Source organism: Kitasatospora sp. NPDC092039, from assembly GCF_044756065.1.
Classification (GTDB): Bacteria; Actinomycetota; Actinomycetes; order Streptomycetales; family Streptomycetaceae; genus Kitasatospora.
The window spans coordinates 1-41,893 of record NZ_JBIVSD010000036.1 but is presented as its reverse complement, the minus strand read 5'-3'; the positions used below and the strand labels follow the sequence as shown (position 1 = coordinate 41,893).

General features: G+C 74.6%; 37 protein-coding genes. 26 read left to right on the top strand and 11 right to left on the bottom strand.

Annotated elements, in window-relative coordinates; translation table 11 throughout:
* From ACIQI7_RS37945 to ACIQI7_RS37930, 4 genes are all read left to right on the top strand, one after another.
* The coding region (locus tag ACIQI7_RS37945; protein WP_157849844.1) for an acyl-CoA dehydrogenase family protein at positions 1 to 96 on the top strand (96 nt) is incomplete at its 5' end.
* Between the two features lie 166 nt (positions 97 to 262).
* On the top strand, positions 263 to 1,129 hold the full coding sequence (locus ACIQI7_RS37940; protein ID WP_401119157.1) for an oxidoreductase: 867 nt from the start codon (positions 263 to 265) through the stop codon (positions 1,127 to 1,129).
* Between the two features lie 108 nt (positions 1,130 to 1,237).
* On the top strand, positions 1,238 to 1,726 hold the full coding sequence (locus tag ACIQI7_RS37935) for a GNAT family N-acetyltransferase (protein ID WP_401119155.1): 489 nt from the start codon (positions 1,238 to 1,240) through the stop codon (positions 1,724 to 1,726).
* 86 nt (positions 1,727 to 1,812) lie between these two features.
* The gene (locus ACIQI7_RS37930; protein WP_401119152.1) at positions 1,813 to 2,466 is read left to right on the top strand and encodes a class I SAM-dependent DNA methyltransferase; all 654 of its coding nucleotides are present in this window, start codon (positions 1,813 to 1,815) and stop codon (positions 2,464 to 2,466) included.
* 24 nt (positions 2,467 to 2,490) lie between these two features.
* Here ACIQI7_RS37930 and ACIQI7_RS37925 read toward each other — a convergent pair whose 3' ends face one another.
* Positions 2,491 to 2,874, bottom strand: coding sequence for a MerR family transcriptional regulator (locus ACIQI7_RS37925; protein WP_401119150.1), 384 nt, complete (start codon positions 2,872 to 2,874; stop codon positions 2,491 to 2,493).
* Positions 2,875 to 3,087: 213 nt separating this feature from the next.
* On the opposite strand from ACIQI7_RS37925, the gene ACIQI7_RS37920 reads away from it, so the two are divergent.
* Positions 3,088 to 3,582: a peptidylprolyl isomerase gene (locus ACIQI7_RS37920; RefSeq protein WP_401119148.1), complete on the top strand. Its 495-nt coding sequence runs from the start codon at positions 3,088 to 3,090 to the stop codon at positions 3,580 to 3,582.
* Positions 3,583 to 3,865: 283 nt separating this feature from the next.
* A complete protein-coding gene (locus ACIQI7_RS37915) occupies positions 3,866 to 4,441 on the top strand; it encodes a hypothetical protein (RefSeq protein ID WP_401119145.1) in 576 nt (191 codons plus the stop codon).
* Positions 4,442 to 4,518: 77 nt separating this feature from the next.
* Here ACIQI7_RS37915 and ACIQI7_RS37910 read toward each other — a convergent pair whose 3' ends face one another.
* Together ACIQI7_RS37910 and ACIQI7_RS37905 are read right to left on the bottom strand one after the other, a co-directional pair.
* Positions 4,519 to 5,007, bottom strand: coding sequence for a hypothetical protein (locus ACIQI7_RS37910; RefSeq protein ID WP_401119142.1), 489 nt, complete (start codon positions 5,005 to 5,007; stop codon positions 4,519 to 4,521).
* 38 nt (positions 5,008 to 5,045) lie between these two features.
* On the bottom strand, positions 5,046 to 6,359 hold the full coding sequence (locus tag ACIQI7_RS37905; RefSeq protein ID WP_401119139.1) for an LCP family protein: 1,314 nt from the start codon (positions 6,357 to 6,359) through the stop codon (positions 5,046 to 5,048).
* Positions 6,360 to 6,782: 423 nt separating this feature from the next.
* Between ACIQI7_RS37905 and ssuE the strand changes: the two genes are divergently transcribed.
* The 5 genes from ssuE (at position 6,783) to ACIQI7_RS37880 (ending at position 14,386) form a co-directional block, all read left to right on the top strand.
* The gene (ssuE, locus tag ACIQI7_RS37900; protein WP_401119137.1) at positions 6,783 to 7,337 is read left to right on the top strand and encodes an NADPH-dependent FMN reductase; all 555 of its coding nucleotides are present in this window, start codon (positions 6,783 to 6,785) and stop codon (positions 7,335 to 7,337) included.
* Positions 7,338 to 7,661: 324 nt separating this feature from the next.
* Entirely contained in the window at positions 7,662 to 8,447 is a 786-nt protein-coding gene (locus ACIQI7_RS37895; protein ID WP_387760697.1) for an ABC transporter ATP-binding protein, read from the top strand.
* A 19-nt stretch (positions 8,448 to 8,466) separates the two neighbouring features.
* A complete protein-coding gene (locus ACIQI7_RS37890) occupies positions 8,467 to 11,034 on the top strand; it encodes an ABC transporter permease (protein WP_401119133.1) in 2,568 nt (855 codons plus the stop codon).
* 158 nt (positions 11,035 to 11,192) lie between these two features.
* The gene (locus ACIQI7_RS37885; protein ID WP_401119130.1) at positions 11,193 to 13,184 is read left to right on the top strand and encodes a hypothetical protein; all 1,992 of its coding nucleotides are present in this window, start codon (positions 11,193 to 11,195) and stop codon (positions 13,182 to 13,184) included.
* Positions 13,185 to 13,345: 161 nt separating this feature from the next.
* Positions 13,346 to 14,386, top strand: a complete 1,041-nt coding sequence (locus tag ACIQI7_RS37880; RefSeq protein ID WP_387760700.1) for a glycosyltransferase family 2 protein — start codon at positions 13,346 to 13,348, stop codon at positions 14,384 to 14,386.
* Between the two features lie 214 nt (positions 14,387 to 14,600).
* Here the strand turns inward: ACIQI7_RS37880 and ACIQI7_RS37875 are convergent, their stop codons facing one another.
* The 3 genes from ACIQI7_RS37875 to ACIQI7_RS37865 all read right to left on the bottom strand — a co-directional run bounded on the left by ACIQI7_RS37875 (position 14,601) and on the right by ACIQI7_RS37865 (position 18,544).
* Entirely contained in the window at positions 14,601 to 16,220 is a 1,620-nt protein-coding gene (locus ACIQI7_RS37875) for an LCP family protein (RefSeq protein ID WP_401119126.1), read from the bottom strand.
* Positions 16,221 to 16,444: 224 nt separating this feature from the next.
* Entirely contained in the window at positions 16,445 to 17,587 is a 1,143-nt protein-coding gene (locus ACIQI7_RS37870; protein ID WP_401119123.1) for an LCP family protein, read from the bottom strand.
* A gap of 165 nt (positions 17,588 to 17,752) precedes the next feature.
* Positions 17,753 to 18,544 (bottom strand): TIGR03089 family protein, encoded by a 792-nt coding sequence (locus ACIQI7_RS37865; protein WP_401119120.1) that lies wholly within the window; start codon positions 18,542 to 18,544, stop codon positions 17,753 to 17,755.
* A gap of 104 nt (positions 18,545 to 18,648) precedes the next feature.
* Here ACIQI7_RS37865 and ACIQI7_RS37860 point away from each other — a divergent pair, with 104 nt between their 5' ends.
* The 4 genes from ACIQI7_RS37860 (at position 18,649) to ACIQI7_RS37845 (ending at position 21,478) form a co-directional block, all read left to right on the top strand.
* Positions 18,649 to 19,896 carry an N-acetylmuramoyl-L-alanine amidase gene (locus ACIQI7_RS37860; protein WP_401119117.1) on the top strand — a complete coding sequence of 416 codons (1,248 nt, stop codon included), beginning with the start codon at positions 18,649 to 18,651 and terminating at the stop codon, positions 19,894 to 19,896.
* A gap of 85 nt (positions 19,897 to 19,981) precedes the next feature.
* A complete protein-coding gene (locus ACIQI7_RS37855; protein WP_401119114.1) occupies positions 19,982 to 20,893 on the top strand; it encodes a DNA-3-methyladenine glycosylase family protein in 912 nt (303 codons plus the stop codon).
* 46 nt (positions 20,894 to 20,939) lie between these two features.
* Positions 20,940 to 21,212: a type II toxin-antitoxin system Phd/YefM family antitoxin gene (locus tag ACIQI7_RS37850; RefSeq protein ID WP_387760706.1), complete on the top strand. Its 273-nt coding sequence runs from the start codon at positions 20,940 to 20,942 to the stop codon at positions 21,210 to 21,212.
* On the top strand, positions 21,209 to 21,478 hold the full coding sequence (locus ACIQI7_RS37845) for a type II toxin-antitoxin system RelE/ParE family toxin (protein WP_401119111.1): 270 nt from the start codon (positions 21,209 to 21,211) through the stop codon (positions 21,476 to 21,478). Before ACIQI7_RS37850 ends, ACIQI7_RS37845 begins: the two co-directional genes overlap by 4 nt.
* Before the next feature lie 3 nt (positions 21,479 to 21,481).
* Here ACIQI7_RS37845 and ACIQI7_RS37840 read toward each other — a convergent pair whose 3' ends face one another.
* The 3 genes from ACIQI7_RS37840 to ACIQI7_RS37830 are packed head-to-tail and all read right to left on the bottom strand — an operon-like array spanning position 21,482 to position 24,468.
* Positions 21,482 to 22,774, bottom strand: a complete 1,293-nt coding sequence (locus tag ACIQI7_RS37840) for a coenzyme F420-0:L-glutamate ligase (protein WP_401119108.1) — start codon at positions 22,772 to 22,774, stop codon at positions 21,482 to 21,484.
* Positions 22,771 to 23,730: a 2-phospho-L-lactate transferase gene (gene cofD / locus ACIQI7_RS37835; RefSeq protein ID WP_401119105.1), complete on the bottom strand. Its 960-nt coding sequence runs from the start codon at positions 23,728 to 23,730 to the stop codon at positions 22,771 to 22,773. Before cofD ends, ACIQI7_RS37840 begins: the two co-directional genes overlap by 4 nt.
* 42 nt (positions 23,731 to 23,772) lie before the next feature.
* Complete coding sequence (locus tag ACIQI7_RS37830) at positions 23,773 to 24,468, bottom strand: cysteine dioxygenase (RefSeq protein ID WP_401119102.1); 696 nt, start codon at positions 24,466 to 24,468, stop codon at positions 23,773 to 23,775.
* A 624-nt stretch (positions 24,469 to 25,092) separates the two neighbouring features.
* On the opposite strand from ACIQI7_RS37830, the gene ACIQI7_RS37825 reads away from it, so the two are divergent.
* The 3 genes from ACIQI7_RS37825 (at position 25,093) to ACIQI7_RS37815 (ending at position 31,174) form a co-directional block, all read left to right on the top strand.
* Entirely contained in the window at positions 25,093 to 25,365 is a 273-nt protein-coding gene (locus ACIQI7_RS37825; protein WP_030062195.1) for a WhiB family transcriptional regulator, read from the top strand.
* A gap of 226 nt (positions 25,366 to 25,591) precedes the next feature.
* The gene (locus tag ACIQI7_RS37820; protein WP_401119099.1) at positions 25,592 to 29,443 is read left to right on the top strand and encodes a glycosyltransferase; all 3,852 of its coding nucleotides are present in this window, start codon (positions 25,592 to 25,594) and stop codon (positions 29,441 to 29,443) included.
* Positions 29,444 to 29,449: 6 nt separating this feature from the next.
* Positions 29,450 to 31,174, top strand: a complete 1,725-nt coding sequence (locus ACIQI7_RS37815; RefSeq protein WP_401119096.1) for a DUF5719 family protein — start codon at positions 29,450 to 29,452, stop codon at positions 31,172 to 31,174.
* Positions 31,175 to 31,216: 42 nt separating this feature from the next.
* Here ACIQI7_RS37815 and ACIQI7_RS37810 read toward each other — a convergent pair whose 3' ends face one another.
* Positions 31,217 to 31,669: a metallopeptidase family protein gene (locus tag ACIQI7_RS37810; RefSeq protein WP_401119094.1), complete on the bottom strand. Its 453-nt coding sequence runs from the start codon at positions 31,667 to 31,669 to the stop codon at positions 31,217 to 31,219.
* A gap of 164 nt (positions 31,670 to 31,833) precedes the next feature.
* Between ACIQI7_RS37810 and ACIQI7_RS37805 the strand changes: the two genes are divergently transcribed.
* From ACIQI7_RS37805 to ACIQI7_RS37775, 7 genes are all read left to right on the top strand, one after another.
* Positions 31,834 to 32,199: a DUF3499 domain-containing protein gene (locus ACIQI7_RS37805; protein ID WP_280686050.1), complete on the top strand. Its 366-nt coding sequence runs from the start codon at positions 31,834 to 31,836 to the stop codon at positions 32,197 to 32,199.
* 129 nt (positions 32,200 to 32,328) lie between these two features.
* On the top strand, positions 32,329 to 33,714 hold the full coding sequence (locus tag ACIQI7_RS37800; protein ID WP_401119091.1) for a phosphomannomutase/phosphoglucomutase: 1,386 nt from the start codon (positions 32,329 to 32,331) through the stop codon (positions 33,712 to 33,714).
* Positions 33,715 to 33,834: 120 nt separating this feature from the next.
* A complete protein-coding gene (locus tag ACIQI7_RS37795) occupies positions 33,835 to 34,017 on the top strand; it encodes a Trm112 family protein (protein WP_387760714.1) in 183 nt (60 codons plus the stop codon).
* A gap of 143 nt (positions 34,018 to 34,160) precedes the next feature.
* Complete coding sequence (locus ACIQI7_RS37790) at positions 34,161 to 35,417, top strand: SIS domain-containing protein (RefSeq protein ID WP_401119087.1); 1,257 nt, start codon at positions 34,161 to 34,163, stop codon at positions 35,415 to 35,417.
* Positions 35,418 to 35,512: 95 nt separating this feature from the next.
* Positions 35,513 to 36,490, top strand: a complete 978-nt coding sequence (locus ACIQI7_RS37785) for a cation diffusion facilitator family transporter (protein ID WP_401119085.1) — start codon at positions 35,513 to 35,515, stop codon at positions 36,488 to 36,490.
* Between the two features lie 321 nt (positions 36,491 to 36,811).
* Positions 36,812 to 38,260, top strand: coding sequence for an adenosylhomocysteinase (ahcY, locus tag ACIQI7_RS37780; protein WP_387760717.1), 1,449 nt, complete (start codon positions 36,812 to 36,814; stop codon positions 38,258 to 38,260).
* Between the two features lie 155 nt (positions 38,261 to 38,415).
* Positions 38,416 to 39,054, top strand: a complete 639-nt coding sequence (locus ACIQI7_RS37775) for a hypothetical protein (RefSeq protein ID WP_387760718.1) — start codon at positions 38,416 to 38,418, stop codon at positions 39,052 to 39,054.
* Positions 39,055 to 39,114: 60 nt separating this feature from the next.
* Here ACIQI7_RS37775 and ACIQI7_RS37770 read toward each other — a convergent pair whose 3' ends face one another.
* The gene (locus ACIQI7_RS37770; RefSeq protein ID WP_401119080.1) at positions 39,115 to 40,155 is read right to left on the bottom strand and encodes an RDD family protein; all 1,041 of its coding nucleotides are present in this window, start codon (positions 40,153 to 40,155) and stop codon (positions 39,115 to 39,117) included.
* A 308-nt stretch (positions 40,156 to 40,463) separates the two neighbouring features.
* Here ACIQI7_RS37770 and ACIQI7_RS37765 point away from each other — a divergent pair, with 308 nt between their 5' ends.
* Positions 40,464 to 41,468 carry a stage II sporulation protein M gene (locus ACIQI7_RS37765; RefSeq protein ID WP_401119077.1) on the top strand — a complete coding sequence of 335 codons (1,005 nt, stop codon included), beginning with the start codon at positions 40,464 to 40,466 and terminating at the stop codon, positions 41,466 to 41,468.
* The last annotated feature ends 425 nt before the right edge of the window (positions 41,469 to 41,893 follow it).

Sequence of the window (41,893 nt, the reverse complement as noted above, 5' to 3'; positions counted from 1 at the left end):
CCGGTGGAGCGGATGATGCGGGACGCGAAGATCACGCAGATCTACGAGGGCACCAACCAGGTCCAGCGGATCGTGATGGCCCGCAACCTCCCGTAGTCCGTCACCTGCGGCGACGTACGTCCACGGCCCCCGACCGCCCTTCCGCGGTCGGGGGCCGTATGTCGTCCGGCGTCGAACCATCCTGGACGCGGCGCCCGCGCCGGTGTCATAAATGATCGTCAATTCGTTGCCGAGGCACGACGATTGCGGGAGATCGACGATCATGGGAAACACCTCCGAGCAGCACCCCGCCGGCCGGGTCTGGCTGGTCACCGGCGCCAACTCCGGCTTCGGCCGGGCGATCGCCGAGGCCGCGCTGGCGGCCGGCGACACCGTGGTGGCCGCCGCCCGGCGCCCCGGGACGCTGGCGGACCTGGCCGCCGCGCACCCGGACCGGCTGTTCCCGGTCGAGCTGGACGTCACCGACCAGGAGCGGATCCCGGCCGTCGTCGAGGAGGCGGTGCGGCGGCACGGCCGGATCGACGTCCTGGTGAACAACGCCGGGCGCGGACTGATCGGCGCCGTCGAGGAGTCCACCGACCGCGAACTGCGGGACCTGATGGAGCTGCACTTCTTCGGCCCGGCCGCGCTCACCCGGGCCGTGCTGCCGCACCTGCGGGCCCGGGACTCGGGCGCGGTGGTGCAGATGAGCAGCATGGGCGGCCGCTTCAGCTTCCCCGGGGTGGGCGCCTACTCGGCCACCAAGTTCGCCCTGGAGGGGCTGTCCGAGGCGCTGGCCAAGGAGGTGGCCGGCTTCGGGATCAAGGTGCTGATCGTCGAGCCCGGCGCGTTCCGGACCGGCTTCGCGGGCGGCGGCGCGCTCGCCCACTCCGCCCCGATCGAGGCGTACGAGCCGGTGGTCGCCCCGGTCCGCACCGGGCTGCCGGACACCGACGGCAAGCAGCCCGGGGACCCGGCGCGGGCCGCCGAGGCGATCCTGGCCGCGCTGGCCGCCGAGCGGACCCCGCTGCGGCTGGCGCTCGGCAGCGACGCGGTGGACGGCGTCCTCGGCACCCTCGAAGCGGCGCGGCAGGAGGCCGAGGAGTGGGCGGAGGTCGGCCGCGGCACCGACTTCCCGGCCGGCGAGTAGCGGCCTCCCGGCGGAGCGGCCTTCCGGCGGGGCGCCCCGGGCGGCCGGCCCGCCGCCGGGCGGAAAAGCGCGCGACGGCGGGCGGCCGTGCTCCGTAGGCTGCCCGCCATGTCGATCACGCCCGCCGCGCTCAGCCTGGCCCCCGTCACCCCCGAGAACGTCGATGCCGCCCTCGCCCTGCGGGTCCGCCCCGACCAGGAGGGCCTGGTCGCGCCGGTGGTGAAGTCGCTGGCCGAGGCGTACGCGTACGGGGAGACCGCCTGGCCCCGGCTGATCCTGGACGGCGAGCGGCCGGTCGGCTTCGTGATGGCCTTCTTCGACATCACCTTCTACCCGGACCGCCCCGGCGACCGCCCCCGCTCCGGCCTGTGGCGGCTGCTGATCGACGCCGGGCAGCAGCGCGGCGGCTACGGCCGCTTCGCCGTCGAGCAGGTCTGCGAGGAGATCCGCCGCCGCGGCGGCACCCGTGCGACGGTCAGCTACGTCCCCGGCCCGGACGGCCCGGAGGGGTTCTACGCCGGTCTGGGCTTCCGCCCGACCGGGGAGCTGAGCGGGGACCAGACGGTCGCCGAGCTGGACCTCCCGCCGCTCGGCTGAGCGGCGGCGCCGCCCGTCTCCCGCCCACGGGCCGGTCCGCGCGACCGGTGCCGCGGGCGGCGGCCCGCCGGGTAGGGTCCCGGACCATGACCGAGCCGGACTTCCTCGCCGAGACCAGGGTGTTCTACGACGCCATCGCCGACGAGTACGCCGACCGCTACCGGGACGCGCTGGGCGGGATGCCGATGGACCGGGCGATGCTGGCGCTCTTCGCCGACCTGGTCCGCGCCGAGCGGCCGGACGCCAGGGCGGCCGAAGTCGGCTGTGGGCCGGGCCGGATGACCGGCCCGCTGCACCGGCTCGGCCTGGACGTGCACGGGATCGACCTCTCCCCGCGGATGGTCGAGCTGGCCCGGCAGGCCCACCCGGAGGTGCCGTTCAGCGTCGGCTCGATGTTCGACCTCCCCTTCGGGGACGGGGAGTTGACCGGGGTGGTGGCCTGGTACTCGATCATCCACACCCCGCCGGAGCGGCTCCCCGAGGTGTTCGCCGAGTTCGCCCGGGTGCTCGCCCCCGGCGGCCACCTGATGCTCGCCTTCCAGGTCGGCGAACGGCCCCTGCACCTGGAGCGGCCGTTCGGCCGCCCGGTGTCGCTGGACTTCCGCCGGCTGCGGCCGGAGCAGGTCGAGGAATTGGCCCGGGAGGCCGGTCTGCCGGTCACCTCCCGTACGGTCCGCGAGCCGGAGGGGGACGAGAGGACCCCGCAGGCCTACCTGCTGGCCCGCAAGCCGAAGGTCTGAGCCCCCGGCGGCCCCGAGCGGCCCTCAGGCGGCCTCGGAGGCGGCCGGCGGCTGCCCGGAGGCGGCGGCGATCACCTCGTCCAGCACCTCGCGGGAGCGCAGCAGGTCGCTGATCGTCCGGTCGATCCGCTCGCGCTCGGCGGTGAGCTCGTCGACCAGCAGCGGGGTGGCGATCTCGTTCGGGCTGCCGTCGGAGTCCCGCATGCAGGGGAGGATCTTGTAGATGGTGCGGCTGTGCAGGCCGGCCGCGAACAGCTCCTGGATGTGCACCACCCGGTCGACGGCGGCCTCCGGGTACTCCCGGTGGCCGCCCTCGGTGCGGCGGGCGGCCAGCAGGCCCTGCTGCTCGTAGTAGCGCAGCGAGCGCTCGCTCACGCCCGTCCGCCGGGCCAGTTCGCCGATCCGCATGCCGTCCACCCCACCGTCCCGGTCGTCCTGACCATCCTGGTCGTCCCGCGCCAAGGCCTGAAGCCGGCATCGATGGTAGCTTCCCCGGCTCCGGCCGGGGGGTGTGAACCGGACGACATACCCGGGCCGCGCGGCCGGATAACACAGCCGCGTCCGAACTCGCCCGACCGGGGGTACCGAGCGTCAGGCAGATGATCGTGCCATCATCCCTGCATGTCTTCCAACGTTTTCTTCGACATCACGGTCAACGACGAGCCGGCCGGCCGGATCGTCTTCAAGCTGTACGACGACGTCGTTCCGCAGACCGCCCGCAACTTCCGCGAGCTGGCCACCGGCCAGAACGGCTTCGGCTACGAGGGCTCCGGCTTCCACCGCGTGATCCCCGCCTTCATGCTCCAGGGCGGTGACTTCACCAACCACAACGGCACCGGCGGCAAGAGCATCTACGGCGAGAAGTTCGCGGACGAGAACTTCCAGATCAAGCACACCCGCCCGGGCCTGCTGTCGATGGCCAACGCCGGCCGCAACACCAACGGCTCGCAGTTCTTCATCACCACCATCGTCACCGACTGGCTGGACGGCAAGCACGTCGTCTTCGGCGAGGTCGTCGAGGGCATGGACGTCGTGACGAAGATCGAGGGCCTCGGCTCGCAGAGCGGCCGCACCTCGGCCAAGGTCACCATCGCCAAGTCCGGCGTGGTCGAGTAGTCACCGCCGCCAGCTGGCACACACCGCCCCGGAGCGGGACGTCGGATCTTCCGGCCTCCCGCTCCGGGGCGGTTTCGTACCCGTTCGCTCCCGCTCCGGCTTCCGCTTCGGCGACCGGGCGCGGTGCGGTGCGGTGCGGTGCGGCGGGCAGGGTATCCCGGAGCGCCGCCCTCCGGGCCGGAACCGGGCAATCCTGTCGCCCTGCTTCGCCGGGGCCCTACGCTCGACTTCGGACGCGGCCCGACCGCGGCCGAACTCGACTCTGCGGCAAGGTGGTTGACCGATGATGGAGCAGGGCGCCGACGACGGCGAGGTGACCTACGAACAGGTGACGGTGGTCTCCCTGGCCGGCTGCGAGCCGGTCGCCCCGGCGCGGTTCGCCGTCCGGGTCGTCCGCGAGGGCATGACCGTCAAGCGCGTGGCCGGCTACTGGGTGCGCTGGGACGAGCGGTGGGGCCCGGACGAGGTCCGCCACCACGCCCGCTGGGTCGCGGACGAGGAGTACGTGCGGCCGGAGACCGGCAGTCTGGACGGCACCCTCGCGGTGATGGTCGCCGCCTACTGGACGGACCCGGCGGGCGGCTTCCCGCGCCGCCCCGGCACCGAGACCGTGGTGACCTTCCGGCCCGGCGAGACCGAGCACGAACTGGTGCTGGAGCAGCCCGCCCCGCCCGTCCCGGCCGTCGCCCCGCACCGCCCGGCCTCGCTGTCGGTGCAGCTGACCCACGCGCGGTGGCTGAGCGGCGAGGAGCAGCCGATCCACTACGGCTTCTCGGGTGCCACCGAGGCGGCCGGCGGCGAGGGGGAGTGGCTGGTCCGCTTCCCGGAGTGCGGCACCGGTCTGCTGCCGTACGTCTAGCCGTACCCGCCCGGCGGTGCCTCGCAGCGGTACGCCACGGCCGTGCGTCCGGTCCCGCGGCCGACCGTGGGCGCGTTTCAGGAGGGGCTCGCGGCCGGCTGGGGCGGCACCGGCGAGGGCCGCCCCCAGTCGCCCGCCCGCACGCCCACCCTGCGCGCCGGAACGCCGGCCCAGATCTCGCCGGGCCCGGTCGAGCGGGTGAGCACCGCGTTGGCCCCGACCACGGTGCCCGCGCCGACGGTCAGCACGCCCTCCTTGCACACCACCTTGGCGCCCGCGCACAGCACCGCGCCGTCCTCGACCACCACCCGCCGCATCGCGCTCTCCTCCTGCGGCACCCAGGGGTCGGCCCGGCCGATGGTCACGCCGTTGTAGAGCGTCACGCCGGCGCCCAGGGTGGTGTACGGGTGCAGCACGGTGCCGAAGCCGCGGTGGAAGACGAGCAGCCCGGGCCCGATCTCGCAGGCGGCGGGAACCTCCATCCCGTAGAGCGCGAGCGCCTCCTGGACCAGGCGGCCCAGGAGGCGGTGGCGACGGCGGCGGATCAGCGCGGTGACGAGGGACATCCACCCATTGTGGTGGCGCGGTCACGCGAAGTGGCGGACTACTTGAACTCCGGCACCGCGGTGTCGTTCCGGAAGGCGTCGAAGAGCTGCTTGGACTGCTTGGCGTCCCACAGCACGGCGGACTCACCGGTCTTGGTCCGGAAGTCCGGGTTGCCGATCGGCACGGTCACCGACTTGCCGCTGCCGCCGTTGACGTCCTTCATGGCGAGGAAGAGCGAGCCGAGGTCGGTCAGCCCGCAGTCCTCGTCGACGATCAGGGTGCCGAGCCCCGCGTCGACCAGCGGGTAGAAGGTGAACGGGTTCAGCAGGTTGCCCGGGGAGGCGGCCTGGTGGGCCAGGGCGCCGAGGAACTTCTGCTGGTTGCGCATCCGGCCGAGGTCCTGGTCGGCCATCTGGTGGCGCTGGCGGACGAAGGCCAGGGCCTGCTTGCCGCTGAGGGTCTGGTCGCCGGCCTTGAGGTCGAGGCCGGAGTCCTTGTCCTTGATGTCCTGGTCGATGTGCATCTCGACGCCGCCGATCGAGTCGACGATGCCGACGAAGCCGCCGAAGCCGATCTCGGCGTAGTGGTCGATCCGCAGGCCGGTGTTCTGCTCGACGGTCTGGACCAGCAGCCGGCCGCCGCCGTTGCCGAAGGCCGAGTTGATCTTCGCGGTGGTGCCCTTGACCGGCTTGCCGTTGGCGCCCGGGTGCTCGGGGATCGGCACCCAGGAGTCGCGCGGGATGCTCATCAGGGTGTTCCCGTTGTCCCCGACGTGCAGGATCATCATCGAGTCGCTGCGCTTGCCCTCGGTGTCGTGCCCGGTGTGCAGGTCGTCCTGCTCGGCGTCGGTGAGGCCCTGGCGGCTGTCGGAGCCGACGATCAGCCAGTTGGTGCCCTTGCCCGCGGCCGGGCGGCCGGGGTAGTCGGCGAGCACGTTCTCGTGGTTGATCTTGGAGTCCGCCCAGAACCAGGTGGAGACGGCGGTCACCATGACGGCGATCAGCACGCCGAAGACCGACCACTTCACGATCCGCCGGCGCGGCCAGCGCCGGGCCGCCGGGGGACCGGCCGGGCGGGAGCCGCCGGGGCCACCGGGACCGCCAGGACCGCCGGGGCGGGCCCCAGGGGCGCCGGGCCCCTGCGGCGGGACGCCGCCGAGCCGGGACGGCCCCGGCTGCCCCGGGTGTCCGGACTGCCCCGGGTACCCCTGGTGCCCCGGCTGCGCCGGGTGGCGCGGCTGCCGTGGCGCGGCTGCCCCCGGCCCGCGCGGGTTCAGCGAGGACGGCAGCGGCGGCTCGGCCGAGCCGCCTCCACCGTTGCCGCCGTACGGGTTCCCGCCGCCCCCCGGGCGGCCCTCCTGCCACGTGTTCATGCCGACGAGGATGCCCGACCCGGGTCGGGCTGACTCCCCCCGGGGTGCCCGCCAGGCCTCTTGTAGCAGTTTTGATGCACGTACCGGATCGTTCCGCCGCAACGTCCGGACATCCGGTGTTCCAGCTGCTGAAACGTTTCTTGACCAGCTCGAACGCCGCGTGCTTGCATTCCGGGCATGGACCAGCGTTGGGCACTCACGCGTCGGCGGCACGTCGACCTGCGGCGCGGTGTGGCCTGTTCGCTCTGTCGCGGCTGACGCGCGCCGCCCGTCGAGTCCCCGCACTCCCCGCACGTCCGCCGACGTAGCGCCCCCGGTGCCGCCCCCCGGCACCGCCCCCGGTACCGGCCCCCACCGCGGCTCCCTCCCCGCCGCCGCGCCCCGCCGCACCGCGCCGCCCCGCTTCCAGCCAGAGGTGAACCCATGGCCGTCGTCCTGTCCGTTTCCGGCTCCCCGTCCGCCACCTCCCGCACCACCCGCCTGCTGCGCCACGTCGACGCCCGGCTGGCGGAGCGCGGCCACCAGGTCGTCCCCTTCGAGGCCCGCGGCCTGCCCGCGCACGCGCTGCTGTCGGGCGACTTCGACCACCCCGGCATCGTCGCCGTCACCGAGCTGTTCGCCCGCGCCGACGGCGTGGTCATCGGCACCCCCGTCTACAAGGCCGCCTACTCGGGCCTGCTGAAGGCCCTGCTGGACGTGCTCCCGCAGCACGCGCTGGCCGGCAAGACCGTGCTGCCGCTCGCCACCGGCGGCTCGCCCGCGCACGTCCTCGCGGTGGACTACGCGCTGCGCCCGGTGCTCAGCTCGATGGGTGCCGGCCACATCACCCAGGGCTGGTTCGTGCTCGACCGCCACATCACCGTCCGGGAGGACGGGACGACCCTGGTGGAGCGCGCGACCGAAGCGCTGCTGGCCCCGGTCGTGGACGGCTTCGCCACGGCCCTGGAGCGGCGGGCCGCACCCGCGCTGGCGGGCTGACGGACCGTCGCCGCGGCCCGTACGGGGCGTCCCCGAGACGGGCCGCGGCGACCCCTAGGGGGAGCCGCCCGGTGCCCCGTAGAACCCTGGTTGAGCGGCTTCATTCCGGCGGATGACGAGCCCTCCGCCGACGACTCCTAACGTGGTTCACACATCCCCACCCGCCAGGAAACGGCCCGGTTCCGTCGGGTCCGGTGGCCAGGTCCACCGGGAGGGTGGAGACAACTCCCGGTCGAGGACTACCGCCCGCGCCATGTCGCGCGGCGGGCGGGCCCGCGAGGCTGGGGGGCCAACGGGTGAGCGCATCTTCCTTAGGAGAGTCCTGTGACGACGGCAGCAGCCGTGTACGACCCCCAGCTTCCCGGCGGAGCGTCCGCCGTCGCCGCGTCGGCCCGTCAGGTCACCAAGGCGTACGGCGCGGGCGAGACCAGGGTGACCGCGCTGGACGCGGTCGACGTCGACATCCAGCGCGGCCGGTTCACCGCGATCATGGGCCCCTCGGGCTCGGGCAAGTCCACCCTGATGCACTGCCTGGCGGGCCTCGACACGGTCAGCTCCGGGCGGATCTGGATCGGCGACACCGAGATCACCGGTCTCAGGGACAAGCAGCTCACCAGGCTGCGGCGGGACAAGATCGGCTTCATCTTCCAGGCGTTCAACCTGCTCCCGACCCTGACCGCGCTGGAGAACATCACGCTGCCGATGGACATCGCCGGGCGCAGGCCCGACCGGGCCTGGCTGGACCAGGTGGTGGAGACGGTCGGCCTGTCCGGCCGGCTCAGGCACCGCCCCGCCCAGCTCTCCGGCGGCCAGCAGCAGCGCGTCGCGGTGGCCCGGGCGCTGGCCGCCCGCCCCGAGATCATCTTCGGCGACGAGCCCACCGGGAACCTGGACTCCCGTTCCGGCGCCGAGGTGCTGACCTTCCTGCGCCGCTCGGTGGACGAGCTGGGCCAGACCATCGTGATGGTGACCCACGACCCGGTCGCCGCCGGCTACGCGGACCGCGTGCTCTTCCTCGCCGACGGCGTGATCGTCGACGAGATGCACGCGCCCACCGCCGACTCCGTCCTCGAACGCATGCGCCGCTTCGACGGCAAGCGCACCAGCTGAGCGGCGGGCCGACACCACCATGCTGCTCAGGACCTCACTGCGGAGCTTCTTCGCCCACAAGGGCCGGATGGCGCTCTCGCTCATCGCCGTCGTGCTGTCGGTGGCCTTCGTCTCCGGCACCCTCGTCTTCTCGAACACCGCCACCGGCACCTTCGACAAGCTCTTCGCCGCGACCGCCTCGGACGTCTCGGTCCAGCCGCCCAAGCCGGCCGAGGACCAGGAGCAGCAGGCCGCCGTCAAGCCGCCGACCGTCCCGGTCGCGCTGGAGCGGCAGCTCGCCGCGCTGCCCGGGGTGAGGAACGCGGTCGGCCAGGTCATGGTCGAGAACGCCGTCCTGGTCAACCCGGCCACCAACAAGCTGGTCGGCCCGACCACCGGCGCGCCCACCCTGGCCGGCAACTGGACCGACACCCCGAGCAACCCGGTGAAGATCACCTCCGGTCACGCCCCGCGGGGCCCGACCGAGCTGGTGCTGGACGCCGACACCGTGAAGAAGGCCAAGCTGGGCCTCGGCGACCGGCTCCGGGTCGAGAACCCGCTCGGCAGGCACGACTTCACCATCGTCGGCATCGGCACCTTCACCACCACCAACCCGGGCGCGGCGCTCGCCTTCCTGGACACCCCGACCGCCCAGCGGGTGCTGCTCGGCGAGGAGGCCTTCAGCACCGTCGAGGCGTACGGCGACGGCAGCCGCGGCAACGACCGGCTCAAGGCGGACGCGCTGGCCGCGCTCGGCGGCGGGTACCAGGTGAAGACGGCGGCCGAGCAGAAGGCCGACCGCAGCGAGCAGGTCGGCAAGGGCCTCGGCTTCATGAAGTACGCGATGCTCGGCTTCGCCTTCGTCTCGGCGATCGTCGGCGCCTTCCTGATCGTCAACACCTTCTCGATGCTGGTCGCCCAGCGCACCCGGGAGATCGGCCTGCTGCGCGCCGTCGGCGGCAGCCGGCGGCAGGTCAACCGCTCGGTGCTGGTCGAGGCGCTGATCCTGGGCGTGCTCGGCTCGACCCTCGGGGTCGCGGCCGGCCTGGGCGTGGCGGTCGGCCTGATCAGGCTGATGAGCGCGATCGGCATGGACCTCAAGGCGGCCGACCTGCGGATCGGGCCGGACGTGTTCGTCGCCGGGTACGCGCTGGGCATCGTGGTCACCCTGGTCGCGGCCTGGTTCCCGGCCCGCCGGGCGAGCCGGATCTCGCCGATGGCCGCGCTGCGCGACCACGGCACCCCGGCGGAGTCGCGGGCCAACGTGGTCCGCACCGTCCTCGGCCTGCTGCTGACGGCGGGCGGCGGCGCGCTGCTGGTGCTCGGCGCGGGCGCGGAGAAGGCGGCCACCGGCGGCCGGTACCTCGGCCTCGGCGTGGTGGTCACCCTGGTCGGCTTCGTGGTGCTCGGCCCGCTGCTGGTCTCGGCCGTCGTCCGGGTGCTCGGCGCGCTGCTGCCGGCGCTGTTCGGCCCGTCCGGCAGGCTGGCCCAGCGCAACGCGATGCGCAACCCGCGCCGCACCGGCGCCACCGCCGCCGCGCTGATGATCGGCCTGGCGCTGGTGATCGCCTCCGCGGTGTTCAGCTCCTCGGCCGTCACCTCGACCAGCGCCCAGATCGACAAGTCGGTGGGCGCGGACTACATCGTCTCCGGCGGGCGCACCGCCGTCACCCCCGAGATGATCGACGCGGTCCGGCGGACCCCGGGCATCGACCACGTCACCACCCAGCGGTTCTTCGCCGCCAAGGTCCGGCTGCCGGACGGGCGGACGGCCCGGACCGACCTGACCGCCGTGCCGCCGACCTTCTTCGGCAGCGACTTCCGGCCGACCGTCGACTCCGGGGCGGTGGACTCGGTCCAGCGCGGCTCGCTGGGGATCGGCGCCGCCTTCGCCAAGGACCACGGCCTGAAGGTCGGCGACCAGGTCACCGTCGAGTACGGCCAGGGCCGCACCCAGGCGGTGCCGGTGGGCGCGGTCTTCGGTCGGGGCGGGCTGTTCGGCGACGGGTCCTTCGTGGCCGTGGACACCATGGAGCAGGCCGTCCCGGCCGCCGAGCAGCCGCCGGTGTGGACCTTCTTCGCCAAGGCCGCCCGGGGCGCCGACGTCGAGCGGACGCTGGCCGCGGTCGAGGACGCGCTGAAGGAGTACCCGCAGCTGACCATCAAGGACCGGGCCGGCTACAAGGAGCTCGCCCAGTCCCAGATCAACACCCTGCTGTACCTGATCTACGGGCTGGTCGCGCTGTCCATCACGGTCGCGGTGCTCGGCGTGGTCAACACCCTGGCGCTGTCGGTGGTCGAGCGGACCCGCGAGATCGGCCTGCTGCGGGCGATCGGACTCTCCCGCCGCCAGCTGCGCCGGATGATCCGGCTGGAGTCCGTGGTGATCGCGGTGTTCGGCGCGGTCCTCGGCACCGGGCTGGGCCTGGCCTGGGGCGTCACCGCCCAGCGGGTGCTGCGGGAGCAGGGCCTCGGGACGCTCTCCGTCCCGACCGTCACGGTGGCGGTCACGCTGGCCGCCTCGGTGCTGATCGGCCTGTTCGCCGCGCTCGTCCCGGCCTTCCGGGCCGGACGGATGAACGTCCTCGCGGCCATCGCGACGGACTGACCCGGCGTCGGGGGCGTCGGGCAGGGGGGACGGGGGACAGGGGCCGGGTGCGCACAGCACCCGGCCCCTGCGCCGTTTCCGCACCGCTGCCGAAGGCCTGCGCCTGGGACCTACGCCGGGCAGGCGTTCCGTTTCCGGGGTGCTGAGATGATCGTCCGATGTTCGACTCGGACGCCCCGCCCCTGCCCAGCGCCGCGCCCCTCACCAGTGCCGCCGCCGCCCGCTGGCGCGCCGCCCGGACGGCCTGGCGGCTGGACGGCCGCCGGCTCGCGCTGGTCCCGCTCGGGTTCGTGCTCCTGGCCGGTGCGGTGGAGCCGGACGTGGGCCGCTGCAACGTCCAGAACGTCTGCCGGGACACCTGGGGCTCGGGGCTGGCCGGCTGGTCGGTGCTCGCCGAGATCGTGCTGCTGGCCACCAGGGCCCGCGTCCGGGTGCTCGTCCCGCCGGTCGTCCTGGCGCTGCTCTGGTACCTGCCCGGAGGCCTGGTCACCCCGGTCGCCCGCTGGTCGGCGGTGCTGGTCCACGGCCTGCTCACCGCCGTCCTGCTCGGCGCCGAGGCCGGCCGCCGCCGCGCCCGCCAGCAGCTGGACGAGCTGATGGCCCCGCCCGTCCCCTACCCGTGGACCGCCGCCGGCGCGCCCTCGCCCGTCCACCACGACGGCCCGCCCGTGCTGCGCCGCGCCCTCGGCGTCCTGCTGCTGGTGGTCGCCGCGGCGTTCCCCGTGTACGGCCTCTGGGCGCAGGCCCGGGCCGCCTCCGCCGCCGAGCGGGCCACCCGGGTGACCGGCACCGCCGAGGGGAGCGACCGGGACGGCGTGCTGACCGTCCGCTTCCAGCCGCCCGGCGGCGGCCCCGAGCGCACCGCCGCCTTGGACGTCTGGTGGCAGCGCCGCCCCCAGCCCGGCGAGCCCGTCCCGCTGCTGGTGGACGGCGACGCGGTGCGCGCCCTGGGCGACGACTACGACGTCTCCGGCCAGCTGAGCGCCGGCGGTCTGATCGCCCTGCCCGGCCTGGTGCTGCTCGGCTCGGCCGCCGTCGCGAGCGCCCGCCGGACCGGGCCCGCCTTCGTCGGCGCCGCCCCCGCGCTCGCCGTACGGGTGCGCGCCGACGCCCGCGGCGACCTGCTGGTGCTGCCGCTGGACGGTCCGCCGGACGGCCCCGGGCTCTGGCGGCTGGTCGAGCGCGACCGCTACCGCTGGGCCCGGCACGCCGCCCCGGACGGCGAGGCCCCCGCCTGGGTGCCCGAACACCTGGCGACCGAGGACGAGGACGCCGACTACCCCGAACCGCCGCTCGACCGCGACGAGGACGAGCCGGAGGACGAGGAGCCGTACGACCGCGCGACCCCGGCCGAGGCCGCCGAGCGGCTGGCCCGGGCCGGCCGCAGCGTGCCCGCCGTGCTGTACGTCGGCCCGGACGGCCCCGACCGCCAGCTCCTCGTCCGCCCCGGCGTGCTGGACGGCGACCCGTACTGGGTGGCGGCCGTGGTCGCCCCCGCCGCCCGGGCCCCGCGCTTCGGCCGGCGCTCCGGGCGCTACCGGGAGCGCGACCAGGCCGTCGCCGCGCTGACCGCCGAGGCCGTCGCCGCCGCCCCCGAGGCCGGGCCGGAGGCCGAGCCGCTGGCCGCCCGCCGCTGGGAGATGCCGCTGCCGCTGCGGGCGGCGGCCGGACCGCTGGCGGCGCTGGTGGTCGCCGCCGCCGTCGTGCTGCTCGACGACGACGGCTGGTGGGAGGGGCTGCTGCGCCCGCTGTGGATCGGCTCGCTGGCCATCCTCGCCTGCGCCCAGACGCTGTCCTGGCAGCTGGTGGCCGACCGCGACGGCCTGCGGGTGGCCACCGCGCTGCGCACCCGCAGCTACCGGTGGGCGGAGATCTCCGCGGCGGCGGTGCACCGCGACCTGCTCACCATCCGGCTGCACACCGGCCGGGAGTTCTCCTTCTTCAGCCGTCCGACGGTCCGGCTGGCCGCGTTCTTCGGCGGCCGGTACGACCCGGTGGCGCTGGCCCGGACCGTCGCCACCGCCGCCCACCGGCCCGACCTGCGCCCGGCGCAGGCCCTGCCGGACCGGCTGGGCGGCCCCCAGCACCTGGTGAACCGGCTCGCGCTGACCGGTTACGCGGTCTTCACCGTGGTCCACTACGCACTCTGAATCCGCCCCGGACCGGCACCGGATCCACACCGCTTCCGGCCTGCGCGTAAGGGGTAGTACGGTGTCCTTGATCACAAGACCGGTGCCGCGCCGCGAGGCGCCCCGGGCCGCCCGGACCGGGACAAGACGGGGACGTGTCCGCACCGGTACGGTTGGCCCCGATGAACACCAAGGCTGCTGAGGAGCTGCCGGCTGTTTCCGTGATCATGCCGGTGCTCAACGAGGAACGTCACCTGCGCACGGCGGTCCGGCGCATCCTGGACCAGGAGTACCCCGGGCCGATGGAGGTGGTGATCGCCCTCGGTCCCTCCACCGACCGCACCGCGGAGATCGCGGCCGAGCTGGTGGCGGAGGACCCGCGGGTGCGGACGGTGGCGAACCCCACCGGCCGGACGCCGGCCGGGCTGAACGCCGCGATCCGCGGCTCCCGGCACCCCATAATCGTGCGCGTGGACGGGCACGGCCTGCTCACTCCCGGCTACATCACCACGGCGGTCCGGCTGCTCGGCGAGATGGACGCGGCCAACGTCGGCGGCATCATGTACGCCGAGGGCGAGACCGAGTGGGAGAACGCGGTCGCCGCCGCGATGACCTCCAAGATCGGCGTCGGGAACGCGGCCTTCCACACCGGCGGCCTGGCCGGCCCGGCGGACACCGTCTACCTCGGGGTGTTCCGGCGCGAGGTGCTGGAGAAGCTCGGCGGCTACAACGAGGAGTTCATCCGCGCCCAGGACTGGGAGCTGAACTACCGGATCCGCCAGGACGGCGGTCTGGTCTGGTTCACCCCTCAGCTCAAGGTGACGTACCGGCCCCGCCCCTCGGTGCGGGCGCTGGCCAAGCAGTACAAGGACTACGGCCGCTGGCGCCGGGTGGTCACCCGCTACCACCGCGGCTCGGTCAACCTGCGCTACCTCGCCCCGCCGGCCGCGCTGGCGGCGGTCACCGTCGGGCTGGTGCTCGGCGCCGCCGTCCACCCGGCCTTCCTCGCGGTGCCCGGCGCCTACCTGCTGGGCATCCTCGGCGGCGCGGCGGTCGAGGGCCGCGGCCTGTCGTTCAGGGCCAGGGTGCTGCTGCCGGTGGCCCTCGCGACCATGCACCTCAGCTGGGGCTTCGGCTTCCTGACCTCACCGCGCTCGCTGGCCCGAAGAGTGATCGCCAGTGTCGGCCCGTCCTCCAAGGACGTGCTCTCGAAGGCCGGCTGATTCGTTTCCGCACCGCTGCCGGCGGTGCGCGCGGCGGCGGTTGACGGCGGGTCGGGTGCGGCCCGGGCCGCGCCGGGCGCGGACCCCGGCGAACGGGCCGCGGCCGGCGCCGGGCCGACGAGCCGCTCCGCGGCCAGCCGGGAACGGCCGCCGACCGCGCTCCCGGACCGCCGGGCGGTACCGCGAGGAGGGCGGAACCCTCCTGCCGCCGCGGCTACTTGGCGCAGACGTCGGTGTCGTCCGCCTGCACCCGCTGGAGGTCCTCGGGCGCCTCGGTGGGCACCGCCGGCGCCGCGGTGGGGGCGGCGTCCAGCACGTCCTTGCCGAGCACCAGCAGCAGCCCGCCCTTCGGGTCCGACTTGGCGGCCGGGCGGAGGGCGTCACCGGGCAGGCCGAGGGCGGCCGCCAGCGCGTTCGCCTCGGCCTCCAGGCCGGCCGGGTAGGCCACCGTGGTGGTCGCGGCGGGCGTGGCGTCGCTGCCCACCGCGGCCTTGGCGAAGCCCTTCGCCCGGAGCTTCTCCACCGTCGGCCCGGACTGCCCGCGCTTGCCGCTGCCGTTGCGCACCGTCAGCTGGACGCCCTTGGTGTCGGCGGCCTCGGCGGTGGCGGCCGGGGTGGTCGGGGCGGGAGCGGCCTGGGCCGGCGGCGCGGCCGCGGCTCCGGTGGCCGGCGCCTCGGAGGCGGGCGGGGCGGCGGTCTCGGTCAGCGAGCGGTCGGCCGCGACCATCGCGAACAGCTGCCCGGCGTCCGGCTGCTTGAGGATCACCCGGTTCTCGTCCTTGGGGTCGTCCAGGACGGGCGCGGTGGTGAAGGTGATGTTCTTGGTGTCGACCTTGCTGATGTCCAGCGCGAGGTCCTTGAGCTTGTCCACGCTGCCGATGCCGGAGTCCACGGTCAGCGCCTTGGTGGCGGCGTCCGCGAGCTTGTAGAGCTTGGTGGGGCTGGTCAGGGTGTCGTCGCTCTTGATCTTGCGGATCATCGAGCTGATGAACTGCTGCTGGAGCGGGATCCGGGTGAGGTCGCCGCCCTGGCCGACCGCGTGCCGGGTGCGGACGAAGGCCAGCGCCTCGTCGCCCTGCACGACGTGCCGCCCCTTGGTCATCTTCAGGTGGGACCCGGAGTCGTTGATGTCCTTGGCCGCGCAGACCTCGACCCCGCCGACCGCGGTGGAAAGGGTCTTCACCGCCTCGAAGTTGACCTGGACGAAGTGGTCGACCCGGATCCCGGTGGTCTTCTCGACGGTCTTCCAGGTGCAGCCCGCGTCGCGCCCCTCCTGGCCGAGGCTGTTGTTGAACTCGGACCGCGCCGAGCCCGGGATCCTCTTCCCCTGGGCGTTCTGGCACTCCGGGATCGGCACCATCAGGTCGCGCGGGAGGCTGACCACGGTCGCGTTGGAGCGGTCCTTGGCGATGTGGAACAGCAGCGTGGTGTCGGCGTGCCCGGTGCTGCCCTCGTCGCCGTACTCCCGCCCGAGGCCCTCCCGGCTGTCCGTGCCGATCACCAGGACGTTCAGCGCGTCCCCGGCGGCCGGGGGCCGCTCGGACTCGTCGCCGAGCTGGACCTTGACCGAGGTCAGGTTGTCGTTGAAGTGCCGGTACAGGTAGTACGCCCCGCCGCAGCCCGCCACCATCACCAGGGCGCCCGCCCCGGCCGTCCACTTGAGGGCCCGCCGGCGCCGGCTGCGCCTGGCGATCGCGGCCGCCCGCCGCCGGCTGTCCCGGCGCCCCTCCGGGGCCGGTGCCGCGGGCGTCTCGGCGGCCCGGCGGCGCTGCCGGGGGACGCCCGGCGCGGGCTCCACCCGGTACCGGCCGGCTTCCGGTTGCTCCTCGTGCACGGGGGTCCCCTAGCTTCGACCGGTCACGGCTGCGGACCACCCGTACGGACGGACCGATCCGGACACACTAGACGAGCCGCGCGGGGCAGTCGTTCCCGGTGTGATCCGCGCCATGTTCCGACAGCGCCGAGGTAAATACCGCTCGTGGCCGAGCAATTGCGGAAACGACCGGAGCTGCCGGCGGCGACCGCGCGGGTCGGCCGGGGTGGTCGGAGGAGGCCGGCTCAGTGCGGGGCGCAGGCGTCCACGTCGGCGGTGCGTCCCTCGAAGGTGGGAGAGGAGCCCGCCGAGGGCGACGCCTTCGCCGCCACCCCGCCCGGCCGGGGGCCCGCCGACGCGGTCGGGATCGCGCCGGGCCCGCGGCCCGGCGAGGGCGCGGACCCGGGCGGCCGGACGGCGACCGGCCGGTCGTCCCGCAGCGCCGCGAACAGCTGTCCGGTCTGCGGCTGCACGAACTCGTCCCGGTCCGAGTCGTAGCGGTACGGGCGGCGCGGCGCGGTCAGCAGGACCACGTCCGCCGAGGGGACGCCGCGCAGGTCCTGGGTGAGGTCGTACAGCGCGCCGAGCGAGGACAGCGCGCCGTCGGCCCGGACGGAGGAGGTCGCGGCGTCCAGCACCGGCCACAGCTTCGCCGGGTTCAGCAGCACGCCCTGCGACTGCACCTTGCGGACCAGCGCGGCCAGGAACTGCTGCTGGCGGCCCATGCGCTGGGTGTCGCTGCCGTCGCCCAGGCTCTCCCGGGCCCGGACGTAGCCGAGCGCCTGCTCGCCGCGCAGGGTCTGCCGGCCGGCGGGCAGGTCGAGCTTGGCGTCCTTGTCGTGGATCGGCTGCGGCACGCACACCTCGACCCCGCCGATGGTGTCCACCATCCGCTTGAAGCCGCTGAAGTCGAGGATCACGTAGTGGTCGATCCGGATGCCGCTCAGCTGCTCGACGGTCCGGATCGAGCAGGCCGGGCCGCCCGTCTCGAAGGCCCGGTTGAACTGCATCAGCGCCGGCCTGCTGCGGGAGCCGTCCGGCTGCTCGCAGGCGGGCACGGTGACCATGACGTCGCGCGGGACGGAGACCGCCGTCGCGTGCTTCCGGTCGGCGGCCAGGTGCAGCAGGATCGTGGTGTCCGAGCGCTGGGTGCCCGCCTCACCGCCGTACGAGCCGTTCGGGCCGGAGCGGTCGTCGCTGCCGATCAGCAGGATGTTCTGGGCGCCCCGGGCCCCGGCGGTGCGGCTCGGGCGCTCGGCCTCCAGCTTGGCGAGCAGCCGGTCGGTGGCCGAGTCGGTGCGGATGTTGCCGTCCAGCTTGCGGTACGCGATCCAGAGCAGCGCCCCGGTGACGACCAGCAGGAACGCGACGGCGCCGGCGGTGATCATCAGCCACCGCCGGCGCCTGCGCGGGCGTCCGGTCCCGCCCGGAGGCGGGCCCGTGGGCGGACCGTCCCGCCCGGGGTCGTTCGTCGGGGGAGTGGCGGTCGGGGGGTGCTCGGTGTCGTCCTCGGCCATGGCCGGGATCCCTACCCGCCGGGCCCGCCCCGGGGGTCAGCCGAGGCGCAGTGTCACCCGTTCGGATTCCACCCGCTTCTCCCACTGCCCGGCGTCCAGCGCCTGCGAGTTGCGGCAGAGCACCACCGAGGCGCCGGCCGCCAGCGGCGCCAGCAGACCGGCCTCCAGACCGGTCCAGTCGTCGTAGGAGAGGGTGGACAGGACGCGGTCACCGGGCTTCAGGCCGAGCCGCGCCGCGCCCTCCCGGGCCAGCGCCACGGTCTGCTCGCCCGTCAGCTTCAGCGGCAGCCCGTCCACCACGGTCTCCAGCGCCTGCCCGTCCGGGGCGACGGGGGAGTACGGCGCGAAGCGGTCGCCCTGGCCGGGCACCTCGGCGGCGTAGTCGAGGAAGCCGTCCGGACGCTGCGGGAAGCGGCCGCCGAGCGGCCGCAGGGCGAGCGCGACCCGCTCGCCCTCGCAGGCCTGGGCGGACTCCAGCCCGTCCGGGCCGCTGACCACCAGGTCGGCGGCGGCCGGGTCGCCGCCCGGCACCGCCGCCACCCCGACCGACCAGCAGGCCAGCAGCCAGACGGCGCTCTGCCAGTGGGCGGGCAGCAGCAGCGCCGCCCGGTCGCCGGGGCCGGCGTTCAGCTCGTCCTGGAGGAGGTTGGCGGTCTTGGCCACCCAGTTGTCGAAGGTCCGGGCGGACAGCTCCACCCGTTCGCCGGTGGCGTCGTCGTAGAAGGTGACCATCGGGGCCGCGGGATCGACCGAAGGGGTGCCGCCGCGCAGGAATGCGTGCAGCAGCTCGATGGGGGTGCGGGCATCGGCAGCGAAAGGCGCAGTCATGGTGCGCCCCAGCCTACGGCCTTCGGGTGGGCGGCCGGGAGGGGCGGCCGAACGGGCGCGCAGCGGCGTGGCGGGCGGGCGGGTTTGCGGCGACGATCCGGACTATGCGCCTCTCAACCACGGCCGCGCGCCGCTCGCTCCCGGCCGCCCTGCTCGCCGGCTGCACCGCCGCCCTGCTCCTCCAGCCCGCCGCCACCGCGACCTCCTCGCCGGCCCCGCAGCGCCACGACTTCGCCGGTGGCGGCTCGACCACCACGCTGCCGCTGCCCGCCGGGGCCGTCCTCGCCCCGCGCGGCACCGAACCCTTCGAACTCCTCGGCCTCGGCTGGGACGGCCCGACGCGGGCGCTCGCCGACGCGGTGGTCCGGGTCCGCACCCGGGACGCGGCCACCGGCCGCTGGAGCGGCTGGCACCGCCTGGAGACCGAGGCCTCGGACGGCCCCGACGACGCGGCGCACGGCGCCACCGCCCCGCTGTGGACCGGACGCAGCGACGGCGTCGCGGTCGAGGTCAGGCCCGGGCCCGCCGGAGTGCCGCCCGGGCTGCGGCTCGACCTGGTCGACCCGGGGCGGGGCGCACCCTCGACCGCCGTACGGACCCTGCCCGCGGAACCGCCCGTCGAGCCGCCGTCCGGTGGGCCGACTGCGCCGCCGTCCGTCGAGCCGCCGAAGCCGTCGTCCGGTCAGCCGACGACGCCGCCGTCCGTCGAGCCGCCGTCGAGGCCGACCGCCGGGTCGGCCGGCGGCCAGGCCCCGCGCCCGGGGATCGTCACCCGGGCCGGCTGGGGCGCCGACGAGTCACTGCGCGACCAGGACTTCGAGTACACCGGCCCGGTCCGCGAGGTCTTCGTCCACCACACCGCCACCGCCACCGACTACGCCTGCGCCGACGCACCCCGGGTGATCCGGGCGATCTACGTCTACCACGTGAAGACCAACGGCTGGCGGGACATCGGCTACAACTTCCTGGTCGACCGCTGCGGCACCGTCTACGAGGGCCGGGCCGGCGGCGTCGACCTGCCCGTCCACGGCGCCCACACCCTCGGCTTCAACACCGACTCCACCGGGGTCGCCGCGATCGGCACCTACGACGGCGACCAGCCGCCCGGCCCCGTCCTCGACGGCCTCGCCGCCCTCGCCGCCTGGAAGCTCGGCCTCACCGGCCGGCCCGCCGACGGCCGGACCCAGCTCACCTCCGGCTCGGACGCCAGCCGCTACCCCAAGGGCACCGTCGTCGACTTCGACGCCGTCTCCGGCCACCGGGACGCCGTCGCCACCGAATGCCCCGGCGCCGCCCTCTACGCCCGCCTCCCCGACCTGCGAGCCGCCGCGGCCGCCCTCCAGACCGGCTGACCCCCGCGCCCGTCCGCCGTCCACCCGGCCCGTCCGACCTCCCGCGTATCGTTCATATCCGGAGGCGACGCGGGAGGCGACGGCAGTGGAAGCAGTACGGCGCTGGCGTCCGGGCTTCCCGCTCGACGTCGCCCGCACCCTGCTCCCGCTGCGCCGCGGCCCGGCCGACCCGGCCTACCGCAGCACCGGGGACGGCGCCGTCTGGCGGGCCTCCCGCACCCCGGCCGGCATCGGCACCCTGCGGGTGCTGCCGCGTCCGGCCGCCGGCGAGGTCGAGGCGAGCGCCTGGGGCCCGGGCGCGGACTGGCTCCTCGACCGCCTTCCCACCCTGCTCGGCGCCCAGGACGCCCCGGAGTCGCTGGTGCTGCCGCCCGGCCCGCTGCGGGACGCCCAGCGCCGTACCGCCGGGGTCCGGCTGGCCAGGACGGGGCTGGTGCTGGAGTCGCTGGTCCCGGCGATCCTGGAGCAGAAGGTCACCACCGACGAGGCCTACCGCGCCTGGCGCACCCTGCTGCGGGACTTCGGCACCCCGGCACCGGGCCCGGCCGAGGGCATGCGGGTGGCGCCGTCCGCCCGCGAGTGGGCGCTGGTGCCGAGCTGGGAGTGGCACCGGGCGGGCGTGGACCCGAAGCGCTCCGCGACGGTCATGCGCGCCGTCCGGCTGGCGCCGAGGCTGGAGGAGGCCTCGGCGATGGGCCACGAGGAGTCCTTCGCCCGCCTCACCGCCGTTCCGGGCATCGGGGTCTGGACGGCCGCCGAGACCCTGCAGCGCAGCAACGGCGACGCGGACGCGGTCTCGGTCGGGGACTTCCACCTCCCCAACCTCGTCGGCTGGGCCCTGGCCGGCCGCCCCCGCAGCGACGACGCCCAGATGCTCGCCCTGCTGGAGCCCTACCGCCCCCAACGCCACCGCGTCTGCCGCCTCCTCCTGGCCACCGGCACCCACGCCCCCCGCTACGGCCCCCGCCTGACCCCCAACGACCACCGCCACCGCTGACCGCGAACCCCCGCGCGGTGTACACATCAGTGTGTACGCTCGAGGCATGACTGACGCACTGAGCATCCGTGAAGCCCGCGCCCACCTCGCCGAGGTCGTCAGCCGGGCCGAGGCCGGCGAGATCACCGTGATCACGCGCAAGGGCGAGCGCGTCGGAGCGGTCGTGCCGATCGAGATCCTCGACGCCATAGAGGAGGCAGAGGACGAACTCCTGGCCCGTGAGGCGCGGAAGCACCTGGACGAGCCGACCGTCACCATGGCCGAGCTGCTGGTGGACCTGTTCGGCCCGCCGACGGACTCCGCCGGGAGCGCCGCGTGAAGTACGCCTTCGGATTCACCTCCCACGCCCGACGCCAGCTGCGCGCGATCGGCCGGCTCGAGGCGATGCGCATCCTCACGGCACTCACCGCGCTGGGGGACGACCCGTTCGCCATGGGACCCGACGTCAAGAAGCTGACCGGCAACGACGGCCTCTACCGGCTCCGCGTGGGCGACTTCCGCGTGGTCTACCAGATCCGCGGCGATGAGCTGCTGATCCTCGTCGTCCACGTCGGCAACCGCCGGGACATCTACCGCGGCCTCTGATCCCTACCGCACCACGACGAACGCCTCGGCCCCCCGCTCCGGCCGAGCCTTCGCCGGCTCCGCGGGCCGGCCCACCGCGACGGCCCCCATCGGGTCCCAGCCCGCCGGGAGGTCGAGCACCTCCCGCACCGTGTCGCGGCAGAACATGGTGGACGAGACCCAGGCGGAGCCGTAGCCCTCGCCGGTGAGCGCGACCAGCAGGTTCTGCACGGCGGCGCCGGCGGCGACGGTGAACATCTCCCGTTCGGCGGCGGCCCGGCGCGGGTCCGGGTAGTCGTGCGAGCCGTCCATCACCAGGCAGGGCACCACCAGGTACGGGGCGTCCCGCAGGACGTTGCCGCGGGCGGTGCGCCGGGCGATCCTCGCCTCGTCCCAGCCGTCGAGTTCGCGCAGGTCGCGCTGCCAGGCGGCGAGCATCGCGTCGAGCAGCCGCACCCGGGTGTCCGCGGACTCCAGCAGCACGAACCGCCACGGCGTGGTGTGGTGCGGGGCGGGCGCGGTGACGGCGGCGGCGACGGCGCGCCGGACGGCGGCCGGGTCGACCGGCTCGGCGGTGAAGGAGCGGACGGTGCGCCGCAGGGTGACGGCCTGCCGCAGCGCCTCCGAGGTGCCGAGCCGGAACATGTCGTCCACCGAGGGCCGGACCAGCGGCCGCACGCCCTCGCCGTCCTCGGCGGTGACCAGGTGGCCGAGTCCGCGCACGACCGCCACCGGGACGCCGGTGGCCTTGCCCTTGACCAGGTCGGCGGCGGCGGCGAGTTCGTCGGCGGTCGCGGTGACCGTCATCTCCAGCGCGTTGCCGTGGCTGTCGGTGCGGCCCCGGTGGTCCTCCAGGACGGAGAGGCCGGCGGCGCCGATCGCCACGTCGGTCAGCCCGTTGCGCCAGGGCCGCCCGAAGGTGTCGGTGACGACGACGGCGAGCCGGACGCCGGTGAGCTGCTGGAGCCGGGCCCGCAGTGCCCGGGCGGAGGCGTCCGGGTCCTCGGGCAGCAGCAGCACGGTGCCGGGGGCGGTGTTGGAGGCGTCGACCCCGGCGGCGGCCATGACGAAGCCGTTGCGGTTCTCCACGATCCGGATCGGTCCGCGCCGGGCGACCAGCCGGACGGTCTCGGCGTCGATCGCGGCCTCGCGGTCGGCGGCGTGCAGCAGCCGGCCCTCGGCCTTGCTGACGATCTTCGAGGTGACCAGCAGGATGTCGCCGTCCCGGTACGCCCCCGCCTTGGCGACGAGTTCGCCGAGGTCCGCCCCGGCCGTGACCTCGGGCAGCCCGTCGACGCCGATGACCTCCAGCGTCACTTCCGCACCTGCTCCGCCAGCGCCAGCGCCGTACGCGCCATCTCGGCGGTGGCCTCGACGTCGGTCATCAGCAGCGGGACGGCCCGGCAGGCGATCCCGGCGGCCTCGACGGCGGCCACCGAGGCCTCGTCGACGGTGTCCACCAGCCAGCCGTCGATCAGTTCCGGGCCGTAGTTCAGCGCGACCGCCTCGGCCGTTGCCTCGACGCCGACGGCGGCGAGCACCTTGTCGGCCATGCCGCGCACCGGCGCCCCGCCGATGATCGGGGAGAGCCCGACCACCGGAGCGGGCGCGGCGGCGACCGCCTCCCGGATGCCGGGGACGGCGAGGATGGTGCCGATCGAGACCACCGGGTTGGACGGCGGGAACAGGATGACGTCCGCCTCGGCGATCGCCTCCAGCACGCCCGGCGCGGGCTTGGCGGTGTCCGCGCCGACCGGGACGATCGCCTCGGCGTCCACGGCGGCGTGCAGCCTGACCCAGTACTCCTGGAAGTGGATCGCCCGGCTGCCCTGCTCGTCGGTGATCCGCACGTGGGTCTCGACCCGGTCGTCGCTCATCGGCAGCAGCCGCACGCCCGGCTTCCAGCGCACGCACAGCGCCTCGGTGACCTGGCTGAGGCTGTACCCGGCGGTGAGCATCTGGCTGCGCACCAGGTGGGTGGCGAAGTCCCGGTCGCCGAGCCCGAACCACTCGGGGCCGACGCCGTACTCCTTCATCTCCGCCTTGATGGACCAGGTCTCGTCGGTCCGGCCCCACCCCTGCTCCTCGTGGATGCCGCCGCCGAGGGTGTACATCACGGTGTCGAGGTCGGGGCAGACCTTGAGGCCGTAGAGGTGGATGTCGTCACCGGTGTTGCCGATGACGGTGATCTCGTCCTGCGGTCCGACCGCCGCCCGGAGTCCGCGCAGGAAGCGCGCTCCGCCGATTCCGCCTGCCAGTGCCACGATGCGCATGGGGCTCATCCTGCCACGGTCGGACTGCCCGTCAGCCGGTGGTCAGTGCGACCCGGCCTGCGCCTGCCGCCCGGGGTGCTGCTCCGGGTGCTGCTCGGGGACGGCGGGGGCGCCGTACTGGTTCATCTCGGTCAGGCCGGGGGCGTAGAGGTGGATGGACACGGCGGGTTCGAGGGCGCCGTTGACGACCTCGTGCAGGTAGCCGGAGGAGAACACCCGCTGCCCGCCGGGCCGCAGCACCCGGGCCCCGGAGCCGATGGGGGTCCCCCCGGCCGAAGGCTGGGGGAGGGTGAGGGAGCGCTCGATCAGCTCGCCCCGGACGACGCTCATCACGCCGGAGGACTCGCCGTGGTCGTGGAAGCCGCTGGACTGGCCGGGCAGCCAGCTGAGCAGCCAGACCTCGTAGCCGGGGCCGGTCTCCAGCCGGGCGTACCAGCGGGTCAGCGCGTCGTAGCGGACCAGCGGCTCCCAGCGGTCGCGGTCGGCGGCGATCTCGCGCACCAGCCGGGCGTACCCGGCGACGGTGGTGGGGTGGGCGGGCAGGTCGGTGCGGGCCAGGTGCGGGAAGGCGAGCGGGTCGCCCGCGATGGAGACGTCGCTGAGGCCGTCGGCCCACCGGGCGGTCCGGGCGTCGGCGGTGGTTCCGGTGCGGGCGGGGGCGGTACGGGCGGTGGCGGGGCCACGGCGGGCGAGCTTGTTGCGGTCGCGGTTCCGCTCGCGGATGCGGATCATGCGCACGGGAGTCGTCCTCGGAGGAGTCGGCCGGGTTCGTCGGGATCGGCCGGATCCGGGATGTCCTGGGACGGGAGTCGCGGGCGGCCTCTGTGCTTCCTGGGGGCGGCGCGCGGTGGGACGCGGGCGCCTAGATACAGCAGGAACAGAGGCGACAACAGAAGTTCACGGCACGGCGGAGGGCGGAACCGCTCCGGGGGCTGGCGAACTCTGACATAGAGGCAAGGAGACCGCATCCGCGGGGGCGGTGTCAAACCGCAGGATGCGGCATTCGGGTGGGTTAAGTCCGGATCTTGCCCTGATGGGGTGATTCATCACTCTCTATGTTTCGATGGGAAGATCGCCGGGAAGGCAGGCCGATGACCGGCCTGTGGCGGTGACCGTGCGTCACCTGGTGAATGGTTGCGGATGGTTCGGCACTGTTCAGGACCTTGAGGCAGAAGGTCCGATGTGTCCGGATATGTACACTATTCGTAACGGCTTGGTGCCAGGGAGTGAATCCCGGCCCCAATACCAGAGCTCGGCTTGACTGGGCCAGAGTGACGCAACTGTAATTTCACTCGTGTCGTCAGCCGCACGAGGCAACGGCAACCACGGGGACGCCAAGTAGGGGCAGAGGAGGCGCGCCACATGAGCGAGCTCTTTGAGCTGTTGATCGGGGACGGCATCGCGGAGGACGAGGAGGAACTCGGTTGGCAGGAGCGCGCGTTGTGCGCCCAGACCGACCCCGAGTCCTTCTTCCCCGAGAAGGGCGGCTCCACCCGCGAGGCCAAGAAGGTCTGCCTCGCCTGCGAGGTCCGTTCGGAATGCCTGGAGTACGCGCTCGCCAATGACGAGCGCTTCGGCATCTGGGGAGGCCTGTCCGAGCGCGAGCGCCGTCGGCTCAAGAAGAGCGCGGTCTGACCGGGCGGCCCCTGCCCCCCGCTGACCAACCGACAACGACGGACAGCCGCACAGCTGTACGGGCGCCTCACCGCGACGGTGGGGCGCTTTCGTGTTCCCCGGGCCCCCTTCACCGTCTCCGCACGCACACCCCGGACGAACCGGCCACCCGGAGCCGTTAGTGTGGTGCGCCATCCGGTTGCCGTTCACCGGCTGTGTCCACCGAGAACTGGGGCCCGCGCACTCGATGACCGTCTACAGCCACCAGAGCGGCTACACCGCTTCCCGGCCGCCCGCCTACCCGCGCCACCTGGTCACCGCCGTGGTCGTCTCGCACGACGGCGCCCGCTGGCTCCCGCAGGCCCTGGCCGGCCTCCTCGGTCAGGACCGCCAGGTCCAGCGGATCCTCGCCGTGGACACCGGATCCACCGACAACTCCCCGCAACTGCTCGCCGACACCCTCGCCGACTGGCTGCCCGACAGCGGCCCGCTGGTCCTCGGCCGCCGGGCCGGCTTCGGCACCGCCGTCGCCGAGGCCGTGTCGGGCAGCGCGCCGCTGCGCGCGGAGGACCTGCCGTACCGGCTCGACCCCTCCGGCTACGACCCGGTCACCGGCGGCTGGGACGACTTCGGCGACCCGCTCGCCCAGGAGGACGACCTCGGCCGCGGCGGCCCGCGCGAGACCCGGCCGGTCGAGTGGCTCTGGCTGCTGCACGACGACTGCGAACCGCAGACCGACGCGCTGCGCCGACTGCTCCAGGTCGCCGACTCCACCCCCAGCGCCGCCGTGGTCGGCCCCAAGCTGCGCAGCTGGTACGACCGCCGCCAGCTCCTGGAGGTCGGCGTCACCATCGCCCGCTCCGGCCGCCGCTGGACCGGCCTCGACCGCCGCGAGCAGGACCAGGGGCAGCACGACCAGGTCCGTCCGGTGCTCGCCGTCTCCAGCGCCGGAATGCTGGTGCGCCGGGACGTCTTCGAGGAGCTCGGCGGCTTCGACAGGGCCCTCCCGCTGATGCGGGACGACACCGACTTCTGCTGGCGGGTCAACGCCGCCGGCCACCGGGTGGTGGTCGCCCCCGACGCCGTGCTGCGGCACGCCGAGGCGTCCGCCCGCGAGCGCCGCGCGATCGACTGCGGCCCCTCCCACCCGCACCGGGTGGACAAGGCCGGCGCCGTCTACACCCTGCTCGCCAACTGCAAGGGCGTGCTCTTCCCCTACGTCCTGCTGCGACTGGTGCTCGGCACCCTGGTGCGGGCCGTCACCAACCTGCTCGGCAAGGACCCGCGCCAGGCGTTCGACGAACTCGCCGGCCTCGGCCACGAACTCGTCCGCTTCCCGAGGCTGCTGGCCGCGCGCAAGCGCCGCGCCCGGTCCCGGGCGGCGGACGCCCTGGACGACCGCACGCTCTTCCCGGCCCCCGGCGCCACCACCCGGCTGGCGATCGAGGGCGTGGTCGGCTCGCTCGGGATAGGGGGCGGCGACGACACCGGCGGCCGGCACGGCTCGGCCGAGGCCGGCGGCGACGAGGACGCCGAGGACCTGGTCGTCGAGCAGTTCGCGCTGCTCAAGAAGCTCGCCCGGCGCCCGGCGCCGGTGCTGTTCGCCGCCCTGCTGGTGTTCGCGCTGGTCGCCTGTCGCGGCCTGCTCGGCGGCGGCGGGCTGTTCGGCGGCGCCCTGCTGCCCGCGGCCGACGGCGCCGGCGGCCTCTGGTCGATGTACGCCGACGCCTGGCACCCGGTCGGCACCGGCTCCACCGCCGCCGCACCGCCGTACCTCGGCGTGCTCGCGGTGCTCTCCTGGCTGCTGTTCGACCACGCCGACCTCGCGCTCACCCTGATCGTGGTGCTCGCCGTCCCGCTGTCCGCGGTCAGCGCCTACCTGGTGTCCCGGCCGCTGCTGGACTCCAAGATGGTCCGCGCCTGGGCCAGCGCCGCCTACGCGCTGCTGCCCGCGGCGACCGGCGCGCTCGCCCAGGGCCGGATCGGCACCGCCGTGCTCGCCGTGCTGCTGCCGCCGCTGGCCCGCGCCGCCGCCATCGCGGCCGGCCTCGGCATCCGCGCGGAGAGCGCGGCCCAGGGCGCCCGCCCGGGCTGGCGCCCGGTCTGGATGACCGTCCTGCTGCTCACCCTGGCCACCGCCTTCGTCCCGATAACGTGGGCGCTCGCGGTGCCGCTCTGCCTGGCGATGCTGGTCGTCGCGGTGCTGCGCGGCGGCGCCTTCGGCTCCGGCGGCAGCGCGCTGCGGCTGCTCGGCCTGCGCGTCCTGGTGATCCTGGCGGTGCCGGTCGCGGTGCTGGCACCGTGGTCGCTCACGGTGCTGTCGCACCCGCAGTGGCTGCTGCTGGAGGCCGGACTGCCCGGACTGCACGGCGCGGGCGCGAGCGCGGCCGGCCTGCTGCTGGTCAACCCGGGCGGCGCCGGGGTGCCGCCGATCTGGCTCTCGGCCGGCGTCGTGCTGGCCGCACTGGCCGCGCTGCTGCGCGCCGACCGCCGCCGCGCGGTGCTCGCGGCATGGGGCGCGGCCGGCGCCGGACTGGTCTTCTCGGTCGTGGTGGCGGGCACCTCCGTCACCCCGGCCTCCGGCGGCCCGGCGGTGCCCGCCTGGGCCGGCCCGGCCACCCTGATCGCCGGGCTCGCCCTGCTGGCCGCCGCCGCGATCGGCGCCGACGGCGCCAACGCCCGCGTGGCCGGGATCGCCTTCGGCTGGCGCCAGCCGGTGGCCGCCCTGGTGGTGGCCGCGGCCGTGCTGGCCCCGCTGGGCACCGGCCTGTGGTGGGCGCTGACCGGCGCCGGCGGTCCGCTGCACCGCGGCCAGTCGGACCAGGTCCCGGCGTTCATCGCCGAGGAGGCCGGCACCACCGACCGGGCCCGCACCCTGGTCGTCACCGGGGAGCCGGGCGGCGGTGCGGTCCGCTACACAGTGCTGCGCGGCGCCGGTCTGACGCTCGGCCAGGCCGAGTCCACCGTCGACCCGGCGACCGGCACCCAGGACGGCCTGAACAAGATGGTCGGCAGCCTGCTGGCCGGCTCCGGCGCCGACCAGGCTAGCGCCCTGGCCGGCTACGGCATCGCCTACGTGCTGGTCCAGCAACCGGTGATCGACGTCTTCAAGGACGTCCTGGACACCACCCCCGGCCTGGTCAAGGCCAACCAGGACGGCGCCGCCGCGCTCTGGCAGGTCAACGGCACCCCCGCGGTCCGCGCGGTGATCACCGCCCCGGGCGCCAACCCGGTGGTCGTCCCGTCCGGGGCCCGCGACCTGTCCGCCACCGTCCCGGCCGGTCCGGACGGCCGGGTGCTGAGGCTCGCCGAGTCCGCCGCCCCGGAGTGGAAGGCCGCCGTGGACGGCACCGCGCTGGAGCCCACCACGGTCGACGGCTGGGCGCAGGGCTTCAAGCTCCCGGCCGCCGGCGGGAAGCTGAGCGTCACCCGGGAGGGCGGCGCCGCCCACACCGGCTGGATCTGGGCCCAGGTGCTGCTCGGCCTCACCATCCTGGTGCTGGCCCTGCCCGGCCGCCGCAGCCACAAGGACGACGACCTGCCCGAGGAGGTGGTCGCCGCCGCCGCGCTGGCCGCCGCCGCCCAGGCGCAGGCCCCCGCCCCCGGCAGCCGCCGGGCCCGCCGGATGGCCGAGCGCGGCGAGGGTGCCGAGGGCACCGAGGGCGGTGCCGACGAGTCCGGGGTGTACGACCGCCCGGGCGCGATCCCGGCGCAGCCGACCGGCGAGCCGGTGACCGGGGCCGTCCAGGCGGCCGCCGCCGTCCAGGACGCCGAGCAGTACGCCGACCCGTACCAGGCGTACCAGCAGGCCGACCCGTACAGCTACGACCAGTACGCGGCCCAGCAGCCGGTCGCCGCGCCGTACGGCGGCCAGGGGTACGACGGCCAGGGCTACGACGCGCACCGGCAGCAGGGCTACGAGCAGCCGTACCAGCCCGCCGAGCAGCAGCCGTACGGCTACGACGCCCACGGGTACGACGGCAGCCGGCAGCCGGAGCAGCAGCCCTGGGAGCCCGGCCGGCAGGGCGAGCCCTACTACGACCCGAACGACCCCAACGGCCCCGGCCGGTACCCGCACCAGCACGGATCGGGGAGCTGACCCGCGATGAAGAAGCCCGCATTCAGGAAGAAGTCCGGCGCCGCCGAGCCGACCGGGCCCGCCTTCGCGGCGGAGCCGTCCGGCCCGGCCGAGGCCGCCCGCTCCGGTCGCGGCCCGTTCGGCGGAGGGTCCGGGGCCGGCGGCGCGGCCAGGACCACCCAGTCCCTGCTCGCCGCGGCCGTGGTGCTCGCGGCGGTGTTCGGCATCGCCCAGCTGCGCGCGCCGGCCGTCCCGGCCAAGGCGGCCACCGGCGCCGCCCCGACCACCGCGCAGGTAGAGCGAACGTCGGCGGTCTGCCCCCAGCCGGTCCAGGGCCTGACCGGCTCGACCACGCTCACCGCCTACACCCCGCCCGGGACGGGCTCCGCCACCGGCGGGGCCGGCTGGCTCTCCGACGCGGCCGCGCCCGCCGTGCCCGCCGCCCAGCCGACCGCCGCGCCGGCGGCCCCGGCTCCGCCCGCCGCCCCGGCGCCGACCGGTTCGGCCGCCCCGAGCGCCCCGGTCCAGGACAAGAACGCGGCGCCCGCCGACGCCCGGCTGACCGTGCCCAAGCCCGGCACCCCCGCCACCGGCCCGGCCGCCAACGGCGACACCGCGCCCGGCACCGGGGCCGTCGCCACCGGCGCCCTCGCCCCCGGCTTCACCGTCACCCAGACCACGGTGGTCACCGAGCAGCGCGGCCTGGGCCTGTCCGGCCTGACCTGCACCCCGGCCGGGACGAGCTTCTGGTTCGCCGGGGCCAGCACCGCCGGCGACCGGGTCGACTACGTCAGCCTGGTCAACCCCGAGTCCTCCGCCGCGGTGGTGGACATCAAGCTGTACGGCGACAAGGGCCTGATCGACAACGACGCCGCGAACGGCATCACCGTCTCGCCCGGCAGCTCCCAGGCCGTCCTGCTGTCCACCCTCAGCAAGGGCGCCGTCGCCGACCTCGCGGTGCACGTGGTGGTGCGCTCCGGACGGGTCGGTGCCGCGCTGCACGCCGCCGACGCCGGCAAGGGCGCCGACTGGATCCCGGCCTCGGCCGACCCGGCACCCGTCCAGGTGCTGCCCGGCCTGCCCGCCGACACCGCCTCCGCCCGCCTGGTGGTCTGGGCGCCGCCGGAGGACGACGCCGACCTGAAGGTCCAACTGTCCGGCAAGAACGGCTGGTTCAGCCCGGCCGGCAACGAGTCGATCCACGTCAAGGCGGGCATGGTGGCCGCCGTCGACCTCGGCAAGGTCACCCGGGACGAGGTCGCCGGGCTGCGGCTGTCGCCCAGCGACGACAAGCACCGCACCCCGGTGGTGGCCGGGCTGCGGATCGACCGGGCGGCGGCCAACGGCAAGAGCGACGCGGCCTGGCTGGCCGGCAGCAACCCGGTCGGCGCCCGCGCCACCGTCGCCGACAACCGGGCCGGCGCCTCCACGCTCTACCTGACCTCCAGCGGCGAGGCCGCCACCGTCCGGGTCACCGCCTCGGCCGGCAGCGGCGGCGGCACCCCGGCCACCAAGGAGGTCCAGCTCCCGGCCGGCGGCACGGTCGCCCTCCCGGCACCCGAGCCCGCCGGGCTGAACGGCGTCTTCGCGCTCACCGTGGAGACCGTCTCAGGCGGCCCGGTGACGGCGGCCCGGATGCTGTCGCTGCCGGCCAAGGACGTGCCGATGTTCACCGTCCAGGCGCTGCGCGACGACCGCAGCACCGTCAAGGTCCCGCAGGCCGGCCAGGACCCGGGCGTCGTGCTGCGCTGAGCGGCCGACGGGGCGGCACCTCCGGGTGCCGCCCCGTCGGGCTCAGTCCTCGTCGTAGCGCGGGTCGATGGCGTCCGGGGACAGCCCCAGCAGCTCGGCGACCTGCTCGATCAGGATCTCGTGCACCAGCGCCGCGCGGTCCTCCCGGGTCTTCGCCCGGATCTCCACCGGCCGCCGGTACACCACGATCTGGCTCTTGCGCCCCTGCTGGCCCGGCGAGACCCGCCCCAGCGGCACGCCGTCGTCGGCGTCGGCGCCGTCCGGCTCGTGCAGCGGCACCTCCTGGACGGCGAACTCCACCTCGATCAGCTGCGGCCAACGCCGTTCGAGACGCTCCACCGACTCGCGCACGTAGTCGTCGAACAGTTCGGAGCGGGTGAGCGAGATCGGCACCTGGGGCGGCGCCAGCGGGCCGCGCAGGCCCCTGCCGTGCCGGTCGCGGTGCCGGGGGCGGCGCGCTGGGCCTGTCGATGACTGCGGTGCGGAGCTGTCCATATCACTGCCGAGGGTAGTCCTTGGACGGTCGGAAGTGGACCACTCCGACGGGGAATCGCACGGGGCGGCGGATACACGCCCCCGGCGCCCGGACGGCGACACGGCACCCCCTCCGGGCAGGCGGTCTTCGCTCCCCGGCGGGGAGTGCGGTACCGTCCACCCTCGTGAGCTCTGTACGTCGTTGTTCGCGGACCGCGTGCGGCCGGCCGGCCGTCGCGACGCTGACGTACGTCTACGCGGACTCCACCGCCGTCCTCGGGCCGCTCGCCACCTACGCCGAGCCGCACTGCTACGACCTGTGCGCCGAGCACGCCGAGCGCCTCACCGCCCCGCGCGGCTGGGAGGTCGTCCGGCTCGCCGCCGAGGCCGGGCCGCTGCGCCGCAGCAGCGACGACCTGGAGGCACTGGCCAACGCCGTGCGCGAGGCCGCCCGCCCGCAGACCCCCCGTCAGGGCCGCGCCCCCGAGGGCGAGTCCACCGAGGGCGGCCGCCGCGGCCACCTCCGGGTCCTGCGCTCGCCCGACAACTGAGGACTCACCCGGCACGGGGCGTTCGTCCGGCCCGGGTACGCTGCCCGTCTACCGTCACCGCGCCCGTCTGCCGGACGCGCGGTGGCCCAGACGTTCCGTGATCAGTCCTAAGACCAGGGTGGAGCCGCAGTGCGCGACCTCAAGCAGCTCGTGAAGGCGTACGACGTCCGGGGCGTCGTCCCGGACCAGTGGGACGAGAGCCTGTCCCGGGCCTTCGGCGCCGCGTTCGTGCAGGTCACCGGCGCGACCGCGATCGTGGTCGGGCACGACATGCGGCCCTCCTCCCCGTCGCTGAGCGTGGCCTTCGCCGAGGGCGCCGCGTCCTACGGCGCCGACGTGGTGCAGATCGGGCTGTGCTCCACCGACCAGCTGTACTACGCCAGCGGCAGCCTCGACCTGCCCGGCGCGATGTTCACCGCCAGCCACAACCCGGCCCAGTACAACGGCATCAAGCTGTGCCGGGCCGGCGCCGCCCCGGTCGGCCAGGACACCGGCCTGTCCGAGATCCGCGAGCTGGTCGAGTCCTGGACCGCCGAGGACGACACCGTCACCGTCCCGGTCAAGGACGTGGAGCCGGGCTCGCTCTCCGCCCAGGACACCCTGCGCGGCTACGCCGACCACCTGCTGGGCCTGGTCGACCTCACCGCGATCCGTCCGCTGAAGGTCGCCGTGGACGCCGGCAACGGCATGGGCGGCCACACCGTGCCGACCGTCTTCGACGGCCTGCCGATCGAGCTCGTCCCGATGTACTTCGAGCTGGACGGCACCTTCCCGAACCACGAGGCCAACCCGCTCGACCCGAAGAACCTGGTCGACCTCCAGGCCAAGGTCCGCGAGGTCGGCGCCGACCTGGGCCTGGCCTTCGACGGCGACGCCGACCGCTGCTTCGTCGTGGACGAGCGCGGCGAGCCGGTCTCCCCGTCCGCGATCACCGCCCTGGTCGCCGCCCGCGAGATCGCCCGCGCCCGGGCCGCCGGCGAGGCCGAGCCGACGATCATCCACAACCTGATCACCTCCTGGACCGTCCCCGAGGTGGTCCGCGAGCTCGGCGCCAAGCCGGTGCGCACCCGGGTCGGCCACTCCTTCATCAAGCAGGAGATGGCCGAGACCGACGCCGTCTTCGGCGGCGAGCACTCCGCGCACTACTACTTCCGCGACTTCTGGCGCGCCGACACCGGCATGCTGGCCGCGCTGCACGTGCTGGCCGCGCTCGGCGGGCAGCCGGGCACGCTGTCCGAGCTCACCGCGGAGTACGACCGCTACGCCGCCTCCGGCGAGATCAACAGCACCGTGGCCGACCAGGCCGCCAGCACCGCCGCCGTCCGCGCCGCCTACGCGGGCGCGGAGGGCGTCACGGTGGACGAGCTGGACGGCCTGACCGTGGCCGGCCCGGACTGGTGGTTCAACCTGCGCGCCTCCAACACCGAGCCGCTGCTGCGCCTGAACGTCGAGGCCAAGGACCCGGCCAGGATGGCCGAGCTGCGCGACGGCGTGCTCGCCGTCGTCCGCGGCTGACCCCGCGCCCGAGCACCGCGACCGGGGCCCGCGCCTGATCACGGGCCCCGGTGCCCCGGCCGGTAGGGTTTCCTAACGGCCGGGGCACCTCCGTGCCACCCACGAACCCTGGAGAGCCCCATGAAGCTCGAATCCTTCCTGCTGGAGATCCTGCTCTGCCCGCAGTGCCGGGCCACGCTCGTCGAGGGCGGCACCGAGGAGCAGCCCGAGCTGGTCTGCACCGGTACGGACTGCGGCCTCGCGTACCCGGTCCGCGAGGGCATTCCGGTCCTCCTGGTGGACGAGGCCCGCCGCCCGGCCTGATCCTGGGGGCGAAGCCCCGACTTCGACGTTCCACCGCAGGTCGCGAAAGGCTTCCCCGCACCCGCGGGGGGCCGGCCGCCCCGTCCCGACCGCCCGGCGCGCAACGGAACGCGCGCCCAGGACCGCAGCCGGAGGTTTGCCGCATGCTCGACGACACCCTGCTCGACGATCCGGCCGCCCTCCGGCGCGCCGACCGCGACCGCGCCCTGCTGGCCCTGGCCGGCGCCGGCGCGCGGGTCCGCACCGCGCTGCGGCAGGCCGAGGCGGCCGGCCTGGACCGGCTGCGTCCGGACGGCCGCCCGCGCGCCGTCCTGGTCGCCGGGCACGGCAGCGCGCTGACCGCCGCCGAGATGCTGTCCGCGCTGGCCGGTACGGCCTCCCTGGTCACCCCGCTGCCGCCGACCGAGGCGGCCGCCCCGCGCGCCGACCGGGCCGGCGCCCCGCCCGCCCTCACCGCCGGGCTCGGCTGGCAGCTGCCCGGCTGGGCGGGCCCGCTGGACCTGCTGGTGATCAGCTCCGCCGACGGCGGCGAGCAGGGCCTGGTCGGCCTCGCCGAGCAGGCGTACGCGCGCGGCTGCGCGATCGTCGTCACCGCCCCGCCCGGCAGCGCGCTGGCCGAGGCCGCGCTGCAGGTGCGCGCGCTGCCGCTGCCGTTCGTGGCCTCGGTGGCGCCGGAGGACCTCGCCCCCGTCCCGGCCGCCGAGCCGGACCTGCCGCCCGAGGACCCGGCGGCGCTCTGGTCCCACCTCACCCCGCTGCTGGCGCTCGCCCAGAAGATCGGACTCACCCAGCTCCCGTACGACGCGCTGCCGGCCGTCGCCGACCTGCTGGACGCCACCGCCGTGCGCTGCCGCCCGGACGCCGCCGCGTACACCAACCCGGCGAAGGGCCTGGCCGCCCGGCTGGCCGGGACGGTCCCGCTGCTGTGGGCCGAGGGCCCGATCGCCGGGGCGGCCGTCGCCCGGTTCGCCGCCCAGCTGGCCGACCGGGCCGGCCGCCCGGCGCTGGCCGGGCCGCTGCCGCAGGTGCTCACCGCCCACCGGGGCATGTTCACCGGGCAGTTGGGCGGGGGCGCCGACCCGGACGACTTCTTCCGCGACCGCGTCGAGGAGCCGGACCCGCTGCACCTCCAGGTGCTGCTGCTGCGGCACGCCCCGGGCGCGGCCGGTACGGCGGAGGACGGGCAGGACGGGCAGGACGGCCCGGCCGAGGTGCCGGAGGACGACCCCGGGCCGCGCGGCTTCGGGGTGACCAGGGCGCACCGGCTGGCCGCCGCGCACGACGTCCGGCTGACCGAGTACGCGAGCGCCCGGCCGGACGCGCTGCACGCGCTGGCCGACCTGGTCGCGCTGACCGACTTCGCCGCCGTCTACCTGGGGCTCGCCGCCGCGCAGTCCTGAGACGTCGGCCGGTCGGAGCCCCCCGGCCGGTACGGTAAGCGCTCGACGAGCAGATCGCCCCGTCGAGCAGATCGACCCGTGAGGATTGCGAAGGCATGAGTACCGAAGGCGGCACCAAGGCACTGATCGCGGCGCTGTCCGCGAACCTGGCGATCGCGGCGGCCAAGTTCACCGCCTTCGGCTTCACCGGCTCCTCCTCGATGCTGGCCGAGGGCGTGCACTCGGTGGCCGACTCCGGCAACCAGGTGCTGCTGCTGGTCGGCGGCAAGCGGGCGCGCCGGGCGGCCGACGAGGAGCACCCCTTCGGGTACGGCCGCGAGCGCTACGTGTACGGCTTCCTGGTGGCCATCGTGCTGTTCAGCGTCGGTGGCCTGTTCGCGGTCTACGAAGGCTGGCACAAGATCAGCCACCCGGAGACGCTGGACGCCTGGGGCTGGGCCGTCGGCGTGCTGGTCTTCGCCATCGCCATGGAGGGCTGGTCCTTCCTGACCGCGATGCGGGAGTCCAGCAAGGCCAAGGGCCGACAGGGCTGGGTGCAGTTCATCCGCACCGCCAAGGCGCCGGAGCTGCCGGTGGTGCTGCTGGAGGACACCGGCGCGCTGATCGGCCTGGTGCTCGCGCTGTTCGGCGTCGGGCTCACCGTGATCACCGGGGACGGTGTCTGGGACGGCGTCGGCACCTTGTGCATCGGCGTGCTGCTGGTGGCGATCGCCGTGGTGCTCGCCCTGGAGACCAAGTCGCTGCTGCTCGGCGAGTCGGCCGACAAGGAGTCGGTGCACCGGATCCGCGAGGCGCTGGTGGACGGTGAGACGGTCACCCGGGTGATCCACATGCGCACCCTGCACCTCGGCCCGGAGGAGCTGCTGGTCGCCGCCAAGGTGGCCGTCAACGCGGAGGACAGCGCGGCCCGGGTGGCGGAGGCGATCGACGCCGCCGAGGAGCGGGTCCGCGCGGCCGTCCCGATCGCCCGGGCGATCTACCTGGAGCCCGACGTCTACAGCGCCGAGAAGGCCGCGGCGGGCGACGACCCGGCCGCCACGCCGGGCGGTCCCGGCCCGGGCGGGGCGCACTGACCCCGGTCCGCGGCCGGGCCCGGGAGCGGGTCGGGGCGGGGGCCGAAATCGGTCATCGGCGGACGACCGGCAGGGCCGTCGGTGTAGATTCGTCACCAGAGCCAGAACGTCGCTGCTGATGGCGGTCGATCGGCGGTCGGCACCCGTGGGGTGTGCGCCGGTCGAGGGAGAGAGGTCCTCCGACGGTTTGTGCTGCGCAACGGAAGCCGGTCCACCACCACGGACCCGGCCCTTCCGGCGTGGCCGTGCACCCGTACGGCCTGACGCGCGCGACGCACGCCCGGACCTATGGCCCCACCCCCCTCAGCGAGGAGCAGACGCATGTCGACCGACATCACCGGTGACTTCAAGGTCGCCGACCTTTCCCTGGCGCCGTTCGGCCGCAAGGAGATCCAGCTGGCCGAGCACGAGATGCCCGGTCTGATGGCGATCCGCGCCGAGTACGCCGAGGCGCAGCCGCTGGCCGGCGCCCGGATCACCGGCTCGCTGCACATGACCGTGCAGACCGCCGTCCTGATCGAGACCCTGACGGCGCTCGGTGCCGAGGTCCGCTGGTGCTCCTGCAACATCTTCTCCACCCAGGACCACGCGGCCGCGGCCATCGCCGTCGGCCCGGAGGGCACCCCGGAGAACCCGCAGGGCGTGCCGGTCTTCGCCTGGAAGGGCGAGACCCTGGAGGAGTACTGGTGGTGCACCGAGCAGGCCCTGACCTGGCCTGACGGCAAGACCCCGAACATGATCCTGGACGACGGCGGCGACGCCACCCTGCTGATCCACAAGGGCGTCGAGTTCGAGAAGGCCGGTGCCGCGCCGGACCCGTCCACCGCGGACAACGACGAGTTCCGGATCATCCTGGAGCTGCTCAACCGCACCCTCAAGGACACCCCGAACAAGTGGACCGAGGTCGCCGCCACGATCAAGGGCGTGACCGAGGAGACCACCACCGGTGTCCACCGCCTGTACGAGATGCACCGTGACGGCAAGCTGCTGTTCCCGGCCATCAACGTCAACGACGCCGTCACCAAGTCGAAGTTCGACAACAAGTACGGCTGCCGCCACTCGCTGATCGACGGCATCAACCGCGCCACCGACGTCCTGATCGGCGGCAAGGTCGCCGTCGTCGCCGGCTACGGCGACGTGGGCAAGGGCTGCGCCGAGTCGCTGCGCGGCCAGGGCGCCCGCGTGATCATCACCGAGATCGACCCGATCTGCGCGCTCCAGGCCGCGATGGACGGCTACCAGGTCACCACCCTGGAGGAGGTCGTCTCGATCGCCGACATCTTCATCACCACCACGGGCAACAAGGACATCATCCTCGCCTCGCACATGGAGAAGATGAAGCACCAGGCGATCGTCGGCAACATCGGCCACTTCGACAACGAGATCGACATCGCGGGCCTGTCGAAGCTGCCGGGCATCGTGAAGACCGAGGTCAAGCCGCAGGTCCACGAGTGGCGCTTCGCGGACGGCCACACCATCATCATGCTGTCCGAGGGCCGCCTGCTGAACCTGGGCAACGCGACCGGCCACCCGTCCTTCGTGATGTCCAACTCCTTCGCCAACCAGACGATCGCCCAGATCGAGCTGTTCACGAAGACCGAGCAGTACCCGATCGGCGTCTACGTGCTGCCGAAGCACCTGGACGAGAAGGTCGCCCGCCTGCACCTCGACGCGCTGGGCGTGAAGCTGACCACCCTGACCCAGGAGCAGGCCGACTACATCGGCGTTCCGGTCGAGGGCCCGTACAAGGCGGAGCAGTACCGCTACTGACCGCATCGCCTGACGGTCCGACGGCCGGCGCCCTTCCTCCGGGGGCGCCGGCCGTCGGCGTCGGCGGGGCGGCGGCGCCTTGTCGCGCCGTCCGCCGCTCTAATGCGGGCACCGGGCGGAAGGTTGCACGCGGACGCGCACGTAGGCTTTCCGGCATGCCCAACGGCCGGTACTCGCTCCACGACAGCCACGACCACCTGCTGCTCGGGGAGGAACGCTTCAGCTGCGCCCCCGGCGCGGCCGGGTGGCGGTACGTCTCCAAGACCTACGCGCCGGACGGCCGGGTGCTCGGCAGCACCGACCTCACGCTGGACTCGCGCGCCCGGCCGCTGCGGATGGAACTGCGGGCCGGCGGCTGGCAGGTGCGCGGCGGGGCGGTGGACGGGGTGGCCTGGGTCCGTACCGACGCCGCCGACCCCGGCGGCGAGCACGCGACGGAGGGCCACGACCGGGCGCACGCCTTCACCGGCCGCTCGCCGGGCTTCCTGGTCGCCACCGCCCGGCTGCTGCGGCTGCGGGAGGGGGCGAGCGCGCGGGTGCGGCTGGTGGCGTTCACCGAGCCGGTGCTGGCGCCGCGCACCCTCGACCAGGGATGGCTGCTGGAGGGCGTCGACACCCACGAGACGGACGAGGGGCCGCTGCTGGTGGAGCGCTACCAGGTGGCGGACCTGGAGACGGGCGAGCAGCAGGTCGTGCACCTGGCGGGCGACGTGGTGCTGGCGGCGGAGGGGATCGAGCTGGAGGAGCTGGAGTCGGCGCCGAACGCCTGGCGGGTGGGGGCGGAGGAGGAGTAGCGGGCCGTACGGCCGGAGCGGTCCGGCTCGGGCGTACCACCCGGTCCGGGGCGGACCGGTTCAGGCGGGCGGGGCGAAGCCGGTGTCCGCGGCGGGCTTGTCGAAGGACGGAGCCGGCGGTGCGGCGGGGACGGCGGGCTGGGCGGGCACCGGTGGTGCGGCGGGCGGGGCCGGAGCCACGGGCGCGGGCTGCTGCGCCGGCAGGCCGAGGACCCGGGCGGGCCGTCCGCCGACCGGGCCCGTCGGAACCGGCGCGGGGAACGGACCGGAGGCCGGGCGGGGAGCGGGCACCTGGGCGGCGGCCGGCGGGGTGAAGGCGGCCCTGCCCGTCCACAGCTGCTCCTGGGCCCGCGTCCACTCCCGCCGTTGGCGCTCGGTGAGCACCGCGCCCAGGTACGCCGCCGGGTGCAGCCCCGGGGCGATCGGGTGGCCGATCCGGTCGGACAGGTCCTCGGCCAGCCGGGTGGACATCCGGAGCATCACCGCCGGGTCCAACTGGCGGATCCGGCCGAGCAGTTGCCGGATGGCGAGCCAGAGCGGCTCCGGCACGGCGGACAGGTCCATCGCGACCAGCTCGTGGCCCATCGCCTGCAGGAGGTGCGGGTGCACCGGCGGCAGCGGGGAGGCGGAGCCGCCCGCGCCCGGGGTGCGCTCGCGGACGACCACCGTCCCGGCGAAGATGTCGCCCAGCCGCTTGCCGTCCGAGTGCACCGCCGACGTGATCACCGCCGGGGCACCGGTCAGCACGATCATCTCGAAGAAGCCGACCAGCCCGCGCACCAGCGAGTGCCGGAACCGCACCGGCCCACCGTCGGTGCGCACCACCCGCAGGCCGAGCGCGGCCTTGCCGAGCGAGCGGCCGCGGGTGAGGGTCTCGACCATCACGGGGACGGCCACCAGGAAGAAGACGGTCAGGCCGATCATCGTGGCGGCCAGCGCCGCGCCGTCCAGACCGATCAGGGCGATGCTCAGCGCCAGCGTGAACACCAGCAGGGCGGCGAACTCCACCAGCAGGTCGATCACGATCGCCAGGGCCCGGCTCGGAAGCTTCGCCGTCTGGAGGCCGAGGACGACCGCCTCACCCGTCACCAGGTTGCTCAAGACACCCGTCCGTTCACGTTCTTGGAGCCCGTACGGCTCGCGCATGGAGATCCGGCCCCGGGGAGGGCGGCGGTGCCGGGGGGAGGGAACCACCCCGGATCGGCTCCCCGTGACCCGCTCCCCGCCGTCTGATCCGCAGCCGCAAACATACGGGGCCCGGCGGGCGCACGGGAAGTGAGATCCCGACGGCCGGGGCGACGGCCCCTGCTGGCATGCTGGGCCGCACGTGTCCGCCGGCACCCGCCTGCCCGGACCGACCCGCCCGCGCACGCACGTCCGCGCCCGCCGCCGATCAGGGAGCCGCCGAAATGGACCTGGACGTCTTCGTCGCCACCCACCAGGGGGAGTGGGCCCGACTGGACGCCCTCGCCCGTCGGCGCCGGCTCAGCGGGGAGGAGGCCGACGAACTGGTCACCCTCTACCAGCGCGCCACCGGACACCTCGCCAAGGTCCAGGCCGCCGCGCCGGATCCGGCCCTGGTGAGTCGGCTGACCGGCCTGGTCTCCCGCGCCCGCAGCGCGGTGACCGGCGCCCGGACCAACGGCTGGCAGGACGTCGCCCGCTACTACACGGTGAGCTTCCCGGCCGCGCTCTACCGGGCGCGCCGCTGGTGGATCCCGGTGGCGGTCGTCTCGATGGCCGCCACCGCACTGCTCGCGTGGTGGATGGCCAGCCATCCCGAGGTCCGCAACAGCCTGATCGCGCCCGAGCACCTCCAGGAGCTGACCCGCCCCGGTGGGCAGTACGAGTCGTACTACTCGGACCGGCCGGCCAGTTCCTTCGCCGCACAGGTGTGGACGAACAACGCCTGGATCGCCGTGCAGTGCCTGCTGTTCGGGATCGCGCTGGGCATCCCGGTGCTCTACGTGATGTGGACCAACGTGCTCAACCTCGGCATCGGCGTCGGGCTGATGGCCTCCGCCGGGCGCCTCGACGTCTTCCTCGGCCTGCTCATCCCGCACGGCCTGCTGGAGCTGACCGCGGTGTTCGTGGCCGGCGGCCTCGGCCTGCGCCTCGGCTGGACCGTCATCGACCCCGGTCCGCGCACCCGGTCGGTGGCGCTGGCGGAACAGGGCCGCTCGATCATCGGCATGTCGATCGGTCTGGCGACGGTCCTGGCGGTCTCCGGCGTCCTCGAAGCCTTCGTGACCCCGTCCGGCCTGCCGACCTGGGCCCGCATCTCCATCGGTGTGCTCGCGGAGGCGGCTTTCCTCCTCTACGCCCTGGTGCTGGGCCGCCGGGCCGCCGAGGCCGGGGAGTTCGGCGATCTGGACGAGTCCGACCGGGCGGACCTCCAGCCCGTCGCCGCCTGAGCCGATGTGATCGACAGGCCCCTGACCTGCTAGTCTTCCTCTCACCCCGGTCAAACCATTGACGTGGTGAGGGTGGGCTAGTAGGTTTGAACGGTTGGGACTGACTGGACAACGGTCGGCCCCGGGCGTTAGTGTCTACGACACCGCCGAATCGAGGCGAGCGCGTTTCACGAAATGCGCGCCCTCCGACGAAGCAAATCCCGCGGACTGAACACTCCGAAAGCCTTGATAGGCTTAGGAACGAAGTCGCAGGAAATCCCGCCAGCGGGAATCGGACGAATGAAACTCCGGAAAACGGAGCGGAAAACGTCTGGTAAGCTGGAAACACGGAAGAACGAAGCCCGGAGGGCCTGCTGGAAGGCGGCTCGAAGGAAGCGTCCGTTCCTTGAGAACTCAACAGCGTGCCAAAAGTCAACGCCAGATAT

Excerpts from the sequence above, each read along its gene's own strand:
- ACIQI7_RS37795 (WP_387760714.1), top strand. The coding sequence starts at position 33,835 with ATGAAGCTCGAATCCTTCCTGCTGGAGATCCTGCTCTGCCCGCAGTGC.
- cofD (WP_401119105.1), bottom strand. The coding sequence starts at position 23,730 with ATGCGCATCGTGGCACTGGCAGGCGGAATCGGCGGAGCGCGCTTCCTG.
- ACIQI7_RS37920 (WP_401119148.1), top strand. The coding sequence starts at position 3,088 with ATGTCTTCCAACGTTTTCTTCGACATCACGGTCAACGACGAGCCGGCC.
- ACIQI7_RS37810 (WP_401119094.1), bottom strand. The coding sequence starts at position 31,669 with ATGGACAGCTCCGCACCGCAGTCATCGACAGGCCCAGCGCGCCGCCCC.
- ACIQI7_RS37885 (WP_401119130.1), top strand. The coding sequence starts at position 11,193 with ATGTTCGACTCGGACGCCCCGCCCCTGCCCAGCGCCGCGCCCCTCACC.
- ACIQI7_RS37880 (WP_387760700.1), top strand. The coding sequence starts at position 13,346 with ATGAACACCAAGGCTGCTGAGGAGCTGCCGGCTGTTTCCGTGATCATG.
- ahcY (WP_387760717.1), top strand. The coding sequence starts at position 36,812 with ATGTCGACCGACATCACCGGTGACTTCAAGGTCGCCGACCTTTCCCTG.
- ACIQI7_RS37870 (WP_401119123.1), bottom strand. The coding sequence starts at position 17,587 with ATGATCACCGCCGGCGCCGTCGCGTTCCTGCTGGTCGTCACCGGGGCG.
- ACIQI7_RS37915 (WP_401119145.1), top strand. The coding sequence starts at position 3,866 with ATGATGGAGCAGGGCGCCGACGACGGCGAGGTGACCTACGAACAGGTG.
- ACIQI7_RS37775 (WP_387760718.1), top strand. The coding sequence starts at position 38,416 with ATGCCCAACGGCCGGTACTCGCTCCACGACAGCCACGACCACCTGCTG.
- ACIQI7_RS37765 (WP_401119077.1), top strand. The coding sequence starts at position 40,464 with ATGGACCTGGACGTCTTCGTCGCCACCCACCAGGGGGAGTGGGCCCGA.
- ACIQI7_RS37910 (WP_401119142.1), bottom strand. The coding sequence starts at position 5,007 with ATGTCCCTCGTCACCGCGCTGATCCGCCGCCGTCGCCACCGCCTCCTG.
- ACIQI7_RS37860 (WP_401119117.1), top strand. The coding sequence starts at position 18,649 with ATGCGCCTCTCAACCACGGCCGCGCGCCGCTCGCTCCCGGCCGCCCTG.
- ACIQI7_RS37935 (WP_401119155.1), top strand. The coding sequence starts at position 1,238 with ATGTCGATCACGCCCGCCGCGCTCAGCCTGGCCCCCGTCACCCCCGAG.
- ACIQI7_RS37930 (WP_401119152.1), top strand. The coding sequence starts at position 1,813 with ATGACCGAGCCGGACTTCCTCGCCGAGACCAGGGTGTTCTACGACGCC.
- ACIQI7_RS37865 (WP_401119120.1), bottom strand. The coding sequence starts at position 18,544 with ATGACTGCGCCTTTCGCTGCCGATGCCCGCACCCCCATCGAGCTGCTG.
- ACIQI7_RS37790 (WP_401119087.1), top strand. The coding sequence starts at position 34,161 with ATGCTCGACGACACCCTGCTCGACGATCCGGCCGCCCTCCGGCGCGCC.
- ACIQI7_RS37940 (WP_401119157.1), top strand. The coding sequence starts at position 263 with ATGGGAAACACCTCCGAGCAGCACCCCGCCGGCCGGGTCTGGCTGGTC.
- ACIQI7_RS37785 (WP_401119085.1), top strand. The coding sequence starts at position 35,513 with ATGAGTACCGAAGGCGGCACCAAGGCACTGATCGCGGCGCTGTCCGCG.
- ACIQI7_RS37890 (WP_401119133.1), top strand. The coding sequence starts at position 8,467 with ATGCTGCTCAGGACCTCACTGCGGAGCTTCTTCGCCCACAAGGGCCGG.
- ACIQI7_RS37850 (WP_387760706.1), top strand. The coding sequence starts at position 20,940 with ATGACTGACGCACTGAGCATCCGTGAAGCCCGCGCCCACCTCGCCGAG.
- ACIQI7_RS37825 (WP_030062195.1), top strand. The coding sequence starts at position 25,093 with ATGAGCGAGCTCTTTGAGCTGTTGATCGGGGACGGCATCGCGGAGGAC.
- ACIQI7_RS37815 (WP_401119096.1), top strand. The coding sequence starts at position 29,450 with ATGAAGAAGCCCGCATTCAGGAAGAAGTCCGGCGCCGCCGAGCCGACC.
- ACIQI7_RS37925 (WP_401119150.1), bottom strand. The coding sequence starts at position 2,874 with ATGCGGATCGGCGAACTGGCCCGGCGGACGGGCGTGAGCGAGCGCTCG.
- ACIQI7_RS37905 (WP_401119139.1), bottom strand. The coding sequence starts at position 6,359 with ATGAACACGTGGCAGGAGGGCCGCCCGGGGGGCGGCGGGAACCCGTAC.
- ssuE (WP_401119137.1), top strand. The coding sequence starts at position 6,783 with ATGGCCGTCGTCCTGTCCGTTTCCGGCTCCCCGTCCGCCACCTCCCGC.
- ACIQI7_RS37820 (WP_401119099.1), top strand. The coding sequence starts at position 25,592 with ATGACCGTCTACAGCCACCAGAGCGGCTACACCGCTTCCCGGCCGCCC.